The sequence below is a fragment of the Jannaschia seosinensis genome (assembly GCF_001408515.1).
Classification (GTDB): domain Bacteria; phylum Pseudomonadota; class Alphaproteobacteria; order Rhodobacterales; family Rhodobacteraceae; genus Jannaschia; species Jannaschia seosinensis.
In genome coordinates this window covers 1-51497 of sequence record NZ_CYPR01000142.1, presented here as the reverse complement: position 1 = coordinate 51497, position 51497 = coordinate 1, and the positions used below count along the sequence as shown (strand labels likewise).

The 51497-nt window shown below is 63.4% G+C and carries 50 protein-coding genes, 2 tRNA genes and 2 pseudogenes; 25 read left to right on the top strand and 29 right to left on the bottom strand.

All coding sequences use genetic code 11. The features are described 5' to 3' along the window. The 6 genes and pseudogenes from JSE7799_RS10890 to JSE7799_RS10865 form a co-directional block, all read right to left on the bottom strand. Positions 1-1008, bottom strand: a pseudogene (locus JSE7799_RS10890) (IS1380 family transposase); the annotation flags it as partial. A gap of 107 nt (positions 1009-1115) precedes the next feature. After that, positions 1116-2075: pseudogene (locus JSE7799_RS10885) on the bottom strand (BMP family protein). A 155-nt stretch (positions 2076-2230) separates the two neighbouring features. Continuing rightward, positions 2231-3100 (bottom strand): DMT family transporter, encoded by an 870-nt coding sequence (locus JSE7799_RS10880; protein WP_055663625.1) that lies wholly within the window; start codon positions 3098-3100, stop codon positions 2231-2233. Positions 3101-3261: 161 nt separating this feature from the next. Further along, positions 3262-3552 carry an HU family DNA-binding protein gene (locus JSE7799_RS10875; protein WP_055663624.1) on the bottom strand — a complete coding sequence of 97 codons (291 nt, stop codon included), beginning with the start codon at positions 3550-3552 and terminating at the stop codon, positions 3262-3264. 118 nt (positions 3553-3670) lie between these two features. Continuing rightward, positions 3671-5155 (bottom strand): AMP nucleosidase, encoded by a 1485-nt coding sequence (locus tag JSE7799_RS10870; protein ID WP_055663623.1) that lies wholly within the window; start codon positions 5153-5155, stop codon positions 3671-3673. After that, complete coding sequence (locus tag JSE7799_RS10865; protein ID WP_055663622.1) at positions 5152-6948, bottom strand: adenine deaminase; 1797 nt, start codon at positions 6946-6948, stop codon at positions 5152-5154. Before JSE7799_RS10865 ends, JSE7799_RS10870 begins: the two co-directional genes overlap by 4 nt. A gap of 123 nt (positions 6949-7071) precedes the next feature. Here JSE7799_RS10865 and JSE7799_RS10860 point away from each other — a divergent pair, with 123 nt between their 5' ends. After that, a complete protein-coding gene (locus JSE7799_RS10860; RefSeq protein WP_055663621.1) occupies positions 7072-8034 on the top strand; it encodes a DNA topoisomerase IB in 963 nt (320 codons plus the stop codon). Here JSE7799_RS10860 and JSE7799_RS10855 read toward each other — a convergent pair. Further along, entirely contained in the window at positions 8026-9183 is a 1158-nt protein-coding gene (locus JSE7799_RS10855; protein WP_055663632.1) for a HupE/UreJ family protein, read from the bottom strand. The two genes, JSE7799_RS10860 and JSE7799_RS10855, sit on opposite strands and share 9 nt — an antisense overlap. Position 9184: 1 nt before the next feature. Between JSE7799_RS10855 and JSE7799_RS10850 the strand changes: the two genes are divergently transcribed. From JSE7799_RS10850 to JSE7799_RS10820, 7 genes are all read left to right on the top strand, one after another. Next, positions 9185-9994, top strand: coding sequence for a DUF4198 domain-containing protein (locus JSE7799_RS10850; protein ID WP_055663620.1), 810 nt, complete (start codon positions 9185-9187; stop codon positions 9992-9994). Between the two features lie 27 nt (positions 9995-10021). Continuing rightward, positions 10022-10627 (top strand): 3-isopropylmalate dehydratase small subunit, encoded by a 606-nt coding sequence (leuD, locus tag JSE7799_RS10845; RefSeq protein WP_055663619.1) that lies wholly within the window; start codon positions 10022-10024, stop codon positions 10625-10627. A 284-nt stretch (positions 10628-10911) separates the two neighbouring features. After that, entirely contained in the window at positions 10912-11730 is an 819-nt protein-coding gene (locus tag JSE7799_RS10840) for a hypothetical protein (protein WP_245624865.1), read from the top strand. Between the two features lie 98 nt (positions 11731-11828). Further along, positions 11829-12710, top strand: coding sequence for an endonuclease/exonuclease/phosphatase family protein (locus JSE7799_RS10835; RefSeq protein ID WP_055663617.1), 882 nt, complete (start codon positions 11829-11831; stop codon positions 12708-12710). 64 nt (positions 12711-12774) lie between these two features. Next, positions 12775-13878: a 3-isopropylmalate dehydrogenase gene (gene leuB / locus JSE7799_RS10830; protein ID WP_055663616.1), complete on the top strand. Its 1104-nt coding sequence runs from the start codon at positions 12775-12777 to the stop codon at positions 13876-13878. Positions 13879-14044: 166 nt separating this feature from the next. Beyond that, complete coding sequence (locus JSE7799_RS10825; protein WP_055663615.1) at positions 14045-15025, top strand: DMT family transporter; 981 nt, start codon at positions 14045-14047, stop codon at positions 15023-15025. A gap of 96 nt (positions 15026-15121) precedes the next feature. Beyond that, positions 15122-15198: transfer RNA gene (locus tag JSE7799_RS10820), tRNA-Pro, on the top strand. A gap of 37 nt (positions 15199-15235) precedes the next feature. Here JSE7799_RS10820 and JSE7799_RS10815 read toward each other — a convergent pair. Continuing rightward, a complete protein-coding gene (locus JSE7799_RS10815; RefSeq protein ID WP_055663614.1) occupies positions 15236-15475 on the bottom strand; it encodes an SMc00767 family acetate metabolism repressor in 240 nt (79 codons plus the stop codon). A 66-nt stretch (positions 15476-15541) separates the two neighbouring features. Next, positions 15542-16843 carry an isocitrate lyase gene (gene aceA / locus JSE7799_RS10810; protein WP_055663613.1) on the bottom strand — a complete coding sequence of 434 codons (1302 nt, stop codon included), beginning with the start codon at positions 16841-16843 and terminating at the stop codon, positions 15542-15544. 169 nt (positions 16844-17012) lie between these two features. On the opposite strand from aceA, the gene JSE7799_RS10805 reads away from it, so the two are divergent. Continuing rightward, the gene (locus JSE7799_RS10805) at positions 17013-18398 is read left to right on the top strand and encodes a short-chain fatty acyl-CoA regulator family protein (protein ID WP_055663612.1); all 1386 of its coding nucleotides are present in this window, start codon (positions 17013-17015) and stop codon (positions 18396-18398) included. Between the two features lie 483 nt (positions 18399-18881). Here the strand turns inward: JSE7799_RS10805 and JSE7799_RS10800 are convergent, their stop codons facing one another. Beyond that, positions 18882-19445, bottom strand: coding sequence for a nucleotide exchange factor GrpE (locus JSE7799_RS10800; protein ID WP_055663611.1), 564 nt, complete (start codon positions 19443-19445; stop codon positions 18882-18884). Positions 19446-19462: 17 nt separating this feature from the next. Further along, positions 19463-20527, bottom strand: a complete 1065-nt coding sequence (hrcA, locus tag JSE7799_RS10795) for a heat-inducible transcriptional repressor HrcA (protein WP_055663610.1) — start codon at positions 20525-20527, stop codon at positions 19463-19465. A gap of 119 nt (positions 20528-20646) precedes the next feature. Here hrcA and rph point away from each other — a divergent pair, with 119 nt between their 5' ends. From rph to hemW, 3 genes are all read left to right on the top strand, one after another. After that, the gene (gene rph / locus JSE7799_RS10790) at positions 20647-21363 is read left to right on the top strand and encodes a ribonuclease PH (protein ID WP_055663609.1); all 717 of its coding nucleotides are present in this window, start codon (positions 20647-20649) and stop codon (positions 21361-21363) included. Further along, complete coding sequence (gene rdgB, locus JSE7799_RS10785) at positions 21360-21968, top strand: RdgB/HAM1 family non-canonical purine NTP pyrophosphatase (protein WP_055663608.1); 609 nt, start codon at positions 21360-21362, stop codon at positions 21966-21968. Before rph ends, rdgB begins: the two co-directional genes overlap by 4 nt. A 273-nt stretch (positions 21969-22241) precedes the next feature. Continuing rightward, the gene (hemW, locus tag JSE7799_RS10780; RefSeq protein ID WP_144431657.1) at positions 22242-23411 is read left to right on the top strand and encodes a radical SAM family heme chaperone HemW; all 1170 of its coding nucleotides are present in this window, start codon (positions 22242-22244) and stop codon (positions 23409-23411) included. On the opposite strand, the gene JSE7799_RS10775 is transcribed toward hemW, so the two are convergent. From JSE7799_RS10775 to JSE7799_RS10750, 7 genes are all read right to left on the bottom strand, one after another. Continuing rightward, on the bottom strand, positions 23385-24290 hold the full coding sequence (locus JSE7799_RS10775) for a ParB/RepB/Spo0J family partition protein (protein ID WP_055663607.1): 906 nt from the start codon (positions 24288-24290) through the stop codon (positions 23385-23387). The two genes, hemW and JSE7799_RS10775, sit on opposite strands and share 27 nt — an antisense overlap. Next, positions 24283-25071 (bottom strand): ParA family protein, encoded by a 789-nt coding sequence (locus tag JSE7799_RS10770; protein WP_186201908.1) that lies wholly within the window; start codon positions 25069-25071, stop codon positions 24283-24285. The genes JSE7799_RS10775 and JSE7799_RS10770 overlap by 8 nt, the downstream gene beginning before the upstream one ends. Before the next feature lies 1 nt (position 25072). Beyond that, positions 25073-25660, bottom strand: a complete 588-nt coding sequence (gene rsmG, locus JSE7799_RS19810) for a 16S rRNA (guanine(527)-N(7))-methyltransferase RsmG (protein ID WP_083480473.1) — start codon at positions 25658-25660, stop codon at positions 25073-25075. Then, positions 25660-27540 carry a tRNA uridine-5-carboxymethylaminomethyl(34) synthesis enzyme MnmG gene (gene mnmG, locus JSE7799_RS10765; protein WP_083480471.1) on the bottom strand — a complete coding sequence of 627 codons (1881 nt, stop codon included), beginning with the start codon at positions 27538-27540 and terminating at the stop codon, positions 25660-25662. Before mnmG ends, rsmG begins: the two co-directional genes overlap by 1 nt. After that, a complete protein-coding gene (gene mnmE, locus JSE7799_RS10760; RefSeq protein WP_055663606.1) occupies positions 27541-28818 on the bottom strand; it encodes a tRNA uridine-5-carboxymethylaminomethyl(34) synthesis GTPase MnmE in 1278 nt (425 codons plus the stop codon). A 10-nt stretch (positions 28819-28828) separates the two neighbouring features. Continuing rightward, a complete protein-coding gene (gene rho, locus JSE7799_RS10755; RefSeq protein WP_055663605.1) occupies positions 28829-30151 on the bottom strand; it encodes a transcription termination factor Rho in 1323 nt (440 codons plus the stop codon). A 144-nt stretch (positions 30152-30295) separates the two neighbouring features. Then, the gene (locus tag JSE7799_RS10750; protein ID WP_055663604.1) at positions 30296-30733 is read right to left on the bottom strand and encodes a CopD family protein; all 438 of its coding nucleotides are present in this window, start codon (positions 30731-30733) and stop codon (positions 30296-30298) included. A gap of 392 nt (positions 30734-31125) precedes the next feature. Between JSE7799_RS10750 and JSE7799_RS10745 the strand changes: the two genes are divergently transcribed. Genes JSE7799_RS10745 through dnaQ form a run of 4 tightly spaced genes read left to right on the top strand, consistent with a single transcriptional unit; the run spans position 31126 to position 33759 of the window. Further along, positions 31126-31707, top strand: a complete 582-nt coding sequence (locus JSE7799_RS10745; RefSeq protein WP_083480470.1) for a Maf family protein — start codon at positions 31126-31128, stop codon at positions 31705-31707. Next, entirely contained in the window at positions 31704-32519 is an 816-nt protein-coding gene (locus JSE7799_RS10740; protein WP_055663603.1) for a shikimate dehydrogenase, read from the top strand. The genes JSE7799_RS10745 and JSE7799_RS10740 overlap by 4 nt, the downstream gene beginning before the upstream one ends. Further along, entirely contained in the window at positions 32516-33082 is a 567-nt protein-coding gene (gene coaE / locus JSE7799_RS10735) for a dephospho-CoA kinase (RefSeq protein ID WP_055663602.1), read from the top strand. Before JSE7799_RS10740 ends, coaE begins: the two co-directional genes overlap by 4 nt. Then, complete coding sequence (dnaQ, locus tag JSE7799_RS10730) at positions 33079-33759, top strand: DNA polymerase III subunit epsilon (protein WP_055663601.1); 681 nt, start codon at positions 33079-33081, stop codon at positions 33757-33759. Before coaE ends, dnaQ begins: the two co-directional genes overlap by 4 nt. Positions 33760-33762: 3 nt before the next feature. On the opposite strand, the gene secB is transcribed toward dnaQ, so the two are convergent. Both secB and JSE7799_RS10720 read right to left on the bottom strand, forming a co-directional pair. Further along, positions 33763-34290 carry a protein-export chaperone SecB gene (gene secB, locus JSE7799_RS10725; RefSeq protein WP_055663600.1) on the bottom strand — a complete coding sequence of 176 codons (528 nt, stop codon included), beginning with the start codon at positions 34288-34290 and terminating at the stop codon, positions 33763-33765. A gap of 102 nt (positions 34291-34392) precedes the next feature. Next, positions 34393-34869 carry an FxsA family protein gene (locus tag JSE7799_RS10720; RefSeq protein ID WP_055663599.1) on the bottom strand — a complete coding sequence of 159 codons (477 nt, stop codon included), beginning with the start codon at positions 34867-34869 and terminating at the stop codon, positions 34393-34395. A 120-nt stretch (positions 34870-34989) separates the two neighbouring features. On the opposite strand from JSE7799_RS10720, the gene JSE7799_RS10715 reads away from it, so the two are divergent. Genes JSE7799_RS10715 through JSE7799_RS10705 form a run of 3 tightly spaced genes read left to right on the top strand, consistent with a single transcriptional unit; the run spans position 34990 to position 37121 of the window. Next, complete coding sequence (locus JSE7799_RS10715) at positions 34990-35652, top strand: Tim44/TimA family putative adaptor protein (RefSeq protein ID WP_055663598.1); 663 nt, start codon at positions 34990-34992, stop codon at positions 35650-35652. After that, complete coding sequence (locus JSE7799_RS10710) at positions 35653-36540, top strand: MltA domain-containing protein (RefSeq protein ID WP_055663597.1); 888 nt, start codon at positions 35653-35655, stop codon at positions 36538-36540. Then, positions 36537-37121 (top strand): Smr/MutS family protein, encoded by a 585-nt coding sequence (locus JSE7799_RS10705; protein ID WP_055663596.1) that lies wholly within the window; start codon positions 36537-36539, stop codon positions 37119-37121. Before JSE7799_RS10710 ends, JSE7799_RS10705 begins: the two co-directional genes overlap by 4 nt. On the opposite strand, the gene JSE7799_RS10700 is transcribed toward JSE7799_RS10705, so the two are convergent. Together JSE7799_RS10700 and hslU are read right to left on the bottom strand one after the other, a co-directional pair. Further along, a complete protein-coding gene (locus JSE7799_RS10700; RefSeq protein ID WP_245624864.1) occupies positions 37089-38273 on the bottom strand; it encodes an MFS transporter in 1185 nt (394 codons plus the stop codon). The genes JSE7799_RS10705 and JSE7799_RS10700 overlap by 33 nt on opposite strands. A gap of 77 nt (positions 38274-38350) precedes the next feature. Further along, positions 38351-39649, bottom strand: coding sequence for an ATP-dependent protease ATPase subunit HslU (gene hslU, locus JSE7799_RS10695; protein ID WP_055663595.1), 1299 nt, complete (start codon positions 39647-39649; stop codon positions 38351-38353). Between the two features lie 140 nt (positions 39650-39789). Between hslU and JSE7799_RS10690 the strand changes: the two genes are divergently transcribed. After that, positions 39790-40467 (top strand): endonuclease/exonuclease/phosphatase family protein, encoded by a 678-nt coding sequence (locus JSE7799_RS10690; RefSeq protein ID WP_055663594.1) that lies wholly within the window; start codon positions 39790-39792, stop codon positions 40465-40467. 68 nt (positions 40468-40535) lie between these two features. Here JSE7799_RS10690 and hslV read toward each other — a convergent pair whose 3' ends face one another. The 3 genes from hslV to uraH form a co-directional block, all read right to left on the bottom strand. After that, positions 40536-41087 (bottom strand): ATP-dependent protease subunit HslV, encoded by a 552-nt coding sequence (gene hslV, locus JSE7799_RS10685; protein ID WP_055663593.1) that lies wholly within the window; start codon positions 41085-41087, stop codon positions 40536-40538. A 109-nt stretch (positions 41088-41196) separates the two neighbouring features. Next, the gene (locus JSE7799_RS10680) at positions 41197-42444 is read right to left on the bottom strand and encodes a urate hydroxylase PuuD (protein ID WP_055663592.1); all 1248 of its coding nucleotides are present in this window, start codon (positions 42442-42444) and stop codon (positions 41197-41199) included. Positions 42445-42509: 65 nt separating this feature from the next. Next, positions 42510-42860, bottom strand: a complete 351-nt coding sequence (gene uraH, locus JSE7799_RS10675; RefSeq protein ID WP_055663591.1) for a hydroxyisourate hydrolase — start codon at positions 42858-42860, stop codon at positions 42510-42512. 143 nt (positions 42861-43003) lie between these two features. Between uraH and puuE the strand changes: the two genes are divergently transcribed. From puuE to JSE7799_RS10660, 3 genes are read left to right on the top strand one after another with little or no spacing between them, the layout of a single operon-like run. Then, complete coding sequence (gene puuE / locus JSE7799_RS10670; protein ID WP_055663590.1) at positions 43004-44401, top strand: allantoinase PuuE; 1398 nt, start codon at positions 43004-43006, stop codon at positions 44399-44401. After that, complete coding sequence (locus JSE7799_RS10665; RefSeq protein ID WP_055663589.1) at positions 44398-44904, top strand: ureidoglycolate lyase; 507 nt, start codon at positions 44398-44400, stop codon at positions 44902-44904. The genes puuE and JSE7799_RS10665 overlap by 4 nt, the downstream gene beginning before the upstream one ends. Before the next feature lie 41 nt (positions 44905-44945). Beyond that, a complete protein-coding gene (locus JSE7799_RS10660) occupies positions 44946-46400 on the top strand; it encodes a uracil-xanthine permease family protein (protein ID WP_055663588.1) in 1455 nt (484 codons plus the stop codon). A 109-nt stretch (positions 46401-46509) separates the two neighbouring features. Here JSE7799_RS10660 and JSE7799_RS10655 read toward each other — a convergent pair whose 3' ends face one another. From JSE7799_RS10655 to JSE7799_RS10640, 4 genes are all read right to left on the bottom strand, one after another. Then, positions 46510-46734: a hypothetical protein gene (locus JSE7799_RS10655; RefSeq protein WP_055663587.1), complete on the bottom strand. Its 225-nt coding sequence runs from the start codon at positions 46732-46734 to the stop codon at positions 46510-46512. A 142-nt stretch (positions 46735-46876) separates the two neighbouring features. Next, a complete protein-coding gene (locus tag JSE7799_RS10650) occupies positions 46877-47704 on the bottom strand; it encodes a bifunctional allantoicase/(S)-ureidoglycine aminohydrolase (RefSeq protein WP_055663626.1) in 828 nt (275 codons plus the stop codon). A gap of 541 nt (positions 47705-48245) precedes the next feature. After that, positions 48246-48322: transfer RNA gene (locus JSE7799_RS10645), tRNA-Arg, on the bottom strand. Between the two features lie 97 nt (positions 48323-48419). Next, a complete protein-coding gene (locus tag JSE7799_RS10640; RefSeq protein ID WP_055663586.1) occupies positions 48420-48731 on the bottom strand; it encodes an ETC complex I subunit in 312 nt (103 codons plus the stop codon). 127 nt (positions 48732-48858) lie between these two features. Between JSE7799_RS10640 and uvrB the strand changes: the two genes are divergently transcribed. Together uvrB and JSE7799_RS10630 are read left to right on the top strand one after the other, a co-directional pair. Further along, positions 48859-51051, top strand: coding sequence for an excinuclease ABC subunit UvrB (gene uvrB, locus JSE7799_RS10635; protein ID WP_055663585.1), 2193 nt, complete (start codon positions 48859-48861; stop codon positions 51049-51051). 206 nt (positions 51052-51257) lie between these two features. Beyond that, a partial coding sequence (locus JSE7799_RS10630) for a transposase (protein ID WP_186201907.1) occupies positions 51258-51497 on the top strand: 240 nt, incomplete at its 3' end.

Sequence of the window (51497 nt, the reverse complement as noted above, 5' to 3'; positions counted from 1 at the left end):
AGAGCTTCTCGTAAAGGTGCTTACCGCGACCGCCCTCGAGGTTGGTGACGATGTAGCGGGTGTCCCGACCCATGGGACCAACCTCGACGCGGGCGATGACGCGGCGGGGTTTCGACCACGACCGAGCCGCGTAGGAGAAGGTTTTGAACCGGCGCAGCTTCTGGCCCGGCGTTCGGGCGTAGCGCGCCGCCGTCGACGCTTCCAGAGCCGAGATGTTCTGCGCCAGACGGCCGTTCTTTGACAAACAAAGATATAGCGCAGCCCGAGCCCGTCACACAGGTCCAGAACCTGCGGGGTGCAGTAGTGGCTGTCGGCTCGCAGCAGGATTTCTGTCTCGGGCCAATGCCTGGCGATCTGCCGGATCAACCGGCGGATGTGGGCCGCGCTCTCGGCCCCATTGGGGCGGCGGGCCGGGCGCAGCAGTGTCCCGACGAGCCGGCCCTCACCGTCAAACACGACGATCGGCTGGAAGCCGAACTCGTCGTAGAACGCATTGAACAGGCGCAGCTGCTGGTGGCCATGCACCGCGTCAAAGGTATCGTCGATGTCGAGCACGATCCGGCTTGGCGCGCGCGCAAAGGACTGACAGTAGAACCGGACCATCTCGTGGCCCATGCGGATAAGGGCGCGGGCGTCGGGCAGGTTTTCCATGCGAAAGATCGTTGGCTGCGAACACAAGGCTGGCTCCGTTTCCGGCCCGCGCTCCAGCGCGATCCTGAAGCTGGGAACGTACCGCAGGGCTGCCGCGTCGTTGCCGTCTTCATACCCCGCCGCGATCATCATGATCCGGAACCGAATGATGTCGCTCAGGCTATGCTGAACTTTCGCCGGGTCACGCGGATCGTGCAGGCAATCTGCGAGCCGCTGCGCCAGACCCGCCCTGCGCTCGATCTCGCGCAGCAGGGTCAGTCCGGCGTCGGAGCTCATGTCGGCGCCGTCAAACCCGAGCAGGATCGGCTTGCCATTGAGGGGTGACAGGCGGGGCGTGAAGCACGTAGATTGAGCCATGGCGGAGGTCGTCCTGCTGAAATCTGAATCTTTGGCGTCGATAACCAAAAAATACAGAGTTTCAGACGGTTACGCCACCTCCGCCGCCTTCTCGTGAATTATCCGGGTTAGGACGATTTCGGCTCGCTGTCGTCGACCTCGACGGAATATTCGCCCGCACGGATCGCCTCCTCCCGCGTGCGAAGAAGCTCCATCGCATCCTCGGGGACGCGGCCCTCGAACGTGCCCAGCGGCGCGAGGCTGGAGCCACCGCGATCCATGAAACTGTACCGGCCGTAATCGGCGGCGGTGAATTCTCCCGCGCGCACGGCTTCGACGGCCGCCTCGAGCGTCGGCTCGAAGTGCCAGATGGCGGAGGTCACGACGGTTTCGGGATAATCCGCCTGTGTGTCGATGACGTTGCCGATGGCCAGAACGTCTCGCTCCTGCGCGGCGTCCGAGACGCCGAAGCGTTCCGCATAGAGCATATCCGCCCCGTTCTCGATCATCGCGAAAGCCGTCTCCTTGGCCTTGGGCGGATCGAACCAGGGGCCGATGAAGGAGACCTGAAACCGCACATCATGCCGCATCTCGCGGACGCCGGCCATGAAGGCGTTCATCAGGCGGTTGACCTCGGGGATCGGCAAGCCGCCGACCATGCCGATATTGCCGGTCTCGGTCATCGCGCCGGCGACGATCCCCGACAGGTGGGTGGCGTCCTGGATGTAGCAGTCGAAAACCGGGAAGTTTTCGAGCGCGGGATCCTCCCTGAAGGACGACCCCATCAGGAATGCCGTTTGAGGATAATCGGCGGCGACCTCGCGCGCCTCCCGCTCGGCGCCGAAGACCTCACCCACGATCAGGTCGTAGCCCTGCTCGGCATATTCGCGCATCACACGGGGGTAGTCGGTGTTGGCCACATTCTCGGTGAAGGCGTACTCGATCTCGCCGCGCTCCTCCGCTGCCTGCGCGGCGAGATGGATCCGACCGACCCATTGTTACTCCACAGGAAAGGTGTAGATGCCGGCGACGTGGACCGGCTCCGCGTCCTGCTGCGCCTGCGCCGGCAGGCCGACCACGAGCGTCAGCGCGACGGCAAGCCGCAGAAGGCTGCGTCGGGTGAGGGGGGAATAGGCATGGCGCGGCCTCCGGTTGGTGTGCCGGTGGAGCGCCCGCCGGTGGCGCGGAACAATCAAGCATGCGTGGCCGGCGCCGGGTCGCGGGTCTGTGCGCCGCCCGACGTTCAGGCGCGTTTCAGGCGCGAAAGCTGCACGGCAAGAATGCCGAGGGTCACCACGATCACCCCCACGAGATCCAGCGGCCCCAGCCGTTCCCCCAGCAGCGCCCAAGCGATGAGGACGCCGAAGAACGGGTTCAGGAAATGAAACGTGGCCGCGGGCGTCGCACCGATCCGGCCGACCAGCAGGAACCAGATCCATGTCGCGGTAAGGCCGGGGATCACGGTCGTGTAAGCAAAGGCCGCGATCAGCGGCGGCGACCACGTCACCTGCCACGTCTCGAGCGCCAGCCCCACCGGCAGGAGCGCGGCCGATCCGACGAGCATCTGCAGCCCGACCACCATCAGGAGGTTTCCGCCACTCGCCGCGCTGCGCACCGACAGGGTCGCGACCGTGAGCGCGAGCACACCCCCGAGGCACAGCGCGACGCCCAGCGTGTCGGCGCCGCCCTGCACCCGCGATCCCATGATGAGAAGGACGCCCGCCGTGCCCGCCACGAGCCCGATCACCCCCAGCACCTTCGTGCGTTCCGAGAACAGGACCCAATTCGCCAGCGCGACCGTCAACGGCAGGCAGGACGCGATGATCGCCGCGAGCGAGGCCTCGATCCACTGCATCGCCACGAAGTTGAGCCCCAGATAGAGCGCGTTCTGGCACAGCCCGAACACCAGGACTGCCCGCCACTGGCCCCGCGTCAGCCGCATCCGCTGTCCGATCGCATAGGCAATGGCGATCCCGAGCAATCCCGAGATCGCGAAGCGCAAAGAGAGCGATAGGATCGGCGGCGCCTCCGACACGATGATCCGCGCCGAGGTGAAGGCCGAGGACCACATCAGCGCAAAGGTCAGGCCATAGAAGACGGCGCGGGCATCCATATGCGCTCTCCGGAAGGTCTCATGCGCCGGCCTCGGGGACCCGGGGCAGGCATCAGCGGGATGATTGGGGTCAGCGGGCCGCCGTTAGCGCGGCCAGCCCCCGCGGCCACGAAAAAGGGCCGCCCGCGGCGGCCCCGTCCCGTTGGATAAGTCGGGCGGTCTCAGGTGTTGACCGAATCCTTGAGCGCCTTGGCGATCGTCATCTTGACCACCTTGTCGGCGTCCTTCTTGAATTGCTCGCCGGTGGCGGGGTTGCGCACCATCCGCTCCGGCCGCTCGCGGCACATGATCTTGCCGACGCCGGGCAGGGTCACGGCGCCGCCGTTCGACACTTCCTCGGTGATGACATCCGTGAGCGCATCGAGTGCCGCGGAGGCGGTCTTCTTGTCCGCATCCATCTTGTCCGCGAGAGCAGCGACGAGCTGCGTCTTCGTCATCGGTTTGGTAGCCATCTAGGGGTCTCCCTGGTTGCCCGGTTTGTTTGCATTCGTTCCAGACCTTAGCCCGACGCCGCGAGACGTCACAAGATTTCGTGATCGCCAAAGATGGCGTTTTCCGGGGAAATCCACCTCAAAGGAACGCTGTTTCCTCGAAGGACCGCAATTTCCGGCTGTGCAGACGCTCCAGCGGCATTTCCCGGAGCGTCTCCATCGCCCGGATCCCGATGAGCAGATGCCGGCTGACCTGCGTGCGGTAGAAATCCGACGCCATGCCCGGCAGCTTCAGCTCGCCGTGCAGCGGCTTGTCGGAGACGCATAGAAGCGTGCCGTAAGGGACCCGGAAGCGGAACCCGTTGGCGGCGATCGTCGCGCTTTCCATGTCGAGCGCGATGGCGCGGGACTGGCTAAGCCGCTGGACGGGACCGGCCTGTTCGCGCAGCTCCCAGTTGCGGTTGTCGATCGTCGCCACGGTGCCGGTGCGCATGATGCGCTTGAGCTCGTAGCCATCGAGGGCGGTGACATCGGCCACCGCCTGTTGCAGGCTGACCTGCACCTCCGCCAGCGCGGGGATCGGCACCCAGATCGGCAGGTCGTCGTCGAGCACGTGATCTTCGCGCAGATAGGCGTGGGCGAGGACGAAATCGCCCAGAGACTGCGAATTGCGCAAGCCCGCGCAATGCCCGACCATCAGCCAGACATGCGGGCGCAGCACGGCGATATGATCGGTCGCGGTCTTCGCGTTCGACGGGCCAACCCCGATATTGACCAGCGTGATCCCGCCGCCGCCCGGCCGGGTCAGGTGATAGGTCGGCATCTGCGGCATCTTGGGCGGCTCGACGATCGGCGCGTCGGGATCTTCGGGCGTGACCCGCTGGTTCATCGGGCCCACCAGTTCGGCATAACCCGTCGTCCCGTCGCGCAGCGCCTCGCGGCCATAAGCGACGAACTCATCCACGTAGAACTGGTAGTTCGTGAACAGGACGTGGTTCTGAAAATCGTCCGGCGATGTCGCGGTATAATGCGCAAGCCGCGCCAGGGAGTAATCGACCCGCTGCGCGGTGAAGGGTGCGAGGGACCGGGACCCGTCCTCGAAGGTGAAGCCCACGCCGTTGACGATATCGTCGTTCGTCGTCTCCAGATCCGGCACGTCGAACACGTCGCGCATCAGAAACGGCAGCACCCCGTCATGCGGCACGGCCACATCGGCATCGTTGAGCATCGCGAAATGGATCGGGATCGGCGTGCGCGACCAGCCGACGCTGACGGGAACATCGTGCGATTTCAGGAGCAGGTCGATCTGCTGCGTCAGGTAATTGCCGAACAGGTCCGGCTGCGTGATCGTCGCGGCATAGCGCCCCGGTTCGGCCACGTGCCCGAAGCTGAGGCGGCTGTCGGTGCGGGCGAAGCTTGTCGTGACGATGCGGATCTCGGGGTAATAGGCGCGATGCCGGCAATCCGGCATCCCGTTCGCCACCGCATCGGTGAAGGCGCCCCGCAGATAATCGGTCGCCTTGTGGTAAAGCCGCGCCAGTTCGGCCACAGCCTCCGCCCCGTCGGTGAAGGGTCGGTGCGGCACGTCTTCGGGCGTGCAGATCGGCGTCGTATGATCGGTCATGTGGCCTCGATGAGGTCGGTGAGGGTAAAGTCGCGCACATCCACCAGCCCGAGATCGCTGATCCGCAGTTCGGGGATCACGACGAGGGCAAGCAGGGAGTGCTGCATGTAGGCGTTGTTGAGCGTGCAGCCCGCGTCCCGCATCGCCGCCATCAGATCCTGCGCCCGCGCGGCGATTTCGGCGGCCGGGCGGTCGGACATCAGGCCCGCGATCGGCAATTCCACGAGGGCGCGCTCGGCTCCGTCGGCCCAGAACGTCACGCCGCCGCCGACCTCCGCCAGCCTGTTCGCGGCAAGTGCCATGTCGGCGCGCGAGGTTCCCACGACGATCATGTGGTGGCTGTCATGCGCCACGGTCGAGGCCATCGCCATCCGGCCGCGATAGCCGAAGCCCGAGACGAAGGCATTGGTGACGCCGCCCGTGCCGCGATGCCGTTCGACCAGCGCGATGTGACAAGTGTCGCCCTCGGGCTCCACAAGGCCATCCCGCACCGGCAGGTCACGGCTCAGGGCCTTGGTCGGGGCCTGGTTCTCGACCACGCCGATGACGCGGGCCCGGACGTTCTGCGCACCTTCGGGGGCGGCGACCTCGAACCGGTCGGCCGTCAGGTCACCGGCCAGCTTGACCGTCAGGCGCGCCGGCGCGGGCCAGTCCAGATGCGGACACTCCACGACCATCGCGCCATCCTTGGCGACCGTCCGCCCGAGCGCCAAAACGCGTTCCACCGGAAGCGTCCGCAGGTCGGAGGTCAGGATCAGGTCCGCCCGCCGGCCCGGGGCGATGGAGCCGAGTTCCCGCTCCAGCCCGAAATGCGCCGCCGTGGTGATCGTGCACATCTGCAGCGCCACGAGCGGATCGCAGCCGCATTCGACCGCATGACGATAAACCCGGTTCATGTGCCCGTCATCGACCAGCGTCGCCGCCATGCAATCGTCCGTGCACAGGATGAAGCCGCGCGGGTCGAGGCCCCGTTCGGTGATCGCGGTGATCTGCGCCTTCACGTCGTACCATGCGGAGCCGAGCCGCATCATCGCGCGCATTCCCTGACGAACCCGCGCCACCGCATCCGCCTCGCAGGTACCCTCATGGTCGTCGGCAGGCCCGCCCGCGGCATAGCCGTGAAAGGCGGGGCCGAGGTCGGGGGAGGCGTAATGCCCGCCGATCGTCGCGCCCGCCCGGACCGTGGCCGCCATTTCGGCCAGCATCTTCGGGTCGCCCGCAATGACGCCGGGAAAGTTCATCATCTCGCCCAGCCCCACGATGCCGGGCCAGGTCATCGCCTCGGCGACCTCGTCGGGCCCGATCTCGTGACCCGTCGTCTCGAGACCGGGCGCCGATGGCGCACAGGATGGCATCTGCATGAACATCGAACAGGGCAGGCCCCGCGCCTCATCATGCATCAGGCGCACGCCGGGCAGGCCCAGGACGTTCGCGATCTCGTGCGGGTCGGCGAACATCGTGGTGGTTCCGTGCGGGATGACGGCCGCGGCGAATTCCGCCGGCGTCAGCATCCCCGATTCCACGTGCATGTGCGCGTCGCAGAGACCGGGGATCACGTAGCGACCATCCGCCTCGATCACCTCGGTATCCGGTCCGATGCAATGCGACGCATCCGGCCCGACATAGGCGAAGCGGCCTTGGATGATGGCGATTTGCCAGTCGAGCACCTCGCGCGTCTGCACCAGAACGACACGACCGCCGCGAATGACGGTTTCGGCGGGCTGGCGACCGGTTGCGACGGCAATCAGGTCGGGGGCCACATCGGGCCAGGAGGGGAGGGTCTCGGGCGTCATGACGAAAGGTGTCATGTGCGGACGGCGAGGGCAACAGGCCCCGCGCGCCTCGCGCCCTTCGGCGGAACCGGCACGACGGCGGGCATTTCAGAAACCGGACGGGACCGTATCGCGTTCGGTGCGATGAAGCGTCCGCATCTCATCTACTATCCTGACGACCGGCCGGGGATCACGCGCCACAAGGCGGGGCGCGGCTGGTCCTATCGCGCCGCCGATGGCACGACGATCGGCGACGCGGAGGAGCGGGCGCGGATCGACGCGCTCGCCGTCCCGCCCGCCTATGAGCGCGTCTGGATCAGCCCGGAGCCGCGCGGCCACCTGCAGGCGACGGGGTACGACGCCCGGGCGCGCAAGCAATATCGCTACCACCCCGATTGGTCCGAATGGCGTGCGATGCAGAAATTCGCGGAGCTGCCCGAGTTCGGGGCGCATCTGCCGCGTCTTCGGCGGCGGATCGCCGAGGCCCTGCGCGGGGAGGCCGGAGACCGGGATTTCGCGATGGCCGCCGTCCTGCGCCTGATCGACCGCGTGTCGATCCGTGTGGGCACCGAGGAATATCGCGCCGAAAACGGCACCGAGGGGGCCACGACGCTGCGCACGGGCAACCTGAAGCTGGAGGACGACCGGATCCGGCTCGACTGGCGGGCCAAGGGCGGCAAGCGGATCCGGCGGCAATTGTCGGACCGGACGCTGATGCGCGCGCTCCACGATCTCGCCGACCTGCCCGGCGCGCCGATCTTCGAATGGGTCGAGGACGGAGAACGTCATACCGCCCATGCCGATCAGGTCAACGACTGGCTGCGCGAGGCCACGGGACTCGATCATGCGACGGCCAAGACCTTCCGGACCTGGAACGGGTCGGTCACGGCGCTGGAGGCGGCGCTTCGCGCGGGGCCCGGCGTCACGATCAAGGCAATGTCCGAGGCGGCGGCGGCCGCGCTGCACAACACGCCGACCATTGCACGCAACTCCTACATACACCCCGACGTGATCGCGCTTGCCGAGGAGTGGCGCGCGCCCCCGATTTCCGACCGCCCGCAGGGATTGCGGCAGGGGGAGCGCGCGCTTCTGGGTCTGTTAGGCTAGATAGGGAATATCGCCGGCCCAGCCGATGCGGTTCAGCACCCAGTAGCTTGCGATCGCCGCGATCACGAGAGAGCCGGGAATGGCCACCGCGCGCCGGTACCAGGGTTTCGATCCGAAGGGCAGGCCGAGCAGAAGGAAGGCCGCGGCGATTACCGTAAGCTGCCCGATCTCGACGCCCACGTTGAACGAGATCAGCGAGGCGATGAAATACTGCCCCAGCCCGAATTCCGACAGGACCGACGCGAAGCCCAGCCCGTGCAGCAGACCGAACCCGAACACGACCGCAATCCGGCCCCAGCCGATGTCGCGCCGCCCCCCGGACCAGATGTTCTCGACCCCCACCCAGACGATGGACGCGGCGATCAGCGCCTCGACGATCCACATCGTCGGCTGCACGATGCCCAGCGTCGCAAGGGCCAGCGTCGCGGTATGGGCCACCGTGAAGGCCGAGACCTGCCACAGGAGCGGCCGCCATGCGAGCGAGTAGAAGAACAGGCCCAGCACGAAGAGAATGTGGTCGAGGCCCTTGGGGATGATGTGATCGAAACCCGAGACAACATAGGTGACGATCACGTCGCCGAGATTTTGCTCGGCCACGCCCGTGCGCGGCATCGGATCGGTCACCGCGCCGGAGGTCAGAAAGGCGTTGTAGCCCTGCGCGTCGTCCCCCTGCCGCACGATCAGGCCGCCCAGTTCCGCATCCCAACCGAAGGTGACGGGCGAGCCGTCATCAGGCAGGGGCGCCGTCAGCAGAAGGGTCGAGTCGCGGCGGATTTCGGTATCCCCCACCTCCGGGATCGTCACATCGACCAGAACCGGCGTTACCCGCGTGTCACCCGCGCGCAGGGTGATGCGCTCCGCGATTTCGGGCCAACGCTCCGCCAGTTCGGCCGCGAGCGTCTCGGGGGGCAGCGCGCGAAGCGCGTCCACACGGTCAGACAGGGGCGAATCGTTGGTGTCCTCGATCCCCTCCAGATCGACGCCCGCGAGGATCGGTTCGATCGCCGTCGTCAGCGTGATGGTGACGGTATCCTCCGACAATTCCACGTCGGAAATCGCCGGCTGCACCTCGTGCGCGGCAACGGAAAGCGGGGCCATTGACAGGAGCGCGACGAGCGCCACCCTGACGAGGATTCGAAGGAGAGACATCATGAAGGCCTTGTTCTCGGTTGTGCTGACCGCAATGTGCATCACCGGCGGTGCCGTTCAAGCGCACGAATTCTGGATCGAGGCGGAGGACTACACGGTCGATCCCGGAGCGACGGTCACCGCATCCTTTCGCAACGGCGAGGAATTGTCGGGTGCCGCGCTGAGCTACATTCCCGGCCGCTCGTCGCGGTTTGACATGGTGGTCGACGGTGTGATGAGGCCCGTGCCCGCCCGGATCGGCGACAACCCGGCCTTCGCGGTACCCGATCTTCCGGAAGGGTTGCTCATCGTGATCCACGAGACGACGGACCGGTTTGTGACCTATCAGGAATGGGAAAAATGGGTCAGCTTCACCGAGCACAAGGACATCGCCGCCGGCCAGACCGAGCATGTTGCGCGCGGCCTGCCTCAGGAAGGCTTCCGGGAAAGCTATCGCCGCTTCGCCAAGGCGCTGATCGCGGTGGGCGAGGGGGCCGGTGAGGATCGCGCCTTCGGCCTTCGCACCGAATTCGTGGCCGAGGCGAATCCCTATACCGATGATCTTTCCGACGGTCTGCCGGTGCGTATCCTGCTCGACGGCGCGCCCAAGGCCGGCGCGCAGATCGAGTTGTTCGATAAGGATGCCGATGGCGGCGTGACGGTCACGCTGCACCGGGCCGATGCCGAAGGGCGCGCCGTGCTGCCGGTGCGGGCGGGGCATGAATACCTTCTCGATTCGGTGACCCTCCTGCCGCTGGAGCCCGAGGCGTCCGACGATCCGGTATGGAGGACGCTATGGGCCGCGTTGACCTTCGCCGTGCCCGAGGCGTAAGCCATCCGGACCAGAGCGGAGGACATCATGGACAAGTTCGAAACAATCACCGGCGTCGCAGCGCCGCTGCCGCTGATCAACATCGACACCGACATGATCATCCCCAAGCAGTTCCTGAAGACGATCAAGCGGTCGGGCCTTGGCGTGAACCTGTTCGACGAGATGCGCTACGACGACGACGGCAAGGAGCGGCCCGACTTCGTCCTGAACCAGCCGGCCTACCGGCAGGCGGAGATATTGGTAACGGGCGACAATTTCGGCTGCGGCTCTTCGCGGGAGCATGCGCCTTGGGCGCTTCTGGATTTCGGCATCCGGGTCGTCATCGCGCCGAGCTTCGCCGACATCTTCTACAACAACTGCTTCAAGAACGGCATCCTGCCGATCGCGCTGCCGCAGGATCAGGTCGATGCGCTGATGGACGATGCGCGCAACGGCGAGAACGCGCGGATCACGGTGGACCTCGAAAACCAGACGGTCAGCGCGACCGATGGCACGACCTACACCTTCGACGTGGACGCCTTCCGGAAGCACTGCCTGCTCAACGGTTTGGACGATATCGGCCTGACGATGGAGAAGGCGCCGGCAATCGACGCCTTCGAGACGCGGCTGACGCAGGAACGCCCTTGGGTGTAATGCCGCGACGTTAAGGTCTCACTACAAGTTACTGATATAAATAGCCCTTTCGAGGGCTATTTTGGTTCCTGCGGCTTTGATGGCACACAAATCCGCATATGCCTTTTCGTTCACGGTCAGTCGCTTGCAGGCCGAAGTTAAACAAGGCAAGGTGATGGCAAGAATGAGGCAGTCGCTCCAACGAGGGCGGAAAAAAGACAAACGTCCCGCCCGCCACAAGATGCGGCAAGGGACCGTCCGGCAAGGAATGGCAGGCAGTGATTTCGCAGCTCCCAGGTGCGTCCGTGCGCGCGGCGCTTGTGGTGGCGATGGTTCTGACACCGTCGCTGCTGCTCCCGGAGGCAGATCCGCAGATTACCGACGCCATTGTCCTGATGGCCCTGTTCGCCGCCCTGTTCGTCTTCATCGAGTACGGCTCGGCCTATCCCAGTCTCGTGGAATTCCGCGGCGCCCCTCCGATCAATCGCGTGCGCTTCGGCGTGATGTTCGCGACGCTGATGCTGATCGCCATCGCGCTGGATGCCGGGCGCAGCGATGCGCTGCTGTCGCGGCTTCTTCTCGCTGTCGGGGTGCTGCTGGGGCATGCGACCGATTTTCCACTGAGCCCCGTGCGCCTGATGATGTGGCTGCTTCCTGAAGGCACGACATTCGCCCAAGCGCAGCAGTTCCGCGCAGCGGCCGGTCTGGCGTATCTCGTCAGTCTCGTCGGCCTGACCCTCTTCGCGATCTTGATCCGCCTTCGCGGCTGGCCCTCCGCGAGCGGTAGCTTCAACGTCTGGATCAATCTGCCGACCTTCGATCCGACGGCCGGCTCGGACGTGGTCCGACAGCTCAATCGGGACGGCGCGGTTAACATCTCGTTAGGATTGCTGCTGCCATATCTGACCCCGCCACTGGCCCTGTTTGTGGGACGGAACTACGAGGTTTCCGTACTGGACAGCCCGCTGATGCTGACATGGACGATGACGCTATGGGCCTTCCTTCCCGCTTCCCTGTTCCTGCGCGGCATCGCGATGCGGCGGCTCGCGCTGATGATCTCGCAGAAGCGGCGCCGACTGACCTTGGTGGACGGTGCCGCCGACCCGGCCTTCCTGCCTGCCTGATCCTCCTCGCGGCGTGGTTCTGCGCCTTACCCGCCACGGCGGATGCCGTTCGGGTCGCCACCTACGATTCCGGGCTGGGCCGCAAGGGGCCGGGCGTCATGATCCACCATTTGCGGTCCGGGCGCGATGATCAGGCGGAGGCCGCCCTGGCGGTCATTGCGGCGGCCGAGGCGGACGTGATCCTGCTTCTGGATGTCGATTGGGATCTCGACGGTGTCGGCCTTGCCGCGCTGGCCGCACGTCTGGAGGAGATGGGGCAAAGCTATCCGTACCGCATCGCCCTGCGGCCCAATTCGGGCACGCCGTCAGGGTTCGACCTCGACGGAAACGGGACGGATCATGAGGCGCGAGATGCCTTGGGATACGGCTGGTTTACCGGAGATAGCGGTCTGGCCCTGCTGTCTCGCCTGCCGATCGGTGATGTCCGCGATCTGAGTGCGACGCTTTGGGCGGACAGACCCGATGCGGCGAACCTTATGCCCGAAGGCGCGCATGCGGTCGTGCCTCTCGCCACGACGGCGCAGTGGGTCGTGCCGATCCGCATGGGCGAGACGGAGATTACGCTGGTCACGATGGCCGCGGGCACTCCGGTCTTTGACGGGCCGGAGGATCGCAACGGCCTTCGCAACCGTGAGGAACTCGCATTCGTTGCCGAACTCGTGGCGGACGCGGCGGCACCGCTGGTGCTTGGCCGGGCAAATCTGGATCCGGAGCGGGGCGAGGGGCACCTTGAGGCGATCCGCGCGCTTCTCGAACATCCCAAGCTGCGCGATCCCCGGCCGGAACGGCCCGGCGGGGGGCTGGAAACGGTCGCGTGGAACGGGCCAGGTCATATGCGGGTGGATTATGTCCTGCCGCCGCGGATTGCGCAGGTCGCGGGGTCAGGCGTGATTTGGCCTGAAGATGGCAGTGCGCTGGCGCAAGCCGTGGCCGAGGCCGGATCGGGGCGCCTCGTCTGGGTGGATCTGAGCGTTCCTTGACGCGTCGAATCCGGCGGCTTAACCCAACGGCGACCCCTGACGAGAAACCGCGAAAGGCCGCACCATGGCGAACCCCTCCCTTCTTATCCTGCCGGGCGACGGCATCGGCCCCGAGGTCATGGCGCAGGTGGAGCGGGTCATCGACTGGTTCGCGGCGAACCGCGATCTCGCCTTCGACGTATCGACCGATCTGGCGGGCGGCTGTGCCTACGACGCGCATGGCACACCTCTGACCGATGCGACCATGGCTAAGGCGCAGGAAGTGGATGCGGTCCTTCTTGGTGCCGTGGGCGGCCCGCAATACGACGATCTCGATTTCTCGCTCAAGCCCGAGCGCGCACTCCTGCGTCTGCGCAAGGAGATGGACCTCTTCGCCAACCTGCGCCCGGCGCAGTGCTTCGACGCATTGGCCGATTTCTCGTCGCTCAAGCGCGAACTGGTCGCCGGCCTCGACATGATGATCGTGCGCGAGCTGACCTCCGGTGTCTATTTCGGCGAGCCGCGCGGTGTCACGCACGAAGGCAACGAGCGTGTCGGCGTCAACACCCACCGTTATACCGAAAGCGAAATCGCCCGCGTCGCGCGCGCCGCCTTCGAACTGGCGCGGAAGCGGTCGAACCGCGTCTGCTCCATGGAAAAGCGCAACGTGATGGAGGCGGGGATCCTCTGGCGCGATGTGGTTCAGGAAATCCATGACGCCGAATATCCGGATGTGGAGCTGTCCCACATGCTCGCCGATGCCGGCGGCATGCAGATCGTCCGCGCGCCCAAGCAGTTCGACGTGATCCTGACCGACAACCTCTTCGGCGACATGCTGTCGGACGTGGCGGCGATGCTGACGGGATCGCTCGGCATGCTGCCTTCCGCGTCGCTCGGGCTGCCGATGGCGAATGGACGGCCCAAGGCGCTCTATGAGCCGGTGCACGGCTCCGCCCCCGACATTGCCGGCCAGGACAAGGCCAACCCGATCGCCTGCATTCTGAGTTTCGCGATGGCGCTGCGCTACTCGTTCGACGAGGGCGCGAATGCGGACCTTCTGGAAAATGCGGTGCAGAAGGTCTTGGCCGACGGTGTGCGCACCGGTGATCTGATGGGGCCCGAAGGCGGCACGCCCGTCGGCACCGTGGGCATGGGCGACGCGATCTTGGCGGCCCTCGACGCGGCCTGACACGCCATCCGGAACGGGGCGGGGGCGGAGTCCAAGGGATTTCAGCCGCCGCACCGTCGCCCACGGACTTTCGCAAGACGTCATCTCTCGCTAGGTCAGGGACGAACCCGCCATGATGCGGCCGTCCGTCCGGCGATCCGGATAGGCCGTTCGACCCGAGGCCCCCATGCCCGACCGCGACACACCTCTGCCCGGCATCCTGACCGCGCTCGGCGCTTTCGCGCTTTTTGCGGCGCATGACGTGGTGATCAAGACGCTGGGCGTCGATTACGCGGTCTTCCAGATCGTGTTTTTCAGCGTCCTGTCCACGTTCCCGTTCGTGACCTTCATGCTGCTGCGCGACGCGGAGGTCGGCACGCTGATCCCGCGCCATCCGTGGTGGAGCGCGTTGCGAACCCTATCGGCCGTCATCACCGGCTTTACGGCCTTCTACGCCTTCTCGTCGCTGCCTCTGGCGCAGGTCTATGCGATCCTCTTTGCAGCGCCGCTCGTGATCACGATCCTGTCGATCCCCATTCTGGGCGAGAAGGTCGGGATTCATCGCGGGGCCGCCGTCATCGTGGGTCTCGTGGGCGTGATGATCGTCCTGCGGCCCGGCACCACGCATCTCGCCCTCGGCCATGCGGCCGCGCTGGCGGCGGCGGTGTTCGGGGCGCTGACATCGGTGATCGTGCGCAAGATCGGCCGGGAGGAGCGGGCCGCCGTCCTGATGCTCTACCCGATGATGGCCAATTTCCTCGTGATGGGGATCCTCATGCCGTTCGTGTACCGGCCGATGCCGTTGCCCGATCTGGGGCTTTGGCTGCTGATGGCTGCGCTGGCCTTTCTGGGCGGCCTCGGCATGATCCAGGCCTATCGCCGCGCGGATGCCGTCCTTGTGGCGCCGATGCAGTACAGCCAGATCATCTGGGCTGCGATCTACGGCTGGTTGTTCTTCGGAGAGAGTGTCGATGGCGCGACGGCGCTCGGAGCGGCGGTCATCATCGCCTCCGGGCTCTACATCGTGCTGCGCGAGGGGCGCGGGGGCCGATCGACGAACACGCCCGTCCTGCGAACGCGGTCGCGGCCGGAAACAGGGACTGCATTCCGGATCGGACGGATGCTGTCTGAGGAAGAGCGGTCGGTCCAGGTCCGGCCGAACAGGTAACAGACAATTCTTCGCTCGGGCGCTCGACGATCCGCCGCCGCCGCGCATTCGCCCTTGCCTCATTCGAAGCCTGTCGATATGTGCCGCTCATCCGGTCGGGCAGTGGCGCAGCCTGGTAGCGCACCTGCTTCGGGAGCAGGGGGTCGGAGGTTCGAATCCTCTCTGCCCGACCAGTTTTTGAAATCCTGTTTCACAGCTTTCTTGGCGCCGTTAGCGCCGGACAACCACCGGCACGACCATGTCGCCCCAAGCGCCGTCGGCGTGGTGACGGGACGTGCGCAGGATTTCCACGCTGACGCCACTTTCGACAAGCTGGATCACCGCTTGGTTGAGGCGGTGCAATTCGTTCGCAACCTGACGCACGCACTTGGCCTGCTCTTCTGTCATTTCGGCGGACTGAGCCTCGGCGCGTTCGCGCACGGGGGGCTTGAAGGAAACGGTCTCGGTCATGGTGACCTCCTGGTCTGACGTTTGCGTGGCACCGCCCCGGGCCTCCGGGGCGGCATTGTCGCGGTCTTATTCGGCCGCGACGGCCTTGTCGGCGCGCTTGAACTGGTCGGATTCGGTCGAGTCGCCCATTGCCGTAGTCGAGGACGTGCCCGCCGAAATGGCCTGCGCGACGGCGTCGAAATAGCTTGTCCCGACTTCGCGCTGGTGACGCGTGGCGGTGTAGCCGTCGGCCTCGGACGCAAATTCGGCCTGCTGAAGTTCGGAATAGGCAGCCATCTGGCGCTCCTTGTAGCCCTTGGCGAGCGTGAACATTCCGTGGTTGAGTTGATGGAACCCTGCCAGCGTGATGAACTGGAACTTGTAGCCCATTGCGCCCAATTCCCGCTGGAACTTCGCGATCGTCTCGTGATCGAGATTGGCTTCCCAGTTGAAGGACGGCGAGCAATTGTAAGCCAGCAGCTGATTGGGATGCTCACGCCGCACCGCTTCTGCAAAGCGCCGCGCCTGCTCCAGATCCGGCTTGGATGTCTCGCACCAGATTAGGTCCGAATAGGGCGCCATCGCAATTGCGCGGGCGATGCAGGGCTCCAGACCGTTGCGAACGCGGAAGAAACCTTCCGGCGTCCGTCCGGCGTCATAATCGACGAAGGGTCGGTCGCGTTCGTCAATATCGGATGTGATGAGCTTGGCCGCCTCGGCATCCGTGCGGCAGATGACCAGCGAGGGCGTTCCCATGACGTCTGCCGCAAGCCGCGCCGCCGTGAGGGTGCGGATATGCTGCGACATCGGGACAAGAACCTTGCCGCCCAGATGGCCGCACTTCTTCTCCGAGGCGAGTTGATCCTCGAAATGCACGCCCGCCGCGCCGGCCTCGATATAGGCCTTCATCAGTTCGAACGCGTTGAGCGCCCCGCCGAAGCCGGCCTCCGCGTCCGCCACAATCGGGGCGAACCAGTCCTCGACCGACATATTGCCTTCGCTGCGCTCGATCTGGTCGGCGCGCTGAAGGGTCCGGTTGATCCGGCGGCAGAGCTCCGGTCCCGAATTGGCCGGGTAGAGCGACTGGTCCGGATACATCGCGCCCGCCTGGTTCGCGTCGGCCGCAACTTGCCAGCCGGACAAATAGACGGCAGGCAACCCTGCGCGAACCTGCTGCATGGCTTGGTTACCGGTCATCGCGCCCAATGAATTGACGAAATCCATCTCGTGGATCTGGCGCCAAAGGCGGTTCGCGCCGCGCGTGGCCAGCGTGTGTTCAATGCGGACGGATCCGCGCAAGCGCAGCACTTCCTCGGGACCGTAGGGACGGTCGATGTTGTCGAAGCGGCCTTCCGGTGCGTCCGGCACAAGGGTTGTGAAGTCTGTCATGTCGATCTCCCGTTTTCGCGCGGGCGTCCGCGCAGCGTATGGTCCTTACCTACGCCTTGTTTGGCGGGCGGTATTCGTCTTTCCGCTCTGCAGCATCGAGATTCGGGTTACACCGTATGGATATTTACAGATCGGTTCTGTAAATTTGTGAATCTGTAAAGGAGACGCCATGTCGGAGAAACTCTTTGCCGGACCGCGCGTACGCCGGGCGCGGGTGGAACTTGGACTGACGCAGGCGGACATGGCGCGCTCGCTCGGGATCTCGGCAAGCTATCTCAACTTGATCGAACGCAACCAGCGACCTCTGACGGCTCCGGTCCTGCTGGCGCTGGCCACGGAACATGCGATCGATCTCGGGACGCTCGGTCGCGGTGGCGGAGAACTTCAGGGGCTTCGTGAGGCGTTCGACGACCCGCTGCTGTCGGCGGAGCTGACGGGGCCGCGGGAATTGGCGGATATGGCGGATACCGCGCCCGCCGCGTCGGCCGGAGTGGTCAAGCTTTACCGCGCCTACCGCGAGGCCTTGGACCGGCTGGCCGATCTATCGGGTAAACTGGCCGAGCAGGGAGCGGGTGCGGCGACAATCGACCTGCCACCGGCGCAGCGGTTTCGCGACCTGTTCGAACCGCGACCCTGCCATGACCCCGATCTCGACGACGCCGCCGAGGCGCTGGATGCGCGGCTGCCGCGACGGGCGCTGCGCGAGGCGGCGCTTGCGGACTGGCTGGAGACGGAGCACCGCATGACGTTGCGCCTCGTGCCCGCCGCCTCGATGCCTTTGTGGCGGGTGAGATCCGACCGACATCGTGGGCAGCTCTACGTGTCGGATGCGCTTGACCCCAGTGACAGGATGGTCTGGATCGCGGCGGAGGCCATGCGGTTCGGCGCTCCGGACGTGATGGCGCAGACGCTGGAGGAGCTTGCCGGGACGGAAACTGATGAGGTTCGCCGCCTTGTGGACCGTCATCTGCGCGAGGTCGCCGGTCGGGCTCTGGCGATGCCCTATACGCGGTTCCGGGAAGCGGCCGGACGAGTTCGCTACGACCTTTCGGCGCTCGCCACGACATCCGGGGCAGGGCACGTTCATGCGGCGCACAGGCTCGTGTCGCTCCGACGTATCAACGCGTCCGGGCCGCCCTTCTTCGTGACGGTGCGCGATGCTTTGGGTCGTGATACGGAGCGGCGGGGTGCGCGGGGGTTTCCGGCGACGTCCTTCGGGGGCGGCTGCGCCCGTCTGCCGGTATTCACGCTTTCAGGACGTCCGGGGGAGTCCGAGACGCGCCTCGTCGAGATGCCCGACGGCGCGCGCTTCGTGGTCACGTGTCATGGGTTGGATCGGAGCGGACCCCGCCGTGCCGTGATGCTAGGGCTGCCGGCCGATGCGGCGACAGGAACAGCCTATGAGGCGGCGGCAGAACCCGATCCGCTCGCAATCGGACCGTCCTGCCGCCTCTGCGTACGTCAGGGTTGCGAGGTGAGGGGCGAGCCGGCGATGACGCGCCCTGCCGGTACCGACGCCTGGACGGTCGGGGCATCGCTCTGGGAGTTTCATTGATCTTCTGTCGGGGGCAGTCCTGGTGAGGGTGATTGCCTCCACGAACCGACGCGTCTTCGTCGCGAATGGCGGTCGCAGACTTATCGGGTGGTATCGGATTACAGCGGCACCGTCTGAACGGGGAGGCACTTCCGAGGCCTCAGACCGAAAAACCGACCAGCTTGCCAATGGCAGGAAGCTTTCAGCGGTCAGTCTTTTGAGCTGGAGCTTAGATTCCCGGAGCTACATCCGCACTTTCGATCATCGCCCTCGCGCATCCGGCGGAAAATGCGCCAGCAACTGCAACTGCAACCGGAGCCGATGAGTCAGTGCGTGCTCTGAGGTCTCTGATTCTCGTCCGCTGGCGGCGATGCAGAACTTGCGCCAGTATTAAGATTTCTCGCGGGAAATAGATGGGTCAGAGACTCAAGGCGCAGAACTTTGACTGATCAACCTCTGGAACGAAGCGACATGCTCCGTTCCAGAGGATCGTACCGCCGAGGATCAGGACGGCGTGCTGGAGACGCCGACCTGCGCCGGGCGCAGAAGGCGGTCGTGCAACATAAAGCCCACGGTTGCGACCTGAATGATGTCGCCGGCCTTGGTGTCGGGCACGGGGGCCTCGAACATCGCCTGGTGGACCTGCGGATCGAACCGGTCGCCGATCTCGGGTGACACGAGCGTGATGCCGTGCTTGCCGAGGACGCCGATGAGTTCCTTGAGCGTAAGCTGGATACCCTCGATGACGGCGTCATTGGCCCCTCCGGCGGCATCGAGGGCGCGGCGAAGGTTGTCATAGACCGGGAGGATGTCACGGGCCAGCTTGGAACTGCCGTATTGCTCCGCTTCGACGCGCTCGCGGGCGGCGCGCTTGCGGACGTTCTCGGTCTCGGCCAGCGCACGCATCAGGCGGTCGCGCATCTCGTCGCGTTCGGCGACGATGGCATCGACGGCCTCACGGCCGGTCTGCTGCGTCTCCGGCTCTTCCTCCATCGCGGCGTCGAGGTCGAAATCCTCGTCCATCATCTCGGGGTCGTCGAGAAACGTCTCTTCCTTGGGCTTTGCCATACTCGGTCCTCAGTCTTTCATTCGCGGGGGCCGGACAGCATCCGCCCGACCAGTTGTGCCGTATAGTCGACGATCGGAACGATCCGACCGTAATTGAGGCGCGTCGGACCGATGACGCCGACAGCGCCCACGATCCTGCGATCCGCGTTCATATAGGGAGAAACCACCAGAGATGAACCGGAAAGCGAGAACAACTTGTTCTCCGAGCCTATGAAGATCCGTACGCCCTCGCCTTCCTCGGTGAGCTGCAGGAACTCGGTGATGTCGCGCTTACGCTCCAGATCGTCGAAGAGCAGGCGGATGCGCTCGAGATTCTCAGCATCCGTTCCGCCTTCAAGCAGGTTCGCGCGACCGCGTACGATCAGACGCTCACCGTCCTGGCCGGCATTTTCCCAGACGGCGAGGCCCTTTTCGATGAGGTCATGCGCCAGGGTGTCGATCTCACGCCGGCGTGCCGCGACCTCGCCGGTCATCAGCGCCTTGAGGTCAGAGATCGTGCGGCCTTCAATCATCGAGTTCAGCAGGTTCGCCGCTTCGCGCATGGCCGAGGGCGTCTGGCCCGGAGGCGGCTGGAAGACGCGGTTTTCGACATGGCCGTCGGCGAAGACCAGCACCACCAGCGCACGATCCGGCGCAAGGCTGACAAACTCGATATGGCGAATCGGCGCCTCGCGCTTCGGCGACAGCACCAGCGATGCACCCTGAGTGATCCCTGACAATGCGCTGCCGACCCGGTCCATCAAGGCGCTCACGTCGTCCTCGGAGGCGCCGACGGTCGCCTCGATCCGCTCCCGGTCCTCGTCGCCCAATTGCGCCTCGAGCAAGCCGTCGACGAACATCCGAAGGCCCGCCTGCGTCGGAATGCGGCCGGCGGAAATGTGCGGCGCCTGGATGAGGCCGAGATATTCAAGATCCTGCATCACGTTCCGGATCGTCGCGGCCGAGACCTTCTCCGACATGGTGCGGGTGAGGGTACGACTTCCGACGGGATCGCCCGTGCCGAGATAGCCCTCGACCACCCGGCGAAAGACTTCGCGGGACCGGTGGTTCATCTCGGACAGGATCTGGGCGTTCTCAATCATTCCTAAGCAATCCATTCGGAGCGTGAGGGATCTATGCATCCCGGGCGCGGCGGTCAATCGTGGCCTTGCGCGCCGGCGGGCCCTGTTGCAGGGACCGGACCGACAAATGGAGAGACAAGATGAGACCTTCCGGCCGTAGCCTCGACGAGATGCGCACGATTTCGATAGAAACCGACATCACCCGTCATGCCGAAGGATCCTGCATGATCCGCTGCGGGGATACGCACGTTCTGTGCACGGCATCGCTTGAGGAGCGGGTGCCGCCGTTTCTGAGAAATACGGGGCAGGGATGGGTGACCGCCGAATATGGAATGCTGCCGCGCGCGACGACGACCCGCATGCGCCGCGAAGCGTCGAGCGGCAAGCAAACCGGCCGCACACAGGAGATTCAGCGCCTGATCGGACGGTCTCTGCGCGCGGGGATCGATCGGCAGGCAATGGGCGAACGCCAGATCACCGTGGACTGCGACGTGATCCAAGCGGATGGCGGCACACGTTGCGCCGCGATCACCGGCGGCTGGATCGCGCTGCGCCTTGCTGTGAACAAGCTGATGGCTGCGGGCGACATCACGATGGACCCAATCCTCGATCACGTGGCTGCAGTGTCCTGCGGCATCTATGCAGGGCAGCCGGTCCTTGATCTCGATTATCCCGAGGATAGCGAGGCGGGAACGGACGGCAACTTCGTGATGACCGGAGCAGGGCGAATGATCGAGATCCAAGCCTCGGCCGAAGGCGCGACCTTCGGGCAGGATCAGTTCGCGGAGATGATGGCCTTGGCGGAGAAGGGCGTGAGTGATCTGGTTGCTGCACAGAAGGCGGCTGTTGGCGGATGAGGAAGATTGGCGATACGCTCCTGATCGCCACGCATAACCGCGGCAAGCTGGACGAATTCCGCGCCATCCTCGGGCCACGTGGCATCACCTGTCGCTCCAACGTCGATTTTGAGCTTCCGGAGCCGGAGGAGACCGAGGAGACTTTTCTGGGAAATGCGCGGATCAAGGCCCGTGCGGCTATGGTCGCAACGGGTCTGCCTGCCTTGGCCGATGATTCGGGGATCGTCATCGACGGGCTGGATGGCGCGCCGGGCGTGCACACCGCCGACTGGGCCGAAACGCCGGATGGTCGGGATTTTCGACTGGCTATGAAGCGGGCTTGGGACGAACTGGAGGCGCGCGATGCGCCAGAGCCGCGGACGGCGCGGTTCCATGCGACGCTGCTGCTGATGTGGCCGGACGGTGCTGAGGCCATATTTGAAGGGGAAGTTCCTGGTCGGATCGTGTGGCCTATGCGTGGCGAAACGGGTCACGGCTACGATCCCATTTTCATGCCCGATGGGCATGACCGCACGTTCGGTGAAATGGACGCAGCGGAAAAGAATGCGATCAGCCATCGGGCTGTCGCGGTCGCGAAGATGGTTGCAGCTTTGGAGGCAACGTAGCTGAGGTCTCGTGTCTTTCAGACGTCTCGTCGTGCGGAACATCCGTAGGGACCGTGGTAGGGCGCAACGGAAGGATCTTTGACAGCAACGCTGAACATGTCGGTGTCGATGGCGGCTTTGTTTCCTGATCCGTTGATGCACACTTTGAATGCTGATCGATGTGTCTCAGATGACTCGCATTGTAGCCCGGGCGGAGATCTGGATCAGGCTGCAAAAACACTGATTTAAGACATTGCGGATGGTTCCCCTGTCGGGACGCGACGTCACCAATTAATGGAGTGGAATGTGGAAAATTGGCAGCGTGGCGGCTTCGGGCTGTACGTACACTGGCCGTTTTGTGCTGCCAAATGCCCTTATTGTGACTTCAATTCGCATGTGGTCTCCGCTGTTGATCAGGATCGTTGGCGCGCGGCAATGCTCCGAGATCTCGAATATTGGGCGGAACGCACCTCCGGACGAGTTTTATCAAGCATATTCTTTGGCGGCGGCACGCCGTCCCTTATGCCTCCTGAGACGGTCGCGGCAATTGTTGCAGCGGCGCGAACCCTGTGGACTCCTGCGAATGATCTGGAGGTGACGCTGGAGGCGAACCCGACATCAGTGGAAGCGGAACGCTTTAATGCCTTTGGGGCCGCCGGAGTAAATCGCTTCTCGGTCGGGCTTCAAGCTTTGGACGACGCAGACTTGCGGCGGCTTGGTCGCCTGCATTCCGTTGCAGAAGGTCGCCATGCCTATGAGGTGGCACGGTCGGTAACGGATCGTGTGTCGTTCGATTTAATCTATGCGCGACAGGATCAACCCGCCGCGGCTTGGGAACGGGAACTTAAAGAGGCGCTGACCTTCGCTGGAGAGCATCTGTCACTGTATCAGCTGACAATCGAGGAGGGGACGGCGTTTGGTGCCCGCCATGCCGTGGGGCGGCTAAATGGACTGCCGGATGAGGATCGGGCCGTCGACCTGTGGCACGTGACCCAAGAGCTTTGTGCGGAAGCAGGGTTTCGTCGCTACGAAACGTCGAACCACGCTGTCCCCGGACGCGAAAGCCGGCACAACTTTATTTATTGGCGCGGGGGTGATTGGATCGGTGTCGGTCCCGGAGCCCACGGGCGTGTCACAATCGGAGCAGACCGGTCGGCCTCGGAGGCCCACAAGATGCCCCAGAAGTGGCTGGCCGCAAATGAAGATTCTGGAACTGGGACCGCGCATGTTGAGTACTTGCAGAAAACCGGCGTCGCAGATGAATACGTCATGATGGGTCTGAGGTTGGACGAAGGTATCGATCTTGACTATGTCGCTTCCCTCTCCAAGCAGTTAGATACTCGCAGGGTCGATGAGCTTGTCGAAGAAGGTTACCTAGTGCGCGCGCCGAGCCGCCTAATCGCGACTGCTTCCGGCGCTCTTGTTCTGAATGCAGTTCTAGCGGCTATCCTCACCGAGACCTGACGAAAGAAGATTACAGAGCCGATCAAGCTCCTCGAGAGAGTCGTAGCGGATCGTGACGCTTCCACCTTCGGCGCCCGCATCATGATCTATGGTCACTCCGAGAGAAAGAGCTGCGGAAAGATCGCCTTCGAGGGCTTTGGTATCGGCGTCTTTATTTGAGCTCCGGACTTTTTTCTTCGTTGGGGAGGTGCTTTCCGGGCGGCCTTTAACCAGCTTCTCGGTGTCTCGCACCGAAAGACCCCGCGAGATCACTTGGCGTGCCAAGTCCTCAGGCTGCTCCGAACTGATCAGCGCCCGGGCATGCCCGGCGGACAAGGTCCCTTGCCGCACATACTCTTGGACAGGATCGGGAAGCTTCAGAAGCCTCATGAGGTTTGCGATATGGCTGCGCGACTTGCCAAGGACGGTAGAAAGCTGATCTTGGGTATGGCCGAAACGATCCATTAGCTGCCGGAAGCCGAGAGCCTCCTCAATCGCGTTGAGGTCGGCGCGCTGAATGTTCTCAATGATACCGATCTCCAGCACTTCCGTGTCGCTGAAATCTCGAACGAGGACAGGGACCTCATGTAGGCCCGCACGTTGAGCCGCTCGCCACCGACGCTCGCCAGCAACGATTTGATACTGATCCGAGCCGGTGAGTGGTCGGACAATCAGAGGTTGAAGAATTCCTTTCTGTGCGATCGAAGCCGAAAGATCGGAGAGAGCGTCCTCATCGAAAAACCGACGAGGCTGGTCGGGATTTGGAGACAATGTCTCTATCGGAACATGGCGTTCAGCTGTTGCAGACCGTTTGCCGATATCGGTCGCATCAACGCCGGCATCGGCCATCAGCGCAGACAAGCCGCGGCGCATCGGCCGTTTTTGAGAAGCGTCAGCCATCGGTCAACAAAGCCTCTTCGTTTCTCTGAAGCAGTTCTCCCGCGAGACTTCTGTATGCAATAGCACCACGGGATGTCGGGTCGTAGTTAATCACCGGCATGGCGTAGCTTGGTGCCTCACTCAGCCGAACATTCCGCGGTATCTTAGTTTGAAGCACGAGATCTCCGAGGTTTTCTCGAACATCTTCCTCCACCTGGAGGCAGAGGTTGTTGCGTCGATCAAACATGGTCAGGAGAATTCCCTCAATCCTAAGGTCCGCGTTCGCACTTTTTCGAACGTCCCGAACCGTTACAAGAAGTTGCGATAGACCTTCTAGCGCGAAAAACTCTGCCTGGAGCGGGACTAAGATCGTGTCCGAGGCAACGAAAGAATTAATGGTGAGCAAATTCAGGTTCGGAGGACAATCGATCAGGACGTAGTCATACTCCATAGGGTGCAGTCGGAGCGCATCTCGGAGGTGCATGACGCGGCGTGAACTTTTCATCATCTCGTTGTCGGCGGAAGCAAGGTCCATCGTTGCGGGAATGATAGAGAGATTATCGACATCCGTCAGGACAGCGGCATCCGATGGAGCAATATCCCCAAGGAGAACGTCGTAGGCGCTTTTTCCTCGACCGGAGCGAGAGATACCCAATCCCGTCGATGCGTTCCCCTGAGGATCCAGATCGATCAGCAGGGTACGCATACCTCGTACTGCAAGAGATGCACCAAGATTGATGGCGGTTGTCGTCTTTCCGACTCCGCCCTTCTGGTTGGCTATGCTGACAATGCGAGTCTTCACGCTAAAGCCTCGCCAGATTTTGGACTTCAAGGATCATGGAGTCTTTTTCCATCAAGCTTGGATGAAGTTTTAGATCATAAGCCCATTCTTTCTCAGCAGCTAGGGCATCTGCTTCCCATGTTCGGCCTTTAGGATAAAGGCCGACGGTTTGACCGTGTCCGTGCCGACACTGATATTCGAGAAGCTTTTCGAGGGGAGCCAGCGCACGCGCAGAAATTATATCAGCGCCGAGTGGGTCGAGTGCCTCGATTCTCGCCACAATTATTTGAACGTCTAACTCAAGTTCTCGACGAACGGTCTTCAGGAAAGCAGCTTTTCGGTGGTCGCTTTCTACAAGAACCACGTTGCTTTGGGGCCTTCTAGCGATTGCGATAACCAGTCCCGGAAGGCCGCCACCGCTACCTAGATCAAGCCATGTGCCTTGGGATGGTGCAATTGAATTCAATTGCAGACAGTCGTTAACATGACGATGGCTAAATTCATCAAGAGTTTGACTGGATACGAGGTTGATCCGCTCGTTCCACCTCTTCAGGAGGTTCTCATATCGCCTCAGGAGCGAGTTTGTTTCACGTGAAACACCGTTTATCATCAAGCCGACCGCTTCGCTCGCCCACGCGTGTGAGCCAAAATAGCTGTCAGGGCAGCCGGTGTAACGCCCTCGATGCGACCTGCCTGTGCAATCGTCTCGGGCCTTGCGAGCTCAAGCTTTCCACACACTTCCTTGGACAGACTGCCGATCTTCCGATAGTCTAGGTCCTTTGGGAGCAAAATTGCCTCATCTCGTTCTAAAGCAGAAATCTCGCGATCTTGGCGAGCTTCATACATCGAGTAAACAGCTTCATTTTGAAGCTGATCCACGGTCTCGTAACCATGGGACTTCAAGTGGGGATATGAAGCAAACAACTCGGCTATTTCAGCTCCCGCGAGCGACAGAACGTCGTAGGCCGATCTGCTAGGCCCGTTTATCCGTAGACCTGGAACGACTGCGGACACGGCCTGGGGACCAAGCTTCGTTGATTTTAAGGCTGAACGGGCAGTTGAAAGTCTATCTTTTTTGGCAGCAAACTTCTTCCAACGTGGATCCTTCACAAGGCCAATCTGGCGGCCGAAATCAGTGAGCCTGCTATCAGCGTTGTCGGCTCGTAGCGTGAGGCGATACTCAGCTCTTGAGGTGAACATGCGGTAGGGCTCAGAGACCCCGCGCGTCACGAGATCGTCGATCAAAACACCAATGTAACCATCGCTCCGGCTGAAGGTGATTCCGGCAACGCCGGACGAAGCACGCGCAGCATTTAGACCCGCGACAAGCCCCTGAGCCCCTGCTTCCTCATATCCTGTCGTCCCGTTGATCTGGCCTGCCAAGTAGAGATTGGGAATTGAGCGAAAAAGCAGCGTGCGGTCGAGAGATCGCGGATCGACGTAATCGTATTCGATGGCATAGCCGGGCTGGGCAATTTTGGCCCGTTCAAAACCAGCAATTGATCTAACGTAATCTATCTGAATGTCGGCGGGAAGGGATGTCGAGATCCCATTTGGATAGACTAGATCCGACTTGAGACCTTCAGGTTCAACGAAAACTTGATGAGAGTCTTTCTCGGTGAACCGGACCACCTTATCCTCGATTGAGGGGCAGTACCGAGGCCCAATCCCATCTATCATACCACCGTACATTGCTGACTGATGAAGATTCTCTCGTATTATTTCGTGGGTTTTTCCATTTGTATGGGTAATGCCGCAAGATATTTGTGCAGCATTTGGCTGCCCGCGAGTGAGAAAGGAGAAAAAAGTCGGTTGTTCATCCCCGGGTTGGGATCCAATACCCGCCCAATTGATCGTGTTTCGGTGCAGGCGTGGAGGCGTCCCCGTCTTCAGCCGACCAACGGCAAAGGCGCCAGATCGAATTCGTTCAGCAAGCTTTTTTGCTGATCTAGCGCCCATCCGGCCGCCGGCATGCCGTTCATTTCCAATGTGAATTACACCACCGAGAAATGTTCCAACCGTGAGAACCACCGTTTTCGCATCGACTTCCGATCCATCAGACAGCAGAACGCCTCTCGCCGCTTCATTTGAGGAAACAAGCAGGTCGACCACCTCTCCTTCGATTACCCTCAGATTTAGCGCATTTTCAATTTCGCGCGTCATCCCGACCCGATAAAGGTCTCTATCTATTTGCGCCCTTGGGCCCCGAACAGCCGGACCTTTTCGCCGATTAAGAAGCCGAAACTGGATCCCCGAAGCGTCGGCAACGCGTGCCATTGCGCCATCCAACGCATCGATTTCACGAACAAGATGACCTTTGCCTAGGCCCCCGATCGCAGGATTACATGACATCGTGCCAATGTCGTTGCGCGAAAACGTCACGAGAGCGACGGACGCTCCCAATCTGCTTGCAGCCAGTGCAGCTTCGCAGCCAGCGTGACCAGCACCAACAACAACAACGTCAAATCCAAATTGTTTCACGTGAAACACCTACTTCCCGATACAGAAGGATCGAAAGATATCGTCGAGGACAAACTCTACATCAAAAGCACCGATGATGTCAGCCAAATGCATCACGGCGTTTCTGATCGATGCAACTTGCACCTCAACGGGAAGGTCCATTAACCGCGTCTCTTCCAAAGAAAGAACTGCATTCTCCAACGAAGCCCGGTCCCTCTCGCGTGAGAACAAACTCGCTGCATCGACCCGCCGTTCAGCGACAGCCCCGATTTTCTCCACTAATTCTTCGATTCCTTCGCCGGTCACGTTTGAAATTCCTGATCCGCCGCGAACATCAACCTTCGTGCGAACGATCAGGTCCTCTTCAGTCAGAAGGTCGAATGGCGGTTCCGGAACTTCTTCTTCATGTAAAAATATACGAAGATCAGCATCTTTGGCGCGCGCTCGCGCGCGCGTTACCCCTATCGACTCCACTTCATCTTCAGTGTGGCGCAGTCCTGCCGTGTCGAGAATCAGTATCAACATTCCGTCGATGTTCATCCTGACCTCGATGATATCGCGCGTTGTACCAGCAACTTTCGAAACGATTGCTGCGTCGCTGCCGGTAAGCCTATTCAGAAGCGAGGATTTTCCAGCATTGGGCGCACCGATCAATGCGACTTCAAATCCATCCCGCAGCGTCCGAGCAGCGCCAAATCCTTTACTGGCTCTCCGCAAATCTCCGATGACGTTCTCTAGCAGGGCGCGCACTTCTGGCTCCACATCCTCCGGCGTATCCTCTTCCGCAAAATCGATGGTCGCTTCGAGCAGAGCTGCGGCACGGATGAGCTTCACCCGCCACTCCGCAACTTGCTCGCTCATCTCGCCACCGAAGACGCGAAGAGCATGCCGGCGCTGAACCTCTGTCTCCGCATCGATCATGTCCGACAGACCCTGAACCTGGGTGAGGTCAAGTCGCTCGTTCATCAACGCCCGACGCGTGAATTCCCCAGGACCAGCCATTCGCGCGAGGCCTGTATCCAATATTGCGGCAATGACCGCTTGGACGATTGCGATGCTTCCGTGAAGATGAAGCTCGACAACATCCTCGTCAGTGAAGCTTGCACCTTCGGCAAAGTATAACACCAACGCATGATCTAGAACGCCCCTTGTTCCGTCCCTCAGAACACATAGGCGTGAACTGCGTGGGGCAGGGACCTTGCCGCCGAGAGCGGACAACACTGGAACCGCGTTCGGTCCCGAGATGCGAATGACGGCAAGCCCGGCCTTACCCCTAGCCGTGGCCAAGGCAAAGATCGTCTCTTCCATGGCGTCGCTATCAGGAATTCATGGATTCGAAGAAATCAGAATTCGTCTTCGTCTGCTTGAGCTTGGAAAGAAGGAATTCGATCGCATCTGTGGTGCCCATCGGGTTCAGGATGCGACGAAGCACAAATGTTTTCTGCAGGTTTTTGGAATCGACAAGCAGCTCCTCTTTCCGCGTGCCCGACTTCAGAATGTCCATCGCCGGGAATACGCGCTTGTCCGCCACCTTGCGATCCAAAACGATCTCGCTGTTACCGGTGCCCTTGAACTCTTCAAAGATCACCTCGTCCATGCGGCTTCCGGTATCGATCAGCGCCGTAGCGATAATCGTCAACGACCCGCCTTCCTCGATATTTCGCGCCGCACCGAAGAAACGCTTCGGCCGCTGCAGGGCGTTGGCATCGACACCGCCAGTAAGGACCTTCCCAGATGACGGGACTACGGTGTTAAAAGCTCTACCAAGTCTTGTGATAGAGTCGAGAAGAATAACAACATCTCGTTTATGCTCGACAAGACGCTTCGCCTTTTCAATCACCATCTCGGACACGGCGACATGCCGTGTCGCCGGCTCGTCGAAGGTCGATGAGATAACCTCGCCCTTCACCGAGCGCTGCATGTCCGTCACCTCCTCCGGCCGCTCGTCGATGAGCAGCACCATGAGGTAGCATTCGGGATGGTTCGTCTCGATTGACCGGGCGATGTTCTGCAACAAGACTGTCTTACCGGTACGCGGCGGTGCGACGATCAGACTGCGCTGGCCCTTCCCGATCGGTGCGACGAGGTCGATGATCCGGGCAGACCGGTCCTTGATGGTCGGATCCTCGATCTCCATCTTGAACGGCTCGTCCGGATAGAGCGGCGTGAGATTGTCGAAGGAGACTTTGTGCTTCGCCTTCTCCGGGTCCGAAAAGTTGATCTGTGTGACCTTGGTGATCGCAAAATAGCGCTCGTTATCGTCGGGCGCCTGGATCACACCCTCGACGGTGTCGCCAGTACGCAGCGAATGCTGCCGGATGACTTCAGGCGAGACATAGATGTCGTCCGGACCCGGCAGGTAGTTTGCTTCAGGCGCCCTCAAGAACCCGAACCCGTCCTGAAGAACCTCCAGCACGCCTTCGCCGTAGATATCCCAACCTTCATCCGCGCGTTCGCGCAGGATCGAGAACATCATCTCACCCTTGCGCATCGTCGAGGCGTTCTCGATCTCGAGTTCCTCGGCCATGGAGAGCAGGTCTTTCGGCGAATGCGCCTTCAGGTCTCGCAGGTTGAGGGTCTCGACCGGGCCGTCTTCTTCCGGGGTCTCGAAGGTCAATTCGTCAGTCTGGTCGTCGGGCATGGACCTACTCCGTTGCCGGGCGATTGACCGAACCACAGGACCGGCATCGCATCGTTTGTTGGTATGGAATTCGGCACATGGACCAGGACGATCCGCCGTTAGCGACGCAGTTATGTCCGACGGTCAAGCATGTCAATCTCCCGATCAGGCGGGGCGGACGATGACCGATATGACGATCACGATGAGCAGGAGCGTCGGGAACTCGTTCGCGATGCGGAATCCGCGGCCAGTCATTGTGCTTCGCCCCGTGCTCAGCCGCTTTCGCTCGGCGGCACACCACATGTGAAACGCCGTCATTGCCAAGACCGCCGCCGCCTTTGTCCACGGCCAGACGGCGCTCCAATCGACGACACCCAACCCGATCAATCCCATGCCGAAAAACCATGTCGCGATCATCGCAGGGGTCATGATCGCACGCAGAAGGCGCCGTTCCATCACCTCCAGCATGGGCATCGCCTCCGGCACGCTGCCACGCTGTTCCACGTGATACACGAACAAGCGTGGCAGATAGAACAACGCAGCCATCCAGGCGACGAAGGAGATCACGTGTCCAGCCTTGAGCCAAAGATACCAGTCGACCATGGCGCCCTCTATGTTTCGCCCATCTATATAGAAAGAAGAAAGAAGGATGATGAAGTGGTTGGGCCTGTGAATAACGGGGATCAAACGATCTCCGTGATTCCTCCCCAACCTGGAGGCACGGGCTGACGATCCTGTCCACTCGGCTTGTGGAAATCCGCTCCGTCGGGCTTTTTTCAAAGGTGTGCAGGCTGTGAATCGATCCGTGAGTGAGGCATGTACGGGATCAGCGAAAGCCGGATCTCCTCACAGCCGTGGAAAATGCGAACTTTGTTATAGGAGATCCGGGACCAGCCGGAAAAAACCGGAGACTTGTCCTCCGCGCCGACAGCGTGCAGACCGCTCACAAGCTATCGAACAGGCTTATCCGCCCGGTTCTCCACAGGACCCTGACCATGCTGATTCTCGCCTCCGCGTCTGCCACGCGCCAACAGCTGCTTCGCAATGCGGCCATCGCATACGAGGCGCGGCCTGCGCGCATCGATGAGAATGCGGTCAAGGATGCGCTCCTTGCCGAGGGCCACAAGCCGCGCGACGTCGCCGATGCACTCGCGGAGCTGAAGGCTCTGCGGGTGCGCGGCCCGGGCCTCGTGCTCGGCTGCGATCAGGTTCTCGACCATTCCGGAACGCTCATATCCAAGCCCGAAACGCCCGACGATGCGCGTGCGCAGTTGGCCGCCCTGCGCGGCGGACGGCATCAACTGTATTCCGCGGCCGTGATTGCCGAAGACAACGCACCGGTCTGGCGACATGTCGCAACCGTGACCATGATCATGCGGGACATATCCGACGCCTACATCGCTGACTACGTGGCAAGAAACTGGGAAGCGATCCGCCATTCCAGTGGCGCCTATACGCTCGAGGGCGAGGGCGCCCGCCTGTTCCACCGCGTCGAGGGCGACTACTTCGCTGTCCTCGGCTTGCCCCTGCTGCAGGTGATCGACTTTCTCGTGTCGCGCGGAGAGGTCGTGACATGACGATCCTGGCCGGCGTCATCGGCGACCCAATTGCCCATAGCCGTTCGCCCCGCCTGCATGGTCACTGGCTTCGCCGGTACGGAATCGACGGCCAATATGTTCCTCTCCATGTACGCGAGGCGGATCTTCGCGCCACGCTGCATCTTTTGCCGCGATTGGGCTTCACCGGGATCAACGTTACCCTCCCGCACAAGGAGGCAGCGTTCGCATTGGCCGACGACGCAACCGAGCGTGCGGCGGCGATCGGCGCGGCGAACACCCTGATCTTCCGAAACAATCGGATTTTTGCCGACAACACCGACGGATTCGGCTTCATTGCCAATCTGCGCGCCGGGGCGCCGGACTGGCGCGCCGACGAACCGGCGCTGGTAATCGGGGCGGGGGGCGCGGCGCGAGGGATCGTTGCGGCGCTACTCGCGGCCGGGGTTCCGGTGGTGACGCTGGTGAACCGGACGCGGGAGCGTGCCAAAGCGCTCGCCGGATTGTTCGACGCCCGGGTCAGCGTTCGGGACTGGAGCGATGCTGGTCACGCCATGGCGGGTTGCGGGGTGGTCGTGAACACGACCTCACTGGGCATGACCGGCCAGCCACCCCTTGCCTTGGACCTAGATGCGCTGCCCCAACATGCCGTCGTGATCGACATCGTTTACACGCCGCTCAGGACAGCTCTTCTGGAGGCCGCCGCGGCGCGAGGAAACCCGACCGTCGACGGGCTCGGGATGCTGCTGCACCAAGCTGCACCAGGCTTCCAGGCGTGGTTCGGGATCGAGCCTGAGGTGGACGATGCATTGCGGGAGGCCGTTCTGGCATGACCATTCTCGGGCTCACCGGGTCCATCGGCATGGGGAAAAGCACGACCGCCAGTATGTTCCGGGACCACGGGATCCCCGTCTGGGATGCCGATGCGGCGGTTCATGCGCTCTATGCCAAAGGCGGCGCGGCAGTTGCGCCGCTTGCGGCCGCTTTCCCGGAGGCCGTGCGCAACGAGGCAGTGGATCACGAGGTCCTGCGTCACATCGCGACGGATCCGGTCGCATTGGAGCGGATCGAGGCGATCGTGCATCCCCTTGTTGCGGCGGATCGGACCGGATTTCTGCCGGAGGATGTTTCTCTGGTCGTCCTCGATGTGCCGCTCCTGTTTGAAACCGGCGCCGATGCTGTCTGCGACAAGATCGCCGTTGTCAGCGTACCGCAGGCCGTTCAGCGCGCGCGCGTGCTCGCCCGCGGAACCATGACCGAGGCGCAGCTAAACGCGATCCTCCGGCGGCAAATGCCGGACGCTGACAAACGCGCGCGCGCCGACTATATCATCGAAACGACGGACATGGATACCGCGCGCGCCGCCGTCGCGCGGATCGTGGAGGAACTGACATGAGGGAAATCGTCCTCGACACAGAGACGACAGGATTTGAGCCTGACTCCGGGGATAGGATCGTCGAGATTGGTTGCGTGGAACTCGTCAATCATATCGCCACCGGCAACGTGTATCACCAATACATCAACCCCGAACGGTCCATGCCACAGGGCGCGTTCGAGGTGCACGGCCTCGGCGACGATTTCCTCAAGGATTTCCCGGTCTTCAAAAAGGTCGGGCAGGCGTTCGTCGATTTCATCGGCGACGCGAAACTGGTGATCCACAACGCCGCCTTCGACATGAAATTCCTGAACGCCGAACTCGATTGGGTGGGGCTGCCGCGCATGCCGTTGGATCGGGCGGTGGACACGCTGGCGATCGCCCGGTCCAAGTTCCCCGGCTCCCCCGCCTCGCTCGACGCGCTGTGCCGGCGCTTCGGCATCGACAACGCCGCGCGCACGAAGCACGGGGCGTTACTCGACAGCGAAATTCTCGCCGAAGTCTATTTGGAACTGATCGGGGGCCGGCAGCCGACCATGTCGCTGGTCGCCTCCCGGACCGGCGGCGGTCATCAGGGCGAGACGTGGAAGGCCGGGCCGCGACCCGCCCCTCTGCCGTCTCGCCTCACCGAGGAAGAAGCCGCAGCTCATGCCGACTTCGTCGAAACCCTCGGAGAGAACCCCCTTTGGCGGCAGTAACGCTCAGGACGGCGTGACTTGTGCGGCTTCCGCCTGCGCGCGGCGCGTGATCTCGTTGCGGTAAAGTGATACGAAATCGATCGTTTCGAGGTTGAGCGGCGGATAGCCGCCATCGCGCGAAACGTCGGACACGATCCGCCTCAGGAACGGGAACAGCATCCGGGGGCACTCGATCATCAGGAACGGATGCATCTGCTTTTCCGGTACGCCCGTGATCTGGAAGATGCCGGCATAGTCGAGTTCCATCGCGAAGATGACATCCTCGGATTCCTTGGCCTTCGCCGTCACCTTTAGCTTCACCACGACTTCGAACTGGTCCTCGGTAGGACGCTTCTTGCCCTCCAGACCGACCTGAACGGCGATATCGGGCTGACCTTCGGAAGTTCGGCCCTTCTGGACCGAAACATTCTCGAACGACAGATCGCGGATGAACTGGCCTAGAACCTTCATCTGCGGCGCGGCCTGCTGTTCCTGTCCGGGCGCGGCGGCACCGTTCGTTTCTGTCGGTGTGGTCTGGTCTTCATCGGCCATGATCGTTCCTCGGGTGACTTCAAAAAAGGGTTGCGATCCGATACCAGAGGGGTGCGGGGCTCACAACCGGAGCCGCGGCGTAGGTCGGCGCAAGCTTGATTGTCAGTGCCGCGTCCAGCCCGAAGGTCCATCGCGCGGCGGAACCTCCACATATTCGCCCTCGAGAACGTCGCTCCTCGGGTCGACGGGGCGCGGCGCTTCGTGCGGGGGGCGTCCCATCCGGAAGGACTGAACCTTGATCCGCTTGCGAATGTAGGACAGCACCGCATCCCGCACGCCCGGCACCAGCAGCGCAAAGCCCAAGGCATCGGTGAAGAACCCCGGCGTCAAAAGCAGAAGGCCCGAAGCGAGGATCATCGCCCCATGCGCTAAAGGCCGCGTCGGATCACGCAACTCGCCGAGCGATTTCTGGATACGCGCGATCTCCGCCAGCCCCTGTCTGCGAACCAGCCAGGTGCCGAGCGCGGCGGTCGCGATGACGATGGCGAGTGTCGGCCAAAGCCCGAGCCAGCCTCCGACCTGAATGAACAGCGCGATCTCGAGGATCGGTACCGCGACAAAGATCGCAAAGAGCCACATGATCGACACGCTCCCCCGTTCGGGTTTCTCTCGGCGGGGTTGTGCTTCCCTTGACCCCGACAGCGCCTTACATATGTGCGATACTCGGGATACCAACCCCGAACCGATCCGGAGAGAGGGATGGATGACGCCGTGATACAGCTATTGGTTCTCGCCGCGATTGCGCTTTTCCTCGTGATCCGGCTGAAGAACGTGCTTGGAACACGCACCGGCTTCGAAAAGCCGCCGGTCACCGATTCCGGGCCGCGGCGCGACGACGTCCGGCGCGATTTCGAGGTGATCGAAGGTGGCCCCGACCGTGACATCACCGATCACGTCGAGGACGGCTCCGAAAGCGCGAAGGCGCTCGCCGCGATGAAGCTGGCCGAGCCGGGGTTCAACGTAACGGAATTTGTCTCCGGAGCGCGCCAGGCTTACGAGATGATCCTCATGGCATTCGAAAACGGCGACCTGACGCCGGTTGAGGGTTTTCTGTCCGACGACGTCTACGACGCTTTCCTGTCCGTCATTTCCGATCGGGAAGACAAAGGTCTGAAGGTCGATGCCAACTTCATCGGCGTACGTGAGACTTCTCTGACCGAGGCGGAATTCGACCGCGCGACCGATGAGGGTCAGATCACCATCCGCTTCGTCTGCGAAATCACGAGTGTGGTGAAGGATTCAGAAGGTACGATTGTCGAGGGCAATCCGAACGAGATCAAGAAACAGCGCGACGTGTGGACCTTCGCCCGGATCATGGGTTCCGAGGATCCCAACTGGAAGCTCGTCGCCACGGGGGGTTGAATGGCCCGCGATGGCATTTCTCAGGCCGCCCCGACCGGGCGGCCTTCGCATGTCTGGCCCGAGGCTTGGGCGGCCGATAATCTTGATGCGGCCCTGACGGCGTTTCTCAACAATTTCGGAAAAAGAAGACCCGACGCCGCGCAGGGTGCCGCCGATGCGCGTGCTTTCTTCGAGACGCATTTCCGGATGGGCGAGACTATTAAGGGCCATTTCACCGGCTATTTCGAGCCGGAAATTCCGGCCAGCCTCACGCGCTCCGACACGTTTTGCGTCCCGATCCACGCCATGCCGCAAGGCGGCTGCAGCCTCCCGCGTGCTCAGATCGAGCCTCATCTCGCCGGGCAGGAGATCGCTTGGTTGCGGGACCCGGTGGATCGTTTCTTCCTGCAGGTTCAGGGATCGGGACGACTACGCCTTGCCGAAGGTGGAATCCTGCGCGTCGGTCATGCCGGCGGGAACGGGCAATCCTACCGATCTATTGGCAAGCTTCTGATCGATCGGGGCATTTTCGGTCCCGATATCGATGCGGCGCGGCTGGCGGATTGGCTGCGCGCAGATCCGGAACGCGGTCGTGTGGTCATGAACGAAAACCCGAGCTACCCATTCTTCGCGCCGTCCAAACTGCCGGAGGATACCGGACCTATAGGCACCTTGTGCGTCGTGACCGCCGGGCGGTCTCTGGCGGTGGATCCGATGCACGTGCCGCTCGGCACGCCGATTTGGATCGAGGTCGGCCAGATTGCCCGGCTGGTGATTGCACAGGATACCGGATCGGCCATCGTCGGCCCGGGCCGGGGCGATCTGTTCTTCGGAACGGGTGACGCTGCCGGTCTTGCTGCGGGACAACTCAACCATCGCGGCCGCTTCACGCCGCTCGTGCCGCGATGAGCCGGCGTCGCAGGGGGCTGAGCGACGAGGATCGCGAGCTCTGGTCGCGCTATTCCCGCACAGCAGATCCGCTGCATCCTACCCGCCGCCGCGCAGCGACGCCGGAAAGCCCCGTCCAGAAGGCTCCTGCACCGTCGCCGCCGTCCGTTCCTCGCTTCGAGATCGGACAGGCTTCGCAGGACCGGCGGCCGACGCATTCGCTAGCGCCGAGCGTCTCCGACGAGATCGCGCGATCGCCGCTGCGTATGGATGCCAAGACGCATCGGCGCATGAAATCCGGAAAATTACGTCCGGAGGCCAAGCTCGACCTGCACGGCATGACGCTCGGGACGGCCCAACCCGAGCTCGTGCGGTTCATCCTCGATGCGCAGGCGCGGGGAAAGCGTCTGGTGATCGTCGTCACCGGCAAGGGCAAACACAAGGCCGGTGACGGGCCAATCCCAAACAGGTTGGGCGTTCTGAAGCATCAGGTTCCGCAATGGCTGCGGATGGCGCCGCTGGCCACAATCGTGCTGCAGGTGACGGAAGCGCACCGCAGCCATGGCGGCTCAGGCGCTTATTACGTCTACCTTCGCCGGTAGGGCGGACCGGGCGCGCCAGACCGCCAACGCGGCTATGGCGCCGGCTGCGGCGAAATAGAGGCTGATCGCGACCATCTGCTGCGGAAGTTCGATGCCGCGGTCAATCACCACCCCTGTGAGTCCCGGTCCGATCGCGGTACCCAGTACCATGATCGCCGTCGACATGGCCTTGATCGACCCGATATGCCGGGTCCCGTAGAACTCGGCCCAGAACGCCGTGGGAACGGTCGCTTGCGCGCCCGCACCGACGCCGAGGATCACCAGAGCGAGCCCCGCCCCCCACAGAGTCTCGGCCGTCGACAGGACAAGGAACGCGACCGCGAAGGGCAGCATGTAGAGCTGAACCAACAAGGCCGACCCGATGCGGTCGAGAACCACACCCGAAAGCAGCGTCACCGTCACCGCCACCCCCGAATAGAGCGGCAGGAGCGCGACGAATTCCGGCAGCGTCCAATCCTTCACACCCGCCAGATGCACCTGGTGAAAGAACAGAGCGGTTCCAAAGGCCGGCGGTCCGAGGAGGAGTGGCACGAGCGACCAGAACAGCGGAGTGCGCAACACCTGCAGGCGGGTCCAGTGCTGGCCGGACATTCCCGCTGAAGCGGTTTCGGCGGCCAGTGATTGCGGCGTGCGCTCCGCTCGGAGCAGGCGCAGCAGGACGGGAATGGACATGAGTGTCAGCGCCGCGCATCCAACCCATAACGTCCGCCAATCGGCGACCGCAAACATCGCGACGAACAGGATCGGCAGCACTGTCTGTCCGAAGGCAAAGCCCAGCGATGCGATGGACAGCGCCTTGCCCCGCGCCGCCACGAACCAGCGCGCCATCGCGACCGCCGCAAGGTGGCTCATCATGCCTTGGCCAAAGAAACGCAGCGCGAAGATCACCACGATGAGCACCGCTGGCCCGGTCGTGACCGCCATGGCAAGACAGGCCGTCGCAAGACCCAAGCAGACCATCACCGCCAGAACCCGAATCCGCAGCCGGTCCGCCAAGGTTCCCGCAAACACCATCGCCACGGCCGAAGTCCCGGTGGCAACCGTGTAGATCAGGCCCCAATCGCCGTCCGACAGCCCGAAGGCCGTCATGATCTTGCCCGCGAAGATCGCGATGAACACGGTCTGTCCGAAGGTCGAGGTCAGCGCGATCAACGCGCCTGCGGACAGGAATGGAACGTTGTCCCGAACGAAGCGGGGCAGCGATTGACCGCCCGCGCCCGCCGGGGAACTCACAGAACGTACCGGCTGATATCCTCGGACTTTGCCAGCTCCGCGAGGTGGCGCTCCACGAAGGCCGCATCGACGGTCACGCTCTCACCGCCGCGATCGGGCGCCTCGAAGGACAGATCCTCGAAGACCCGCTCCAGAACCGTATAAAGACGGCGCGCCCCGATATTCTCGATCGACGCGTTCACCTCGGCGGCAATCCGGGCCAACGCCGCGATGCCATCCTCGGTGAATGTGACGCTGACCTCCTCGGTCGCCATGAGCGCGGTGTACTGGCGGGTCAGGGCGTTGTCGGTCTCGGTCAGGATGCGAACGAAATCCTCCTCCGTCAGGGGGCGAAGCTCCACCCGGATCGGCAGGCGGCCCTGAAGCTCGGGCAGCAGGTCCGACGGCTTTGCAATGTGGAACGCCCCGGACGCGATGAACAGGATGTGATCGGTCTTGACCGCACCATGCTTGGTCGAGACCGTCGTCCCCTCGATCAGCGGCAGCAGGTCGCGCTGCACGCCCTCGCGGCTGATATCGCCGCCGCGCGCGTCCTGCCGGGCGGTGACCTTGTCGATCTCATCGAGAAAGACGATGCCGTTCTGCTCCACGGCGCGAACGGCTTCGCGCTTGACGGCCTCGTCGTCCAGAAGCTTGTCCGCTTCCTCGTCGATCAGCAGGTCGTACGATGCGGCGACGGTGGTGCGCTTCTTGACGCGGCGCTGCATCATCTTGCCGAACAGGTCGCCGAGATTGGCCATCTGGTCCATCCCCGGCTGACCCGGGACCGCCATGCCCATCGGGTTCGACGTGTCGGCCAGCTCGATCTCGATCACCTTGTCGTCCAACTCACCCGCCCGCAGCTTGCGGCGAAAGCTCTCGCGCGTGCCCTCGCGGGCGTCGGTGCCGGCCAGCGCTTCGATCACGCGGTCCTCGGCGGCGATATGGGCGCGCTCCTTCACGTCCTCACGCATCTGCTCGCGCACCATCAGCATGGCCGCATCCACCAGATCGCGCACGATCTGCTCCACGTCGCGGCCGACATAACCGACCTCGGTGAACTTGGTCGCCTCGACCTTCAGGAACGGTGCGCGGGCCAGCTTGGCCAGACGACGCGAGATCTCCGTCTTCCCGACGCCGGTCGGGCCGATCATCAGGATGTTCTTCGGATAGACCTCGTCGCGCAGGTCATCGCCCAGTTGCTTGCGCCGCCAGCGGTTGCGAAGCGCCACGGCCACGGCACGCTTTGCATCCTTTTGGCCGATGATGAAGCGGTCCAGTTCGGACACGATCTCGCGCGGGGTCAGGTCGGTCATCAGGGTCTCCTTTCGCGCCTACCTAAGCGGCAATCACGGAAACGCAACGCCGGTCGCGCGGGCACCGGCAGGGCCACGCGAAACGTCGGTGCGGTCCCTCCGGGGTGAAGTCGGGTTCCGCTTGCGCTACTATCCCGCCCATGCGCCTTCTGACCTGGAACATCCGCTTCGCTTTCGGCTTGGACATGCGACCGAGCGCGCGGCGCATTCTCGACGCCCTCGACGTTTTCGCACCCGACATCGTCTGCCTGCAGGAGGCGGAGGCGCGGTTCGGCGGACGCCCCTCGTCCCTGCCTCTGGACGAGGTTGCCGCACGGGGTTGGACGCCTGTGCGTCCGGCAGGTGCGGCACGAAATCTCGGCTACCGGGGCAATGCGATCCTGCTGCGCAGCGGCTGGAAGTTCTCGGATATCCGGCACCTGCCGCTTCGTGGGTTCGAGACACGCGGCGTGCTGATGGCGCGTCTTCAGGGGCCGAATGGCGGCTTCTCTCTGGCCTGCATCCACCTCGGGCTCCTGGGCTTCCACCGGCAGGCGCAGCTTCGCGCGGTCACCGAGGCTCTGGGTGAGATGGAGGGGCCGCATCTGATCGTGGGGGACACGAATGAATGGCGGCGCGGTGTGGATCTGCATGTGCCGGCGGGTTGGACGTCTCATGACGCGGGGCCGACCTATCCCTCCCGCTGGCCGGTCTTTCGGCTCGACCGCATTCTGGCCGGACCGGGTCTTGCGGTCGAGGATTTAGGCGTGCCTCCAAGTGGGTACGATCGCCGGGCCTCCGATCACCTGCCGGTCGCGGCGACCGTCGCTCCGGGCTGAAGGGCGCGACGTCCGTCCCCTGTGTTATGTCCGGCCGGCAATCGCGGCCAGCGTCACCTGTGAGAAGATCAGCCGCCGATCGTCTCGACCGTCAGGCTGTCATTGGTATAGACGCAGATGTCGGCGGCGATCGCCATGGCCCGGCGAGCGACCTCCTCGGCGGACAGGTCACCATCCATCAGCGCCCGACCCGCCGCGAGCGCGTAGTTTCCGCCCGATCCGATGGCCGCGACATCATGCTCCGGCTCAAGCACGTCGCCCGCGCCGGTGACGACGAACATGTCCCGCCCGTCCGAGACGATCAGCATCGCCTCGAGCTTCTGAAGGTACTTGTCCGTCCGCCAATCCTTGGCCAACTCGATCGCGGCGCGGGCAAGCTGCCCCGGCGAGGCCTCGAGCTTCGCCTCCAGCCGTTCCAGCAGGGCAAAGGCATCGGCGGTCGAGCCGGCAAAGCCCGCGACGATCTCCTGCCCACCGGGCGACAGGCGACGAACCTTGCGGGCGGTTCCCTTCATCACGGTCTGGCCTGCGCTGACTTGTCCATCACCCGCGATGACAACCTTGCCGCCCTTGCGGACGCCGATGATCGTGGTGCCGTGCCAGCCGGGGAAATCGCTCATGGGAACTCCGGAAAAGTGATTTGTGGTCGTTGCCGAGGGATATGGCGGTTCGGATGGCCGGATGCCACCCGCACGGGCAAATGCATCATGCCGATCGCCATCCTTTGGATCAGTCGTTCGCGGCCAGTATCGCCTCGTCGCGGTACCACGCGCGAATTGCGGCGCGTTCCCGCGGTGTGATGCCGGTACGGTTGGCGGGTGGCATGGCATGGCTGACACCGGATTGGTAGTAAACCTGCCGCGCATGTTCGGCGATGTCCTGATCGGTCTCCAGATGCACGCCGTTGGGAGCCCAATGCATTCCCGGCCAGACGGGCTCCCGGGCATGGCACATGGAGCATCGGCCGCGCACTGTGTCGGCCACGGTGGCAAAGCCGGGCGCGGCGGCCAGTCGGGTGGCTTCGGGCGACATGGCCCGCGCCTCGAGCGCATCGTAGTCGCCGTCGAACCCGCCAGCCGTCGACAGCCAAGCCATCAGCACGAACAGGAAGACCGTCGCGCCCCAGGTCCAGACCGGTCCGGATCCGGTGGCGTGCAGCGTGTTGAAATAGTGCCGGATCGTGACACCGGTCAGGAAGACCAGCGCCGCGATGATCCAGGCATATTGCGTCGCGAAGGCCAGCGGGTAGTGGTTCGACAGCATCAGGAACAGGACCGGCAGGGTCAGGTAATTGTTGTGCGTTGAGCGTAGCTTGGCGATCCGGCCATACTTCGCGTCCGGGGTGCGGCCGGCCTTGAGGTCGCCGACCACGATCCTCTGGTTCGGCATGATGATGAAGAACACGTTCGCCGTCATGATCGTCGCCGTCATCGCGCCGAGATGCAGCAATGCCGCGCGTCCGGTGAACACCTGATTAAGTGTCCAGGACACGACGACGATCCCGGCGAACAGGATCAGCATGACCAAAGTCGGCCGCGCGGCCAGCCGCGACCGGCACAGCAGGTCGTAGCCGATCCATCCCCCGGCGATGAATGCCGCCGACAGCAGCACGGCCTGCCATACGGTGAAATCCGCCTTCTCCGGGTCGATCAGGAAAAGCTCCGCCCCCGCCCAGTAGACTATGGCCAGCAGCGCCGCCCCTGACAGCCAGGTCGAATAGCTTTGCCACTTGTGCCAGGTCAGGTGTTCGGGAAGGCGATCGGGTGCCACGAGATATTTCGTTGTGTGGTAGAAGCCACCGCCATGGACTTCCCATTCCTCGCCATAGGCGCCTTCGGGCATACCCGCCGCCTTTCGCAGCCCGAGATCGAGCGCGATGAAATAGAAGCTGGCGCCGATCCACGCGATCGCGGTGATGACATGCAGCCAGCGCACCGCGAATGCGCCCCAATCCCACATGATTGCCAAATCGAACATGATCCGTCCCTCGATCCGCCCCGACGGGACTTGTTGCCCATCGGGCGCCGCGAGGAAAGCCCGGCTTAGCTGCCGCGATAGGTTGAGTAACCGAACGGCGACAGAAGCAGCGGCACGTGGAAATGCGCAGGCTCCGACATGCCGAAGCGGATCGGCACCGTGTCGAGGAAGCGCGGCGCCTCGCGCGGCACGCCGATCCGGTCGAAATATGCGCCGCAATGGAACAGGAGTTCGTAGCTGCCCGTGGCGAACGACCCCTCGGGCAGGATCGGTGAGTCGGTCCTACCATCCGCATTGGTGGTCATCTCGGTCAGCGCGGTGCGGCCGTCGTCCAGACGGAACAGTTCGATCCGCAGCCCGTCGGCCGGGCAACCACGGGCCGTGTCCAGAACATGCGTCGTCAGGTATCCGGCCATTAATCGTTCCCTTCGTGTCCGTGGCGGGACCATATCGTGCCGATCGTGCGACGGAACCTGTAAAAACACCGGCCTGTCGTAAAACTGTCTTGTAATTCCGGCGCGCGGCGTCCCGCATGGGGCAAGGCTGAAACGAGATCCGCATGAACCGTTATCCCCGCGACCTCCATGGCTATGGCCAGACACCGCCCGAGGCCCATTGGCCCGGCGGAGCGCGTATCGCGATCAACCTCGTGCTGAATTACGAGGAGGGGGGCGAGAACAACGTTCTGCACGGCGACGCGGCCTCCGAGGCGTTCCTGTCGGAGATCACCGGCGCGCAGCCCTGGCCGGGCATGCGGCACGCGAATATGGAATCGATCTACGAATATGGCGCGAGGGCCGGTTTCTGGCGCCTGCACCGGATGCTGCGCGATCTGCCGGTGACGGTCTACGGTGTCGCCACCGCCATGGCTCGTGGTCCCGCGCAGGTCGCCGCGATGCAGCACGCCGGGTGGGAGATCGCGACGCATGGGCTCAAGTGGGTCGAGCACAAGGACATGCCCGAGGACGAGGAGCGGGCCGCGATCGCCGAGGCCATCCGCCTGCACGAAGAGGTGACCGGCGCACCGCCCACGGGGTTCTATTGCGGGCGCTCTTCGGAGAATACGATCCGGCTGGCTGCCGAGACCGGCGCCTTCGCCTATGTTGCCGACAGCTATGCCGACGACCTGCCATACTGGGTCGAGGTCGGAGAGCGGGACCAGCTCATCGTGCCCTACACGCTGGACGTGAACGACATGCGCTTCGCCATTCAGGCGGGCCATCCCGACGGTGCGTCATGGGAGCGATACCTGCGCGACACGTTCGACAATCTTCACCGCGAGGGCGGGCGGATGATGTCGGTCGGCCTGCATTGCCGGCTGGCGGGTCGGCCCGGCCGGGCCGAGGCGCTGCGGCGGTTTCTCGAATACGCGGGCGCACAGCACGGGGTCTGGTTCGCCACACGGGCGCAGATTGCGGAGCATTGGTCCCGCCATCACCCGCATGTCCGGCGCGAGCGGCCGTCGGCAATGGACCGCGAGACGTTCGTGACGCGGTTCGGCGGCGTATTCGAACATTCGCCCTGGATTGCGGAACGTGCCCATGAGCGGGAGCTGGGCCCGGCCCATGACGTTGCGGTGGGCCTGCATAACGCCCTCTGCCGTGTCTTTCGGACGGCGTCGGATGCGGAGCGGCTGGGGGTGTTGAAGGCACATCCGGACCTTGCGGGAAAGCTTGCGCAGGCGAAGCGGCTGACGGCGGAAAGCGCGGCCGAACAATCCTCGGCCGGGCTCGATGCGCTGACGGATGCGGAGCGGACGGCATTCGAGGCCCGCAACGATGCCTACATGCAGAAGCACGACTTTCCCTTCATCATCGCGGTGCGCGACCACGACAAGGCCGGCATCATGGCGGCGTTCGAGGCCCGAACCGCCAACGACACGGCCACCGAGATGTCGGAAGCCTGCCGCCAGGTCGAACGCATCGCGCTGCACCGGCTCAAGGACATGCTGAAATGAATGATTTGAGTATCACCCGGGTCATCCGAACCCAAAGGCTGCGGGCCCAGACCTTCGCGCCGTTCGGACAGGTCCTCGACAATAACGGCACGCCGGAAAAGATCATCAACCGGGGTCTTTGCCGCCGCTTTCACGACCGCGCGGCGCTCGCATTTGGCGACGGACGCGCGGGCCTCAGCATCTTCGATGCCGCGCCACGCATGCTGCCCTACGATCTCGACCTGCTGGAGCGGCACCCGGACGGGTCGCAGGCCTTCGTTCCGATGCACCAGCACGAGTGGCTCGTGACCGTGGCGCCGGACGAGAACGGCGTGCCCGGCGAGCCGCTCGCGTTCGTCGCGGAGCCGGGCCAGGCGATCAATTTCGACCGAGGCGTCTGGCACGGCGTGCTGACGCCTCTGAACGAACCCGGCCTGTTCGCGGTGATCGACCGCATCGGGCCTGGCGACAACCTTGAGGAACACCCGCTCGACATGCCCTACCGCATCGAGCGCGGGGAATAGACCCGACGGCAACGCAAATCCGGCAGACGAGGATCGCGATCATGGCAGACAACTCCATCGGAACGCCGGAACAGCTGCGCGATCCCGATTACACGCCGCCGCTCGCCAAGGCCGTTCCGCTTGGCATCCAGCACGTCCTGGCGATGTTCGTCTCCAACGTGACGCCGGCGATCATCGTCGCGGGGGCGGCCGGTTTCGGCTTCGGCTCGAACTCGCCCGACTTTCCGGAACTTCTCTACCTGATCCAGATGTCGATGCTGTTCGCGGGCATCGCCACGCTGCTCCAGACGGTGGGCGCCGGTCCGGTCGGGGCGAGACTGCCCATCGTGCAGGGTACGTCCTTTGCCTTCCTGCCGATCATGATTCCACTCGTGGCGGGGCGGGGGGTCGATGCGTTGGCCGCCTTGTTCGGGGGCGTCATCGTCGGCGGTCTGTTCCACGCGCTGATCGGAACGTTCATCGGTCGGATCCGCTTCGCGCTCCCGCCGCTCGTCACCGGCCTCGTCGTCACGATGATCGGACTGGCTCTCGTGCGGGTCGGCATCCAATACGCCGCCGGCGGGGTGCCGGCCATCGGCACGCCGGAATACGGCTCGCTTCTCAATTGGTCGGCGGCGCTCGTGGTGATCGGCGTGACGCTGGCGCTGAAATTCTTCACGCGCGGGATGCTGTCGGTCTCGGCCGTTCTGACCGGCCTGATCGCCGGATATCTCTACGCGCTGGCCGTCGGCATCCTGACCACCGACGCCATTGCCGGATCGTGGAACAACGCCGCCGCCTTTGCCCTTCCGCAGCCGTTTCGCTACGGAATCGAGTTCACGATCGCCGCGATCCTCGGTTTCTGCCTCATGGCCTTCGTCTCGGCCATAGAGACCGTCGGAGACGTCTCCGGCATCGCCAAGAGCGGTGCGGGACGCGAGGCGACCGACCGGGAGATTACCGGCGCGACCTATGCCGACGGGATCGGAACCGCCGTCGCCGGCCTCTTCGGCGGCTTTCCCAACACCTCGTTCAGCCAGAATGTCGGGCTGATCGCCATGACGGGGGTGATGTCGCGCCACGTCGTCACCATCGGTGCGCTGTTTCTGATCGTCTGCGGCCTCGTGCCGAAGGTGGGCGGGGTCATCCGCACCGTGCCGATCGAGGTGCTGGGCGGTGGCGTGATCGTCATGTTCGGCATGGTAGTCGCGGCCGGCATCTCGATGCTGTCGGATGTGAACTGGAACCGGCGCAACATGGTGATCTTTGCCGTGTCCCTGTCGATCGGGCTGGGCCTGCAACTGGAGCCGGATGCGGTGGCCCACCTGCCGGATTCGGCGCGGGTGTTGATGGTATCGGGCCTGTTGCCGGCGGCATTCCTCGCCATCGTGCTCAACCTCGTGCTGCCCAAGGACCTCCCGGCCGAGACGACCGACGAGGTCGCCGGTGGCATGTCGGGCCGCGAGACGTGGGGAAAGCAGCCTGGGGGCCTTCCCACAGGCACGCCGCGCCACTGATCGGGCGGCGGCTCATCAGGGCCGGCCTTGGTTGCGAAAAGGCCCGCCGGTCGGCGACGGGCGGGCCTTCGGTGATGCAGGGCGGAAGCAGTCGCCCTGATCCGGCGACTCAGCGATAGGCGGGTGCGCAGATGCCTGCATCGTCGCAGAACACGCCGGCGAGGCCGCCGATGATGGCGCCGCGATCGCCGTTGCCCTTCACGGCCTTGGCGGCACCATAGCCGACCGCCGCACCGACAAGTCCGCGCTCCGTGTCGCTGTCGATGGCGGCGTTGGGCCCGCAGGCGGCCAGAAGGGCGGTGATGGCCAGAAGCGGCAGCAGGGTAAATTTCATGTGATCTCTCCGTGGGTAAACGTGCGGCGGCGGACCATCCGACCCGCATGTCGTCTGATTCCCGATCTACGGCGAGGGATCCGCCAATGGGAAGGTGTATCCGATAGCGGCCGCAGGACGGCCGATAGCCGCGCGTCCGCGACTAGCCGAACGGCAAGGCCGCATGCCGGTTCACGTCCTTGTAGAGCAGGTAACGGAACGGCCCGGGCCCGCCCGCATAGCAAGCCTGCGGACAAAAGGCGCGAAGCCACATGAAGTCGCCCGCCTCGACCTCCACCCAATCGTCGTTCAGGCGATAGACCGCCTTCCCTTCGAGAACGTAAAGCCCGTGCTCCATCACATGCGTCTCGGGAAACGGGATCAGGCCGCCCGGCTGGAAGGTCACGATGGTCACCGCCATGTCATGCCGCAGGTCGTCGGGATCGACGAAGCGCGTCGTGGCCCAGACGCCGTCGGTGTTTGGCATCTCGGTCGGCGCGATGTCGGCATCGGTGGCAAAGACGGGATCGGGTGCGGGTAGGCCCGTGACGGAGACGTAGCGCTTGCGGATCCAGTGAAACTGCGCGGTGGTCTTGTCCCGGTTGCGCAAGGTCCAGTTCGCCGTCGGCGGCAGATACGCGAAGCCGCCGGGGCCCATCTCCCGCTCCGTACCGTCCAGAGTGACCGTTACGGTGCCGGCCACCACGAAAACCACGGATTCGGCCGCCGCTTCCGGCTCCGGCGCATCCGAGCCGCCACCGGGCGCGACCTCCATCAGGTATTGCGAGAATGTCTCCGCAAAGCCCGAAAGCGGGCGCGCCAGGATCCAGAGCCGCGTGGCGTCCCAGCCGGGCAGGCGGCTTGTGGTGATATCGCGCAGCGTCCCCTTCGGGATCACCGCATAAGCGTCGGTGAAGACCGCGCGGTCGGTCAGGAGCTGCGTCTGCGGGGGATGGCCGCCGGGGGCGGTATAGTAGCTGTTTTGCGTCATGGGACGCAGGATGGACCCATCCGCGAAGAAGGGGAAGCCGCAACGACGCGGTTCCACCGGCCCTCACGCTCCGCTTGCGCGGCCGTGGAATACGCCCGCCGATGAAGCGTCATCTGTGTCTGCCACGGGTCGGCCAACGTCGTTAAAAGCCCGGAAAACCCGTGCAGTGGCCGGATCGGCACACGATGCGCATTTTATTCGGAATTTGAGCGGCTCGGGCGGAACGAACGCCGCCGTTCACGATTGGTACATGCGCAAGCTATACCGAAGGAATGTGCATGGCGTGGAACTGTTGGCGCCGCGCCCCAGAGATTACAGCCAGGGAGCCGAGACATGTCCGTCTATTCCGACGTGGCGATCGCCGTCCGTCTCGACGCCCTACTTGTCAGTCTTGCAATGACGGTAACCGCAGGTTGACCGCCGCCGCGAAGAACCGGAACGGCCAGCTGTCATTTTGCAGTCTGGTCGGGCCTTTCGGGAAAGCAGAAATGTGGAACCGGGTTTTCGCGGCGGTTCATTCATGCGGTCGCATGCCGCCTAGTGGCGGGCCCTGAAGGATTCGAACCCTCGACCTGCCGATTAGAAGTCGGCTGCTCTATCCAACTGAGCTAAGGGCCCGCACCAAAAATGCGGTAACCCGGATCCCGGGTGTGAGTAAAGTCTCCGCCTCGACGAAGCCCGACATGCCTGTCCTGATCCGACCGACCGGCGCTCGTCAGTGCGTCCAGGACCCGCGGCGGTTCGTCGCGAAGTTCTCACCGTAGCCACCGGCCCGGAGGTTGGCCTTGCGTCCCTGCGGGCGGAGGATCGTGTACTCGATCTTGTGATCGCGCGCGTAATCCTCGGCTTCTTCCTGAGATTCGAAGTGCAGCCTGACCTGCGCCTGAGTGTCGCGCGAACCGGTCCAGCCTGTCAGCGGATCGATCTCACGCGGGACTTCCGGCACAAATTCCAGCACCCAGTCACGGGTCTTGGCCGTTCCCGACGACATTGCCGTCCTGGCAGGCTTGAAGATGCGGGCACGCATGGTCGAGGCTCCGGTCAGAGGTTCGATCAACGAATAGCGGGCCGGGCCGTCTCGGACAAGGCGAAGTCCGCCTCTTGAACCCTTGGGTCCCGCGCACAAGTCTGACGCAGCCGCCGGAGAAGCCCAGATGCACAACAACCGTCCCGACCAGATGCCCATGCTGGCCCCCGCCGCGCCCCCCGCCGCGCGCGACAAGCTGGAAGGCGGGCACCGCTTTGTGATGCAGACCGAGTTTACGGCCGCGGGCGATCAGCCGACCGCCATCGTCGAGCTGACAAAGGGTGTGAAGGACGGCGAGCGCGATCAGGTCCTTCTGGGCGCCACGGGAACGGGCAAGACGTTCACCATGGCCAGGATCATCGAGGAGACGCAGCGTCCCGCAATCATCCTGGCGCCCAACAAGACGCTCGCCGCGCAACTCTACGGCGAGTTCAAGGGTTTCTTCCCGGACAACGCCGTCGAATATTTCGTCAGCTACTACGATTATTACCAGCCCGAGGCCTATGTGCCGCGGTCCGACACCTTCATCGAGAAGGAGTCGCAGATCAACGAGCAGATCGACCGGATGCGCCACTCGGCCACCCGTGCGCTGCTGGAGCGTGACGACGTCATCATCGTGGCCTCCGTGTCCTGCATCTACGGCATCGGATCGGTCGAGACCTACGGCGCGATGACCCAAGATCTGATCGCCGGCAGCGATTACGATCAGCGCAAGGTCATGGCCGACCTGATCGCCCAGCAATATCGCCGCAACGACGCCGCCTTCGCGCGCGGCTCCTTCCGGGTGCGCGGCGACAGTCTGGAGATCTGGCCCGCCCACCTCGACGACCGCGCTTGGCGGCTGTCCTTCTTCGGGGAGGAACTTGAGGCCATCACCGAATTCGACCCTCTGACGGGCAAGAAGACCGACAATTTCGAAAAGATTCGCATCTACGCCAACAGCCACTACGTGACGCCGCGCCCGACGATGCAGCAGGCCATGAAGGGCATCAAGGCGGAGCTTCAGACCCGCCTCGATCAGCTCGTCGGAGAGGGCAAGCTTCTGGAGGCGCAGCGCCTGGAGCAGCGGACCAATTTCGACCTTGAGATGCTGGAAGCCACGGGCGTCTGCAACGGGATCGAGAACTACTCCCGCTACCTCACCGGCCGTGCGCCCGGAGAGCCGCCGCCCACGCTGTTCGAATACATCCCCGACAATGCCATCGTCTTCGCCGACGAATCGCACGTTTCCGTGCCCCAGATCGGCGGCATGTATCGCGGCGACTTCCGGCGCAAGATGACCTTGGCCGAACACGGTTTCCGCCTGCCGTCATGCATGGACAACCGGCCCCTCAAGTTCGAGGAATGGGATGCGATGCGCCCGCAATCGATCTTTGTCTCCGCCACGCCTGCCGCATGGGAGATGGAGCAGACCGGTGGCGTCTTTACCGAGCAGGTCATCCGGCCGACCGGACTTCTGGACCCGAAGATCGAGATCCGTCCCGTGGACATGCAGGTCGACGATCTGCTCGACGAGATCCGCAAGGTGACGGGGCAGGGGATGCGCACCCTCGTGACCACATTGACCAAGCGCATGGCCGAGGATCTGACGGAATATCTGCATGAGCAGGGGATCAAGGTCCGCTACATGCATTCCGACATCGATACGATCGAGCGGATCGAGATCCTGCGCGACCTCCGCCTCGGGGCATTCGACGTGCTGATTGGCATCAACCTCCTGCGCGAGGGGCTCGATATCCCCGAATGCGGATTGGTGGCCATTCTGGACGCCGACAAGGAGGGCTTCCTGCGCTCCGAAACGTCACTGGTCCAAACGATCGGCCGCGCAGCGCGCAACGCCGATGGCCGCGTCATCATGTATGCCGATCGCATCACCGGCTCCATGGAGCGTGCGATGGCCGAGACCGATCGTCGGCGCACGAAACAGATGGCCTATAACGAGACTCACGGCATCACGCCCGCAACGGTCCGCAAGAACGTTGAGGACGTTCTGGCCGGCCTCTACAAGGGCGATATCGACATGAACCGCGTGACGGCCAAGGTCGACAAGCCCACCACCGGCGGCAACCTTCAGGCCCATCTGGACGCAATGCGCGAGCAGATGCGCAAGGCGGCCGAAAACCTCGAATTCGAGGAAGCCGCCCGATTGCGCGACGAGGTCAAGCGTCTGGAGCAGGTGGATCTGGTGGTGTCCGACGATCCGTTGGCGCGCCAGTCGGCGGTCGAGCAGGCCGTGGAGGATGCCCGGAAGGCCGAAGGACGCAGTACCGCAGGGCGGCCGGGCCAGCGCGGGGGAAATGTGAAGCGGAAGAAGCGCTAGAGGCCGGCGGCGGCCTTATCGGGCTGCGGATCGAACCGAAGGCAAAGTTCGATGCGCAAAGGCTAGTGCAAGGCGAAGCACCACATCCCCTTTAGTTAGCCCGGATAATTCACGAGAAGGCGGCGGAGGTGGCGTAACCGTCTGAAACTCTGCATTTTTTGGTTATCGACGCCAAAGATTCAGATTTCAGCAGGACGACCTCCGCCATGACCCAGTCTACGTGCTCCACGCCCCGCCTGTCACGCCTTAACGGTAAGCCGGTCCTACTCGGGTTTGACGGCGCCGACATGAGCTCCGACGCCGGCCTGACCCTGCTGCGCGAGATCGAGCGCAGGGCGGGTCTGGCGCAGCGGCTCGCAGATTGCCTGCACGATCCGCGTGACCCGGCGAAAGTTCAGCATAGCCTGAGCGACATCATCCGGTTCCGGATCATGATGATCGCGGCG

Bases quoted from the DNA above. Each gene is read 5' to 3' on its own strand.
- JSE7799_RS10880 (WP_055663625.1), bottom strand. From the start codon at position 3,100: ATGGATGCCCGCGCCGTCTTCTATGGCCTGACCTTTGCGCTGATGTGG.
- JSE7799_RS10875 (WP_055663624.1), bottom strand. From the start codon at position 3,552: ATGGCTACCAAACCGATGACGAAGACGCAGCTCGTCGCTGCTCTCGCG.
- JSE7799_RS10870 (WP_055663623.1), bottom strand. From the start codon at position 5,155: ATGACCGATCATACGACGCCGATCTGCACGCCCGAAGACGTGCCGCAC.
- JSE7799_RS10865 (WP_055663622.1), bottom strand. From the start codon at position 6,948: ATGACGCCCGAGACCCTCCCCTCCTGGCCCGATGTGGCCCCCGACCTG.
- JSE7799_RS10860 (WP_055663621.1), top strand. From the start codon at position 7,072: ATGAAGCGTCCGCATCTCATCTACTATCCTGACGACCGGCCGGGGATC.
- JSE7799_RS10855 (WP_055663632.1), bottom strand. From the start codon at position 9,183: ATGTCTCTCCTTCGAATCCTCGTCAGGGTGGCGCTCGTCGCGCTCCTG.
- JSE7799_RS10850 (WP_055663620.1), top strand. From the start codon at position 9,185: ATGAAGGCCTTGTTCTCGGTTGTGCTGACCGCAATGTGCATCACCGGC.
- leuD (WP_055663619.1), top strand. From the start codon at position 10,022: ATGGACAAGTTCGAAACAATCACCGGCGTCGCAGCGCCGCTGCCGCTG.
- JSE7799_RS10835 (WP_055663617.1), top strand. From the start codon at position 11,829: ATGATCCACCATTTGCGGTCCGGGCGCGATGATCAGGCGGAGGCCGCC.
- leuB (WP_055663616.1), top strand. From the start codon at position 12,775: ATGGCGAACCCCTCCCTTCTTATCCTGCCGGGCGACGGCATCGGCCCC.
- JSE7799_RS10825 (WP_055663615.1), top strand. From the start codon at position 14,045: ATGCCCGACCGCGACACACCTCTGCCCGGCATCCTGACCGCGCTCGGC.
- JSE7799_RS10815 (WP_055663614.1), bottom strand. From the start codon at position 15,475: ATGACCGAGACCGTTTCCTTCAAGCCCCCCGTGCGCGAACGCGCCGAG.
- aceA (WP_055663613.1), bottom strand. From the start codon at position 16,843: ATGACAGACTTCACAACCCTTGTGCCGGACGCACCGGAAGGCCGCTTC.
- JSE7799_RS10805 (WP_055663612.1), top strand. From the start codon at position 17,013: ATGTCGGAGAAACTCTTTGCCGGACCGCGCGTACGCCGGGCGCGGGTG.
- JSE7799_RS10800 (WP_055663611.1), bottom strand. From the start codon at position 19,445: ATGGCAAAGCCCAAGGAAGAGACGTTTCTCGACGACCCCGAGATGATG.
- hrcA (WP_055663610.1), bottom strand. From the start codon at position 20,527: ATGATTGAGAACGCCCAGATCCTGTCCGAGATGAACCACCGGTCCCGC.
- rph (WP_055663609.1), top strand. From the start codon at position 20,647: ATGAGACCTTCCGGCCGTAGCCTCGACGAGATGCGCACGATTTCGATA.
- rdgB (WP_055663608.1), top strand. From the start codon at position 21,360: ATGAGGAAGATTGGCGATACGCTCCTGATCGCCACGCATAACCGCGGC.
- hemW (WP_144431657.1), top strand. From the start codon at position 22,242: ATGGAGTGGAATGTGGAAAATTGGCAGCGTGGCGGCTTCGGGCTGTAC.
- JSE7799_RS10775 (WP_055663607.1), bottom strand. From the start codon at position 24,290: ATGGCTGACGCTTCTCAAAAACGGCCGATGCGCCGCGGCTTGTCTGCG.
- rsmG (WP_083480473.1), bottom strand. From the start codon at position 25,660: ATGATAAACGGTGTTTCACGTGAAACAAACTCGCTCCTGAGGCGATAT.
- mnmE (WP_055663606.1), bottom strand. From the start codon at position 28,818: ATGGAAGAGACGATCTTTGCCTTGGCCACGGCTAGGGGTAAGGCCGGG.
- rho (WP_055663605.1), bottom strand. From the start codon at position 30,151: ATGCCCGACGACCAGACTGACGAATTGACCTTCGAGACCCCGGAAGAA.
- JSE7799_RS10750 (WP_055663604.1), bottom strand. From the start codon at position 30,733: ATGGTCGACTGGTATCTTTGGCTCAAGGCTGGACACGTGATCTCCTTC.
- JSE7799_RS10745 (WP_083480470.1), top strand. From the start codon at position 31,126: ATGCTGATTCTCGCCTCCGCGTCTGCCACGCGCCAACAGCTGCTTCGC.
- JSE7799_RS10740 (WP_055663603.1), top strand. From the start codon at position 31,704: ATGACGATCCTGGCCGGCGTCATCGGCGACCCAATTGCCCATAGCCGT.
- coaE (WP_055663602.1), top strand. From the start codon at position 32,516: ATGACCATTCTCGGGCTCACCGGGTCCATCGGCATGGGGAAAAGCACG.
- dnaQ (WP_055663601.1), top strand. From the start codon at position 33,079: ATGAGGGAAATCGTCCTCGACACAGAGACGACAGGATTTGAGCCTGAC.
- secB (WP_055663600.1), bottom strand. From the start codon at position 34,290: ATGGCCGATGAAGACCAGACCACACCGACAGAAACGAACGGTGCCGCC.
- JSE7799_RS10720 (WP_055663599.1), bottom strand. From the start codon at position 34,869: ATGTGGCTCTTTGCGATCTTTGTCGCGGTACCGATCCTCGAGATCGCG.
- JSE7799_RS10715 (WP_055663598.1), top strand. From the start codon at position 34,990: ATGGATGACGCCGTGATACAGCTATTGGTTCTCGCCGCGATTGCGCTT.
- JSE7799_RS10710 (WP_055663597.1), top strand. From the start codon at position 35,653: ATGGCCCGCGATGGCATTTCTCAGGCCGCCCCGACCGGGCGGCCTTCG.
- JSE7799_RS10705 (WP_055663596.1), top strand. From the start codon at position 36,537: ATGAGCCGGCGTCGCAGGGGGCTGAGCGACGAGGATCGCGAGCTCTGG.
- hslU (WP_055663595.1), bottom strand. From the start codon at position 39,649: ATGACCGACCTGACCCCGCGCGAGATCGTGTCCGAACTGGACCGCTTC.
- JSE7799_RS10690 (WP_055663594.1), top strand. From the start codon at position 39,790: ATGCGCCTTCTGACCTGGAACATCCGCTTCGCTTTCGGCTTGGACATG.
- hslV (WP_055663593.1), bottom strand. From the start codon at position 41,087: ATGAGCGATTTCCCCGGCTGGCACGGCACCACGATCATCGGCGTCCGC.
- JSE7799_RS10680 (WP_055663592.1), bottom strand. From the start codon at position 42,444: ATGTTCGATTTGGCAATCATGTGGGATTGGGGCGCATTCGCGGTGCGC.
- uraH (WP_055663591.1), bottom strand. From the start codon at position 42,860: ATGGCCGGATACCTGACGACGCATGTTCTGGACACGGCCCGTGGTTGC.
- puuE (WP_055663590.1), top strand. From the start codon at position 43,004: ATGAACCGTTATCCCCGCGACCTCCATGGCTATGGCCAGACACCGCCC.
- JSE7799_RS10665 (WP_055663589.1), top strand. From the start codon at position 44,398: ATGAATGATTTGAGTATCACCCGGGTCATCCGAACCCAAAGGCTGCGG.
- JSE7799_RS10660 (WP_055663588.1), top strand. From the start codon at position 44,946: ATGGCAGACAACTCCATCGGAACGCCGGAACAGCTGCGCGATCCCGAT.
- JSE7799_RS10655 (WP_055663587.1), bottom strand. From the start codon at position 46,734: ATGAAATTTACCCTGCTGCCGCTTCTGGCCATCACCGCCCTTCTGGCC.
- JSE7799_RS10650 (WP_055663626.1), bottom strand. From the start codon at position 47,704: ATGACGCAAAACAGCTACTATACCGCCCCCGGCGGCCATCCCCCGCAG.
- JSE7799_RS10640 (WP_055663586.1), bottom strand. From the start codon at position 48,731: ATGCGTGCCCGCATCTTCAAGCCTGCCAGGACGGCAATGTCGTCGGGA.
- uvrB (WP_055663585.1), top strand. From the start codon at position 48,859: ATGCACAACAACCGTCCCGACCAGATGCCCATGCTGGCCCCCGCCGCG.